Below are 55892 nucleotides of genomic sequence, written 5' to 3'. Positions count from 1 at the left end.
ATCCTGATCCTTCGAGGCCGCGCGGTCGCGACAAATCCGCCGAGCGACTCGTCCATCCCTTGTGGAACGGCTGAAGAACCCGCGAATGCGGGGACGCGGTCGCTTTCAAATTCGAGGGTGAGCCTATACATCAGGGCCCACGCAGGCACAAGGGCCGGCACCGCCCGGAGATTTTCTTGCAAGACGCCCCATCGCCGTCCGAGCGCAGACGCTCCCTGAAGCCGCTCGTGCGGCTCCTTCCCTACCTGTCGCGCCATCGCCGGCTCGTGGTGGGGGCGCTCCTGGCACTCATCGTCGCCTCGGCCACCACGCTCTCGCTGCCGCTCGCGGTGCGGCGCGTGGTGGACATGGGGTTCGATGCCAGCGACACGCGATTCGTGGACAGCTACTTCGCCATGCTGGTGGTGCTCAGCCTCGTCCTCGCCGCCGCCAGCGGGGCGCGGTACTACTTTGTCATCGCGCTGGGCGAGAAGGTTGTGGCGGACCTGCGCAAGGACGTGTTCGGCCATGTGACACAGCTTTCGCCCGCCTTCTACGATCGCACGCTTTCGGGCGAGATCGTCTCGCGCCTCACCGCCGACACGACGCAGATCAAGTCGACGGTCGGCGCCAGCGCCTCCCTCGCCCTGCGCAACCTCATCCTCTTTCTGGGCGCAGTGGGAATGACGGTGTGGACGGCGCCCGGCCTCTCCCTCATCGTGATCGCCGCGATCCCCTTCGTCGTGCTGCCGCTGGTCGCCTTCGGCCGCTCGGTGCGCCGGCGCTCGCGGCTGGCGCAGGACACGCTGGCCGAGGCCAGCGCCTATGCCGGCGAGGCCATCGGCGCCGTGCGCACGGTGCAGGCCTTCACTGGCGAGCGCCAGGCGCGGGAGCGCTACGGCAGTGCGGTGGACAAGGCCTATGCGGCTGCGCGCTCCTCCGTGGTCTCGCGCTCGGTGCTGACGGGCTATGCGATCTTCACCATCTTCACCTCGGTCGTGCTCGTCCTGTGGGTCGGCGCCCAGCAGGTGATCGGCGGGACGATGAGCGCGGGCACGCTCGGCCAGTTCCTGCTTTACGCCGTTTTCGCCGCCTCCTCGCTGGGGCAGCTCTCCGAGGTCTGGGGGGAACTGGCGCAGGCGGCCGGGGCGACGGAGCGCCTGTGCGAGCTTCTGGACGAGCGCTCCCCCGTCGCCGACCCCACGGCTCCCGTGCCCCTGCCCGCCCGCCCCCTCGGCTCGGTGCGGTTCGAGGCCGTGTCCTTCGCCTACCCGAACGGCGCGGAGCGGCCGGTCCTGCGCGACATCTCGTTCGAGGTGCGACCGGGCGAGACAGTGGCGCTGGTGGGCCTGTCGGGCGCGGGCAAATCGACGATCTTCTCCCTGATCGAGCGATTCTACGATCCCGATGCGGGGCGCATCCTCGTCGACGGGGTGGATATCTCGCGCGTGGCGCTCGCCGAGCTTCGCGCACGCATCGCGCTCGTTCCGCAGGACGTGGCGGTGTTCGCCGCCCCGGCGGCGGCCAATATCGGCTTCGGCGTGGCCAGCGCGTCGCGCGCGGCGGTAGAGGCGGCGGCCAGGGCCGCCCATGCGCACGAGTTCATCCTGCGCCTGCCCCAAGGCTACGATACGCCTCTGGGCGAGCGCGGCGTCACCCTTTCGGGCGGCCAGCGGCAACGCATCGCGATCGCCCGCGCCGTCCTGCGCGACGCACCGATCCTTCTCCTGGACGAGGCGACCTCGGCGCTGGACGCGGAGAGCGAGATGCTGGTGCAGAAGGCGCTGGACGAGCTGATGGCCGGGCGCACGACGCTGGTCATCGCCCACCGCCTCGCGACCATCCTCAAGGCGGACCGGATTCTTGTCCTCTCGGAAGGGCGGATCGTGGAAGAGGGGACGCACGCCTCGCTCAGCGCCCGCGGCGGCGTCTATGCGCGCCTGGCCCGCCTCCAGTTCGGCGCGGGCGAGGCGGCGGCGGCCGAATAGGCCGTCAGCGCTCGGTCAGTTTCAGTTCGATACGGCGATTGCGGGCCCGCGCGTCGGGCGTATCGGCGGTGTCCAGCGGCTGGAACTCGCCGAAGCCCGTGGCGGCGAGGCGATTGGCCGGCACGCCCTGACTGACGAGATACTTCACCACCGCGCCCGCGCGGTCCGTGGAGAGCTGCCAGTTGTCCGAAAAGCGCCCGCCCGTGATCGGCACGTTGTCGGTGTGCCCGTCGACACGGATGATCCAGTTGATATCGGAGGGAATCTCGCGGTTCAGCTCGATGATGGCCGTGGCGAGCCCGTCCATCTGCTCGCGCCCTTCCGGCTGGAGCACGTCCGAGCCGGAACCGAAGAGCACCTCGGACTGGAAGACGAAGCGGTCGCCCACGATGCGGATGTTCTCGCGATCCGACAGGATCTCGCGCAGCCGTCCGAAGAAGTCGGAGCGATAGCGCGCCAGCTCCTGCACGCGCTGGGCCAGCGCCACGTTGAGGCGCCGGCCGAGATCGGCGATCTGCACCTGGCTATCGCGGTCGCGGCTTTCCGACATCTCCAGCGCGCCTTCCAGAGCGCCGATCTGCTGGCGCAGCGCGGAAAGCTGGAGGTTCAGGAGGTCGATCTGGTTGCGGGCCTGCTCGGAGACCTGCCGTTCGGACTGCAACTCGCCTTCGAGCTGCCCGAGCCGCACGCCGGTGCCGGCCGAACTCCCCGCCCCCGCATCGAGCGCGGACTGAAGGCGCGAACGCTCGCTTTCCACGCTTTCGAGCGAAGCGCGCAGGGCGGCGATCTCGTCCTGAAAGTCGCTGCCGCTCGCCCGCTCCAGCGCCAGAAGCTCGTTCAGCTCGGCGATCTGCGCGTTGAGGCGCGAGAGCACGGTGTCCTGCCCGGACAGCTCGCGACTGAGCAGGAACTGCGCGATGACGAAGACGGAGAGCAGGAAGATGATGGCGAGGAGGAGCGTGGAGAGCGCGTCCACATAGCTCGGCCAATAGCTGATCTCGCGATTGCGGGAGCGCTTGGACAGGGCCATGTCAGCGGCGCTCGCGCTCGGCCAGCGTGCCGGAAAGCCGGTCCAGCACGCTGCGCATGGCGCGCTGCTCGCTGGCCTGGTTCTCCACGAAATCGCGCAGCATCTGCTGCTCGGCGCGCATGTGCTGCACGAGGCCCTGGATGCTGTCGGCAAGGCTGGCCATGGCCGCGCTGGTGCGCGGCCCGGCGGCCTGGTCCTGCACGAGGCGGTTCAGCTTGTCGGACAGGACGCGCATCTCCTCCACCCCGCTCGCGCCCGGCGCGAGCGCCACCGGCGACGGCAGGGCGAGCGCAGCGCCCACATCGGTGATCGAGGACAGCCAGTCCTCGAACTCGGTGTAGAACCGGTTCTGCGCGCGCCCGACCTGCAGGTCGAGGAAGCCCAGCACCATGGAACCGGCGAGGCCGAAGAGCGAGGAGGAAAAAGCCGTGCCCATGCCCTGAAGCGGCGCCGAGAGACCCGACTGCACGGCGCCGAGCACGCTCGCCGCATCGCTCGAACCGGGATCCAGCGTCTGGATGGTGGTGGAGATGGCGGCAATGGTGGAAAGGAGGCCCCAGAAGGTGCCGAGCAGGCCGAGAAAGACCAGAAGGCCGACGAGATAGCGGGCCACGTCGCGCGTCTCGTCCAGCCGCGTGCCGAGCGAATCAAGGATCGAGCGGGCGGACTGGGTGGAGAGGGCGAGGGGCGCCCGGCTAGCGCCGATCAGCCCCTGTACCGCCGCGAGCAGGACCGGCGGCTTCACCCGCGCCGCTTCCGCCGGGTCGTTGCGATAGGCGTTGATCCAGCGCACCTCGCGCCGCAGCCGGAGAATCTGGCCGAGGCTGAGCAGGGTTCCGACGACCAGAACCCCGATGATCAGGCCGTTAAGGCCGGGATTGGTGCCGAAGGCGGACAGGATCGGTCGGCCGAGGATGAGCGCCACGAAGCCCGCCAGCGCCAGGAAGACGAGCATGGACCAGAGATAGACGAGCGGGCTGGACAGGCCTTCCGGCGCATCCTCCAGCTTGCGCGTCTCCTCCTTCGGCGTGTTCATGACCTGCATCGGCTTCGCTTCCGGGATCGGGCCGCCTGGCGGCCATTCGGTTGTTCCGCCCTCCTTTTAGCGGTCCGCGCCCGCTACGGCCAGTGCGGGCGGGCATCAGGCCTTGGGGACGATTTCCACCGCGCGGGCCTTCTGCGCACGGGCCAGAAGGCCCGACAGCGTCTTGTGGGCAAATTCGTTGCCGCACACGAGATCGCCGGCCATGTGGTCGACCGGCCGCCCCTCGATGGAGGTCACGAAGCCGCCCGCCTCGCGCACCAGCGCGATGCCGGCCGCCAGGTCCCACGGCGCCAGATCCCGCTCCCAGAACCCGTCCAGCCGCCCGGCCGCGACATAGGCCAGATCGAGCGAGGCCGCGCCGATGCGGCGCACGCCCGAGCATTCCGCCATCACATGGCGCATCTCGAAGAGGAAGCGGGCATGGTCGCCGCGCCCCAGGAAGGGGATGCCGGTGCCGAACAGCATTTCGGGCAAATGCTGGCGCGCCGCCACGCGGATGCGGCGGTCGTTGCAGAAGGCGCCGCCGCCCTTCTCGGCCGTATACAGCTCGTCCTGCGCGGGGTTGAAGATGACGCCGGCCACGATCTGCCCGTCGCGCTCCAGCGCGATGGAGACGGCGAAGTTCGGGATGCCGTGCAGGAAGTTGGTGGTGCCGTCCAGCGGATCGACGATCCAGCGGTGCTGGCTGTCCTTGCCCTCCACGGAGCCGCGCTCCTCCATGAGGAAGCCCCAGTCGGGCCGCGCGCGCGACAGCTCCTGGAAGACGATCTCCTCCGCCTTGCGGTCGGCGTTGGAGACGAAATCGGCCGGCCCCTTCATCGAGACCTGGAGGTTCTGCACCTCGCCGAAATCGCGCGTCAGCGAGCGGCCGGCCTTCATAGCCGCCTGCACCATCACGTTCAGAAGCGCCGAACGGGCCATAAAGGATCTTTCTCTCGTTTCATCGCCGGCGCAGCCGAAGGGGCGGCCGGCGCGTCCCGCCGCCTCGGCCCGCCCCTTCGGGCACCCGGAAACGGGGACGTTCAATCGCCACGCGGGCGTCTCCTGCGGCCGGAAGGCCGGTCGATCCGCGAACCGGGCTCAGTCCGCGCGGCGGACGTAGGTGATCTCGTTGGTATCGACGACGATGCGCTCGCCGCTTTCGATGAAGGGCGGCACCATCACGCGGATGCCATTCTCCATCTTGGCCGGCTTGTAGGAGGAGGTGGCCGTCTGGCCCTTCACCACCGGGTCGGCCTCGACGATCTCGAGCGTGACGTAGTCGGGCAGCGAGATGCCGATGGGGCGGTCCTCGTGGCTCTCCACCGTCACCTTCATGCCGTCCTGGAGGAAGGCGGCGCGATCGCCGACGAAATCCTTCTGCAGCTCGAGCTGCTCGTAGGTCTCGTTGTCCATGAACACCAGCATCTCGCCCTCGGCGTAGAGGAACTGGTAGTCCTTCTGCTCCAGGCGGATGCGCTCCACCGTCTCGGAGGCGCGGAAGCGCTCGTTCAGCTTGGTGCCGTCGATCAGGTTCTTCAGCTCGACCTGATTGAACGCGCCGCCCTTGCCGGGCTTGACATGCGCCGTCTTCACGGCCGCCCAGAGCCCGCCATTGTGCTCGATGACGTTGCCGGGACGGATTTCGTTTCCGTTGATCTTCATGGTTTCGATGTGCCCGAGGGTTCCGGCCGGAGGAAGGCGCGGCCGCTTGATCGTGGCGGGTCAAAACCACAAAGAAGGGGTCTTTTCAACCGTCCGTCGATTTCGTCAGCCGATCCGGAGGCGGTTGGCGGCCTCCAGGGCGCTGCGCTGCTCCTCCTGCGGCAGGGAGCGGAAGAAGCTGTCGAGCGCGGGATCGGCGTTACGCATGCGCCGGGCGAGCACGGTCCATTTGGCCGCTTCCGCCGTGTCGCGCGTCGTCCCCACGCCGTCCTTGTAAAGATGGGCGACGCGGTTCACGGCGATCGGGTTGCCCCGTTCGGCCGCGCCCTTCAGCCAGCGAAAGCCGCCCAGCGGGTCGGACGGCCCTCCCCGGCCGTTGATGAGCCAGATGCCGAGGTCGATCTGCGCCGTCTCGTGGCCGCGCACGGCAGCGGCATGAAGCCAGCGCCGTGCCGACACGTCGCTCTGCTCGGGCACGCCCTGCCCATAGGCATAGAGCTGCGACAAGGCGTATTGCGCGTCCGAAACGCCGGCCTCGGCCGCCGTGCGGAAATAGCCGGCCGCCTCGGCAAAACCGCCCGTCGGCGAGGACTGGATCAGCATCTGCCCGTAATTGAAGGCCGCGAGCGGGTTGTCGGCGTCGGCGGCCTGCTTCATCAGGTCGCGCGCGGCCGCCGGGTCCGCCGGCACGCCGATGCCGTCGACCAGCATCATGGCCAGGCGGAACTGCGCCTCGGCCACGCCCGCCTCGGCGGCCACGCGATACCAGCGGGCCGCCTCCGCCTCGTTGCGGGTGACGCCGAGGCCGCGCAGGTAGAGCTCTCCCATCAGCGTCTGCGCCGCCGCGTCGCCGAGATTGGCCAGCGGCTCGGCGATGCGCAGGGCCGACAGATAGTAGCCACGCTGATAGGCGCCGAAGGCCGCGTCGCTCGAGGCGGGAAACTCCATCCCGCTCCCTTGCGGCATGGTCGGCACCGGCAGGAGCTGGCTGCGCGCGGCGGCGGGCGCCTCGCTTTGCGGCGCGCCGAGCGGCAGGGCGTCCTCCTGCGCACGCGCGGGCCCGGCGGCGAACGCAAGCCCCGCCGCCAGCGCGAGGAGCGCCGCGGCGCCCCTCATGCCGCGCGGCTCCGCGCCAGTTCGTCGAACACGGCATTGGCCGCCGACACGCGCTCGCCTTCCGCGCCCGGCGAGCCGAAGACGGCGTCGGACAGGGCGACGAACTCGACGCCGGTCGAGGCGGCCGCCATCAGCGTGCCGAGGTCCGAGCCGCCCATGAGGACGCAAGGAATCTCCACGATCTGCGCCCACCATGCGGCAAGCTCCACGTCGCGATCGCGCGGAGCGGGGTCGGTCTCGCCGCTCAGCCGGCCGAAGAAGAGGTAGTCCGGCAGCGCCTCGCCCGCCTCCAGCGCGTCGTGCCGCGTCTTGAAGCCGGAGCCGCCGACGATGAGCTTGGGCGAGAAGCGCGCGATCGCCTCCCGCAGTTCCTCCTGAGAGCCGCCGGAGACGTGCAGGCCATCGGCCTTCACGCGCCCGGCGCAGCGTGTGTCGTCGGCCACGATGGCAGCGGCGCCGGCCTCCTGGACGAGCGGAACGAGCCCTTGCGCGAAATCCTGGAAGGCGCCCTCCCCGCGCCCGGCCGCGCCGATGAAGACGGTGGCCACGTCGCCCCCGCCGAGCGCCCGCGACAGCGCTTCGCGCCCCGCCGGACCATCGGGAAGGGCGGACGCGACGAGGGCGAGGCGGGGACGGACGAAATCGATGGTCATGATACTTTACGGAATGAGGGGGCGGCGGCGGCCAGACGCCGCGCGCCTCGGGGAAGATGACAGGGTTCGGCCCCTATTTGAAGCCCGCACCGCCGCAAGCCTCTCGTGAAACGGAAAACGGGGCCCGGCGCGCCGCGCCGAACCCCGCCTCGCAAGCTCGCGCCGGCCTTCAGTTCCGGCTGATCCGCAGCCTTTCGATCTCGTCCTTCAGGACGAGTTTCTTGCGCTTCAGTTCCTGGATTTCGGTGTCACCTGCGGCCGGCTTCTGCCGAAGCGCGGCGATTTCGCTGTCCAGCGCCGAATGGCGCTGCTGCAACGTCTCGAGATGGCTCTCCAAGGACATTTACAAGCTCCTCTAGCTGCTTTCGCCGCCCCTGCCTCCCGCAGGAAGGCCCCGGCGGCTTCATGAGAGTGTCACGAAAGGTTGGTCGTGACTATGGCGAGGACAAGCATTCGGTTGGCGATTTTCTCTCGGGCTGGTATCGGTGGCCTCGAGAGCGGGGCGGCAGGGCATTTGGGAACGAGATGTCGGATCAGGAGCAGGCGGCGTTGAGGCTTCAGGCGGCGCGAATGCGGCAGGAACATGCCGATTTCGACGCGGCGATCAACGCCATGGAGACAGTGGGCTGCGACCGGCTGCAGATCCAGCGCATGAAGAAGAAGAAACTGTCCATCAAGGACAAGCTTCAGGACCTCGAAGACCAGATCCTGCCGGACATCATCGCGTGAGCGAGCCCCGGACCCAGGAGGCTCGCCCGCGGGCGGATGTCGCCATCATCATGGGAAGCCAGTCAGACTGGCCGACGATGAAGCACGCGGCCGATACGCTGGAGACGCTGGGCGTCAGCTTCGACGCGCGCATCGTCTCGGCGCACCGCACGCCCGGGCGGCTCTACGATTTCGCCAGCAGCGCCAGGGAGGAGGGCTTCAAGGTGGTCATCGCCGGGGCCGGCGGGGCGGCCCATCTACCGGGCATGACCGCCGCGATGACGCCGCTGCCCGTCTTCGGCGTTCCCATCGAAAGCCGCGCCCTTTCGGGGCAGGACAGCCTCCTCTCCATCGTGCAGATGCCGGCCGGCATCCCCGTCGGCACCCTGGCCATCGGCAAGGCCGGCGCGGTCAACGCCGCGCTTCTGGCGGTGAGCGTACTGGCCCTGTTCGACGAGAAGCTCGCCCGGCGCCTCGACCACTGGCGCGAGCGCCAGAGCGGGGCGGTGGCCGAGCGGCCGAGCACGCCGGAAGGCAGCGCGCCTTGAGCGCGGCGCATCTGGCCGCCCCGCTTTCACCCGGCGCCACCATCGGCATCGTGGGCGGCGGACAATTGGGGCGTATGCTGGCGGGCGCCGCCGCGCGCCTCGGGCTGAAGACGGCCGTGCTCGATCCCGATCCCGCCTGCCCCGCCGCGCAGCTCGCCAACCGCATCATCGCGGCCGCCTATGATGATGCGTCGGCGCTCGAGGCGCTGTGCGGGGCCTGCGAGGTCGTCACCTACGAATTCGAGAACGTGCCGGTGGAGGCGATGCGCGCGGTGGGCGCGCAGCGCCCCGTCTACCCGCCGGTGGAGGCGCTGGAGGTGGCGCAGGACCGCGTGACCGAGAAGGCGTTTCTGAACGGCATCGGCATCGCGACGGCCGCCTGGCGGGCGGTGGACGAGCCGGCCGAGCTGGCGCACGCGCTTCTCGACCTGTCGGGCGACTGTATCCTGAAGACGCGCCGGCTGGGCTATGACGGCAAGGGGCAGGCCGCCCTGAAGGCGGGCGCGCCCATCGAGGGCGTGTTCGAGAGCCTGGGGGCGGTGCCCGCGATCCTGGAGAAGCGCGTGGCGTTCGAACGCGAAGTCTCGGTGATCGCCGCGCGCGCCCTGGACGGAACGGTCGAGGCCTACGACCTTGCGGAGAACGAGCACCGCGTCGGCATCCTGCGCCGGTCCACCGTGCCGGCCAGAGCCGGGGCGGACATCGCCGCGCAGGCCGGGGAGATCGCCGGGCGTATCCTGGCGCGGCTGAACTATGTGGGCGTGATCGGGGTGGAATTCTTCCTCACGCGCGAGGGCGCCCTTCTCGTCAACGAGATCGCGCCGCGCGTGCACAATTCCGGCCACTGGACGGAAGCGGCCTGCGCCGTCTCGCAATTCGAGCAGCATATCAGGGCGGTCGCCGGCTGGCCGCTGGGGCGAACCACGCGCCATAGCGATTGCGTGATGGAAAACCTCATCGGAGAGGAAGTCCTGAAGGCCTTCGCCATCCTTTCGGAGCCCGACGCGGTGCTGACGCTTTACGGCAAGGGCGAGGCGCGCCAGGGCCGCAAGATGGGGCATGTGACGCGCCTGACGGGGCCCGCCCCGCGTTGACTTTTCACGGGGCCCTCTTTATGTCGGCGGCATTGACGGCGCGTCCCTTGCGGGACTCGCCTTTCGAAGCGACGGCATGGAGGCATGGATCGTCGCGTTCACCAACGTAGACGGTCGGGTCCCATGAAGATCAAGAATTCGCTGAAGGCTCTCAAGGGCCGCCACCGCGCCAACCGCATGGTTCGCCGCAAGGGGCGCATCTACATCATCAACAAGGAAGCGCCGCGCTTCAAGGCCCGCCAGGGCTGAGGCACGGCCTGCGCCAGCACCGGCGCGGCTTGTGGAACTTCTTGAAGAGCACGCATGGCACCGATAAGCTTCGGTCCATGCGTGCTCTTTTCGTTTGCGCCTTTCTCGCCGGCCTGTCAGCAGCCCCTGCCCCATCGCACTCGCAGGAAGCGCCCATAGCGCCGCTTCCCGAGAGCGAGGTGCTGCCCCAACCGCTGCCGCCCCTGTCCGAGCCTTCCGCGCCCGCCTCCGGCGACGACGAGGCGGCATCGGCGCTCGATGGCCTGTTCGCCGAGTTGAGGAGAGAGCGCTCGCCGGAGGCGGCCGAGCGCCTGGCGGGCCGAATCGAGGCGCATTGGCTGGACAGTGGCAGCGCCACGGTCGACCTGCTGATGGGATGGGCGGATGCGGCGGCCGCGACACAGAACGAGGGCGCGGCCTTCGATCTCCTGGAACAGGTCATGGTGCTTTCCCCGGACTACGCCGAGGCGTGGAACCGGCGCGCGACGCTGAACTACGGCCTCGACCGCTACGGCCGCTCGCTCGCCGACATCGAGCAGACGCTGATTCGCGAGCCGCGCCATTTCGGCGCGCTGATGGGGCTCGGCGCAATCCTGGAAACGCTCGGGCGCGACAGCGATGCCGCGCAGGCCTATGGCCGCGTGCTGGAGGTCTACCCTTCGCTGCGCGCGGCGCAGGACGCGCTCGCCCGCCTGTCCGACGCCGCCGAGGGGCGAACGCTGTAGGACATCCCGCACCGTGCCGCCCCGGCGACACCGGCAGCTCTTTCGGTCTTGCGGGGGCTTGCCATTCCGGGAACCATTTCGCACTGCAATAGACTTCTTCCCGGACGGGATATTGCAGGACGATAGGATAACGCATGCCAACCATCGGATGCCGGCGATTCGCCGTGTTGGCGAGCTTGCTTCTCCTCAGCGGTTGCGCGGGGACCTATGCGGTTCAACGCGTCGATGCCGCCAAGACCGCCCTCGTCGGATTGTCGGAGCGCGACGTGCGCATGTGCGCGGGCTTTCCCACGCGGCAGTTCGAGGAGGACGAGGTCAAGATCTGGAGCTATGAGCTGCGCAACCAGACGGGCGGCGTCAACTTCTCCGCCCCGCTATGGGTGGCCAACACCAATCTGAACCTCAGCGGCGGCGGTTCGTGCCACGCCCAGTTCAAGTTCGTGGACGGGCGCCTGACGCGCCTCGCCTATGCCGGCGACAATGACGGGGCGCAGGGGCGCGACTCGCTGTGCGCCCCGATCATCGACGGCTGCATGTCCTATCTCGCGGAGAACGGGGCATCGGGCCGCTGAGGCGAGGGCACGCCGCGCGCACGCGCAGCGCCAGTCCTCAGACGGCGGAGCGGCCGTCCGAGGCGATATAGGCGATGCGCAGCATGTTGGTGGCGCCGGGGGTGCGAAGCGGCACGCCGGCGGTGATGATGATCCGCTCGCCGGGCCGCGCATGCCCCTCCTCCACGGCCACGCGGCAGGCCTTGTCCACCATCTCGTCCAGGTTGGAGGCATCCTCCGTGACGACGCAGTGCAGCCCCCAGACGAGGCTGAGCCGCCGCGCCGTGTCCAGCACGGGCGAAAGGGCGATGATGGGGAGCTGAGGGCGCTCGCGCGCGGTGCGCAGGCCCGTGGTGCCCGTCGACGTGTAGGTGACGATGGCCGCCACGCTGAGCGTCTCGGCCATCTGGCGAGCCGCCAGCGAGACGGCGTCGGCCCCCGTCGATTCCGCTTCCGGGCGCTGCGCGGTGATGATCTGCGGGTAAAGCGGGTCCTTCTCCACCTGCACGCCGATGCGGCTCATCGTCTCCACCGCCTCCACGGGGAAGTCGCCGGCCGCCGATTCGGCCGAGAGCATGACCGCGTCCGCGCCCTCGAAGACGGCGATGGAGACGTCGGACACCTCGGCGCGGGTCGGCACCGGGGCCGAGATCATCGATTCGAGCATCTGGGTGGCGACCACCACGGGCTTGCCGCGCTTGCGCGCCAGGCGCACCATGCGCTTCTGGATGCCCGGCACCGCCTCCAGCGGCATCTCGACGCCGAGATCGCCGCGCGCCACCATGATGGCGTCGGACATCTCGATGATCTCCTCCAGCCGCTCCACCGCCTGCGGCTTCTCGATCTTCGACATCAGGCTGGCCCGCCCGCGCGCGATCTTGCGCGCCTCGGCGATGTCTTCCGGCCGCTGGATGAAGGACAGCGCCACCCAGTCGACGCCCTCGGCCAGCACGGCGTCGAGATCGCGCCGGTCCTTCTCGGTCAGCGCGCCGGTGCCCAGCGTCGTGTCGGGCAGGCTGACGCCCTTGCGGTCGGAGATCTTCGAGCCGGCGACGACGCGGGTCTTGATGGAGCGCCCGTCGGACTCCGTGGCCACCAGTTGCAGGCGGCCGTCGTCGATGAGCAGGCGATGGCCGGGCCGCACCGCCTCCAGAATCTCCGGATGCGGCAAGTGGACGCGCGTGGCATTGCCAGGCGCCGGGTCGTCGTCCAGCGTGAATTCCTGTCCCACGGAGAGATCGACCTTCGTCTCCTCGAAGCGCCCGACGCGCAGCTTGGGCCCCTGCAGATCGGCCAGGATTCCGATGGGCCGGCCGACGGCGGCCTCCACCGCGCGGATGCGGCGCACCAGCTCGCGCATCATCTCGTGGTCGGTGTGGCTCATATTGATGCGAAAGGCATCCGCCCCCGCCTCGTGCAGCCTGCGGATCATCGCCTCTTCGGACGAGGCGGGTCCGATGGTCGCAAGGATCTTGACCCGGCGTTCACGCTTCATGGGGTTCCGTTTCCTTCGTTGCTTGTCTCGTCTGGCGCTTGCGCCTCGTCGGAAAGGTCCGGCTCGCCCGCAGGCGGCGCCGCGGCATCGGGCGCGCCGTCGCGCGCGGCGGGCGTAAGCTGCACCATCCAGCTCGCCTGGCTGCCCGTGTCGTATTCGCGGAAGCCCATTTCCTGGAAGCCGCGCGAGAAGCAGTCGCTGACGCCCACCACGCGAAATTCGTTTTCGGCGATGCAGAGGTCGATGTCGCCGGCCCAGCGGCCGACGCCCTCGGCGTCCTCCGCATAGAGATAGTAGTAGCGAGAGTTGAGCTGCCCCTCGACGATGGAGCGGCAGGTGGTGGCGGGAATGCGCCACCAGCCCTCGCTCACCCAGCCCTCCTCGTTGCGATAGCCGATGGCCACGCCCACGAGCGACTGCGTGCCGTTGCAGACGCGGAAGTCGGCTCTCGCCTCCTCCATGGCCTGCGGCGCGAACGAGGCGATGCCGGCCAGCAGCACCGGCGCAAGGCCGCGCAGGATTTGTCGGGCACGGAAGGGGCAGGCAGGCATGGGGCGGGGATCCTCTGCAAGGCGCAAACGGTCCGGATGGTCATGGACTCTTCTAGGCATGAATGCTGTCGTTGCCATGACGAGAATGCCTTTTCGAACGATTAGATCGGAATGGCAAGGCGTCTTCCGCAAGCCTTACGAAGGCTTGAAGCGTTGAAGCGCGTGGCGGGCACCCCGATATCGGGTCAAGCGGATCGAATGAGGCATGGACATGGATGAAGATCGCAGAACGCTGGAGCTGGAGGCGGCCGTCTTCCGCCGGCTGCGCGACCATTTGCGCGCGCGGCCCGACGTGCAGAACATCGACCTGATGAATCTCGCCGGCTTCTGCCGCAACTGCCTGTCGAACTGGTATGCGGACGCCTCCCTGGCCGCCGGGGAGCCGCTGGACAAGGCGCGTGCGCGCGAGATCGTCTACGGCATGCCTTACGAGGAGTGGCGCGAGAAGCACCAGCGCGAGGCCAGCGCGGAGCAGCAGGCCGCCTTTTCGGCCGCCAAGCCGGATCATTGAGCGGCCAGGCGCGCCCGCATTCCCTCCCCGCGCAAGCTTGGCCGTTCAAACGCGGCCGGAACTCTGCTATCGGCGCGGGGACGGACGAATTGAAACGAGGTTCACCAGCATGATGGATGCAAGCACGGTCGCCCAGGACCAGCTTCGTTCCTTCGTGGAGCGCATCGAGCGCCTCGAGGAAGAGAAGAAGACCATCGCGGACGACATCAAGGATGTCTATGCAGAGGCGAAGGGCAACGGCTTCGACACCAAGGTCCTGCGCAAGGTGATTTCACTGCGCAAGCAGGACCAGAACGAGCGGCAGGAGCAGGAGGCGATTCTCGACCTCTATCTGCAGGCGCTCGGGATGCAGCCCGGCCCTTCCGAATAGGCCGAGGCATCGTCACGGGGACGCGAAAAAGGCGCCGCGGGCTCTGCCCGGGCGCCTTTTTCGATTCGCGGCCGGCAGGGCCGGCGAAGGGTGCCGCTCAGCGCGCGCGGCGGCGCTTGTGGCCGAGGCCCATCTGCTTGGCGAGGCGCGAGCGGGCCGCCGCGTAGTTCGGCGCCACCATCGGGTAATCCGCCGGCAGGTCCCACTTCTCGCGGTATTCCTCCGGCGAGAGGTTGTAATGCGTCATGAGATGGCGCTTGAGCGACTTGAACTTCTTCCCGTCCTCGAGACAGATGATGTAATCGTCCGTCACCGACTTCTTGACCGGCACGGCGGGCTTGGGCTTCTCCGCCTGCGGCGCCTGCGGGGCGGCCGTGGTGCGGCCGAGCGCGCCATAGACGTCGGAAATGAGCGCGGGGAGATCGGAAACGGGCAGCGAGTTGTTGCTGACATAGGCGGCCACGACCTCGGCCGTCAGCTCCATCAGCATCTCGTTGTTATCGGTGCTTTCGCTCTGTTCCATCTAGCCCACCTGGAAAACGGACGCGATGCTCCGTCGGCGTCCTGATGATTATGCTTCCGCGCCAAAACGGCGGATGGCCCGCCGGATGATGGCCCGCACCGCAATTGACCTGCGTTACGCGTGCCTTTGTATTTAGAGATTGTTATCGCATGTCAAGCCTCGTCTTCGCAGCCGAAGTTGCGGCAAGGCTCCCGAAATGCCGGACGGGTCGGGTTTACATTCAAAACAAGGGCATATGCTCGAAAATGGCCCATGCACGACTTGAGGGTGTGCAATACGCAACTCATACACCCAGCGCGCAAAAGCATCGCGCCCCATACGAAGCAGCACGCCGAAGCGTGCTGCGAATTTAAGCCGGGAATCGGGCAAGAAGGCGGACGAGACTCAATTGAGCCTTTGCATCGGCAGGAAGTTGACCGCCGATCCGCTGAAGCGATCGCTGGCCGAAACACTTGTGGCCGGCGCGAAGCCGCTGGCCACCCCGGCCACCGGAACATCCACCACGAGCATGTTGCCGCGCGGCCTGGCCGGGCGCGATTCCAGCGCGCGGTCTTCCAGGCCCGTCACGAGCGAGGCGACCTCGATCCGGCGACCGATCATCTCGTCCACATCCATGACCCTGGGCGCGGCCGGCTGGGCACGCGCGGCCTCGGATCTCAGGACGCGGCCGCCCTTGCCGGACAGGGAGGGCGCCGGCTCGTCCATGGGCGCGGCGGCCAGGTCCGTGGGGGCGATATCGGCCGCTTCCTCCAGCGCCGCGACGAGCGCGGAGGGAACGGGTGTCCCGTCGGCGAGCGAAGGCTCTTCCGACGCCGGCTGCGCGGCCGGAACCGGAGGCGCGGCGACCGGCAGGGGCGCGGAAGCCTCCAGCGAGGCCATGGCGACGGGCTGGTCCTCGCTGTCCGCGGCGGCGACGGCCGGCGCGGCCTGGGGCACCGGCAACGCCTGCAGGATGGCCTCGAAGGGCGGGCGCGTGCTGGGCGTCGGCACATAGGCGAGCTGGCCGGCGCTGGCTGCGCTCGGCGCCGGCGTTTCCAGCGCGGCGACGAGCGTCTGCGAAACCGTTCCGGCGACGGGCGCTTCCTCGGCGGCGGCGGCAACGACGGCCGGCGCGGACCGGGCCGGGGCGCTGGCGGGAACGGGCACACGGGCAAGGTCGAGGGCTGCGACTTCCCGCTCGCGCGGAATCTCGGCGCCCGGCACCGGGGCCCGCGCGCCGCTGCGTGCGGAGGTGTCGAAGGCATTGCGCTCGGGCATGGGCACGCCGGCCGGAAGCTGCGCGGGCGCCGTGGGCCGCGAAGGCTGGGCGGCGGCGACCTGGACGGCCGGCGCTGGCGCCGGCGCGCGGCGGGCCGGCGCGGCGGGCCTCGGCACGGGCGCGGTGGCCGCTTCCGCCTCGTCCTCGGCCTCGTCCGCGCCGCCACCGAAGAGGCGCGCGAGAAGCGTGGGCCCGCCGGAGCGCGCATCGGCCATCTGCACGGAGGCGCCGCTGCGGCGCTGGTTGTACGAGGCGAGCGCGGTCTGGTAGCCCGGCAGGGGCTTGCCGTCGGCCGGCAGATAGATCGTGTTCCCCTGCGGGAAGATCTTGGCCAGCTCGTTGCGGTTCATGCGCGGCCAGTAGCGGCCATTGCCCATGTCGATATGGACGAAAGGCGAGCCGGAGCGCGGATAGTAGCCGACGCCGCCGAGCTGCAACTGGAGGGCGATGGAGCGAACGCGAGAGAGGGGCACGTCCGGGATGAAGAAGTCGATGGCCTTGCCGCGCGTGTGCTGGCTGTTGTCCGCCACACCGCTGGAGCGCGAGCGCAGGGTCCGGTTGGTCTTGGGCGAACGGTAGCCGCCGATGATGTTGATGTAGTCGCGCGTGCCGGAGCGGCGCTGGATTTCCCAGAGGAAGTCCAGCAGATGGGGGTCCATGTCGGTGGGCTTGCTCTCGCGCCAGTCGCGCAGGGCCCAGTTGGCCTTCTTCAGCCCGTCGGGCAGGAAGCGGCCGTTGCGCTTGTAGGTGATCTCGGTCTTCTCGCGCAGGTGTACGTGGTAGAGCTTCAATGTCCGGGTTTCGGCCTCGGCCGTGCCGCCGCTGGTGACGACCAGCATCAGGCTGGCGGCGGCGATGGCGGCTGCGTGCGCCCAGCGGCGCACGGCGCGTCCGGTCATAGCGAACATCCGGCGTTTCCCCTCGGATCGGCGACTCGCTCGCGATTGTCCCCAACGCAGGCGGGCCGGACTGAAGTCATCGGGTCATTTGTGTCCTTCGTCCGCCGCAACTGCGGCACGACGATGACAGTTCTCCCAAATTCACCTCTAATACAAAGTAAACCGGTTAACACCCGGTGAATTTCGTTGCAGCCCCTGTGCGATTCGGCGCAACCGCCCTCGCCCGCCGTCGCGAAGGAGCTTCCAACGCCCCGCGCTTCCCCCATATGGTGCGGCACGACAAGCCGCTTCCGCGCCTGGCTCCGGGCCGGGCCCCGAGGGCGGCGACCATCAGATTCGAGGTTTTCATGCCCTTCCGCACCAGCGCTTCCGAAGCCACGGCCCGAGTCCAGTCCCTAGACGGGCCGCTGCCGGAGTGGAATCTCGCCGACCTCTACGAGAGCCCGGACAGTGAGCGCATCGGCGCCGACCTCGCGGAAGCGGGCCGGCGCGCGCTCGCGTTTCAGGAGCGCTTTCGCGGCAAGCTGGCGCAGGAAGCGGCCAGCCCGGGCGGCGGGGCGCTGGCCGAGGCGCTGGCGGAGCTGGAGGCACTGGAGGAGCTTCTCGGGCGACTGGCCTCCTATGCCGGGCTTCTCTACGCCGGCGACACCGCCTCGCCCCGCAATGCCAAGTTCTACGGGGACATGCAGGGGCGGCTGACCGACATATCCGCGCGGCTCCTGTTCTTCTCGCTGGAGCTGAACGGGATCGAGGACGCGGTCGTCGACCGGGCGATGGAGGCCAACGCCGCGCTGGCCCATTACCGCCCGTGGATCGTGGACCTGCGCCAAGACAAGCCCTTCCAGCTCGAGGAGCGGGTGGAGGAGCTGTTCCTGGAGAAGTCCGTGACGGGCCAGGGCGCGTGGAACCGCCTCTTCGACGAGACGATGACGGCCCTGCGCTTCGATGTGGACGGGCGGACGCTGGCGCTGGAGGAGACGCTGAACCTCCTCCAGGACGAGAATCGCGACGTGAGGCGCAAGGCCTCGGAGGCGCTGACCAAGGTCTTCTCGCAGAACCTGCGGCTCTTCACCCTCGTCACCAACACGCTGGCCAAGGACAAGGAGATCTCCGACCGCTGGCGGGGCTTCTCCGACGTGGCCGATTCGCGCCATTTGGCCAACCGGGTCGAACGTGAGGTGGTCGATGCGCTGGCAACGGCCGTGCAGGCCAGTTATCCGGCCATCTCGCATCGCTACTACGCGTTGAAGAGCCGTTGGCTCGGGCTGGAGCGGCTTGAATCCTACGACCGGAACGCGCCCCTCCCCGGCCCGAAGCGCAACGACATTCCCTGGCGGGAGGCGCGCGAGACGGTGCTTTCGGCCTATGCTGGTTTTTCGAGCGACATGGCGGAGATCGCCAGCCGGTTCTTCGATCGCGGGTGGATCGACGCGGGCGTGCGGCCGGGCAAGTCGCCCGGCGCCTTCGCCCATCCCACCGTGCCCTCCGCGCACCCCTATGTGCTCGTCAACTACATGGGCAAGCAGCGCGACGTGATGACGCTGGCGCACGAGCTGGGCCATGGCGTGCATCAGGTGCTGGCCGCCGAACAGGGCGCGCTGATGGCCCCCACGCCCCTCACGCTGGCCGAGACGGCCTCGGTGTTCGGCGAGATGCTGACCTTCCGCTCGCTGCTGGAGCGGACCACCGGCAAGACCGAGCGCCGCGCGCTCCTGGCCTCCAAGGTGGAGGACATGATCAACACCGTGGTGCGCCAGATCGCCTTCTACCTGTTCGAGCGGCGCGTGCACGAGGCGCGGCGCGAGGGCGAGCTGACCTCCGAGGAGATCGGGCGAATCTGGCGCGAGGTGCAGGCCGAGAGCCTGGGCCCCTCCATCCATCTCGGCCCGGGCTACGAGACGTTCTGGACCTATGTGCCGCATTTCGTGCACTCGCCCTTCTACGTCTATGCCTACGCTTTCGGCGACTGTCTGGTGAACTCTCTCTATGCCGTCTACCAGGGCTCGGAAGAGGGCTTCCAGGAGAAGTATTTCGCCATGCTGCGGGCCGGTGGCACCAAGCACCACTCGCAGCTTCTGGCACCGTTCGGGCTCGACGCGAGCGATCCGGGCTTCTGGGCCAGGGGGCTCGGCGTCATCGCCGGCCTGATCGACGAGCTGGAAGCGCTGGAGGACTAGAAGGCCCCGCCCCACATGGCGCGGCGGGCGGCCTTGAATGCCTCCCCGTCCCGCCGGCTGACGACGCGCTCCTCCAGCGCGCCGTCGTCCCGGCAGAGCTTGAGGGAGATGCGCCCGCCGCCGCCGCGCGGCATGGAGAGGATTCGGGCCCGCGGGCCGGGCGCGGGGGTGCGTGCCACGGCGAGATAGGCGAATTTCTCGTCCTCGAAGGGCGCCTCGCCGCCCTTCACCAGCCGATGCAGGCGCGAGCGCGGCAGGCGCCGGGCGAAGTGGCACCAGTCGGGCGCCGCCACGGGACAGGCCTCGTGGTGCGGGCATGGTGCGACGAGATGGGCGCCGCCTGCCAGAAGCTGCGCCCGCGCGGCGAGGATGCGCCGCCATCCGGCCGGCGTTCCGGGCTCCACGATGATGAGGACGCCCTGCGTGCGCCCCCACAGCTCGGCGACGAGGCGCCGCCCCTCTTCGGGCGATACTTCATCCAGCACGTAGGAGAGCGTCACCAGATCGGCCGGCGCGGCGGCCGCCAGCGCCTTTCGGGCATCGCCGGCGACGAAGGCGGGCGCGAAGGCGAAGGCGCCGCCAGCCAGCCGCTCGGCCATGCGCCGGATCGGGTCGCTCGCCTCCAGAAGCGTGGCGGCGCAAAGGCCATCGAACGCGTCGGCTGCCGCCCAGAGCACCGTGCCGGGGCCGGCGCCCACATCCAGAAGGCTTCGCGGCGCGAGATCGGGCCGGGCCCCGGCCGTCTGCGCCATCGCCTCGCGGATCGCGGCATAGGTCGCGGGCATGCGGGCGGCCACATAGGCCCTGGCGCGCAGATCGTCGCCGATATGGAGCCGGCCGTCGCGCGTCTCGGCGCGGTAGCGTTGCGAAAGCGTCTCGCCCGCGCGCCTCAGCGCGTCGAGGGGCGTCTCGGCCAGTGCGTCCTCTATGGCGCGTCTCAAGGGGGCGGGCAGTTCCATGGGCCAGCTTCTTGCCGTTTCGTCGCGCGAAAGTCACGAGCCTTGCCTATGATCGGCATCGCCCTTTCAATTCCCCTCATTCTGGTCTAGCCGACCAGTTCACAGGCCACGGCCGCCCACAAGGAAGCTTCATCGAAAATGGCGAACGAAAACCACCCGATCCACGGCAAGATCACCGGCCCCATCGTGATGATCGGCTTCGGCTCCATCGGACGGGGCACGCTGCCGCTGATCGAGCGCCATTTCGAGTACGACAAGGCGCGCCTGACGGTGATCGACCCCAAGGCGGACAACCGCGCCATCCTCGACGAGCGCGGCGTGCGTTTCGTGCAGGAGGCCGTGACGCGCAACAACTACAAGGAATTGCTGACTCCCCTTCTCACCGAGGGCGAGGGCCAGGGCTTCTGCGTCAACCTCTCGGTGGATACCGGCTCGGTCGACCTCATGCGCCTGTGCCGCGAGCTGGGCGTGCTCTACATCGACACGGTGATCGAGCCCTGGCTCGGCTTCTACTTCGACGACACGATGTCGAACGCGGACCGCACGAACTACGCCCTGCGCGAGACGCTGCGCAAGGAGAAGCGGGCCCGTCCGGGCGGCACCACGGCGGTTTCCACCTGCGGCGCCAATCCGGGCATGGTCTCCTGGTTCGTCAAGCAGGCGCTGGTGGACATCTGCCGCGACACGGGCATGACGTTCGAGGAGCCGGCGGCCGGCGACCGCGAGGGCTGGGCGAAGCTCATGAAGAAGAGCGGCGTGAAGGGCGTGCACATCGCCGAGCGGGACACGCAGCGCGCGGTCAAGCCCAAGCCCATGAACGTGTTCTGGAACACCTGGTCGGTCGAGGGCTTCCTGTCGGAGGGCATGCAGCCGGCCGAGCTGGGCTGGGGCACGCACGAGAAGTGGCGGCCCAAGAACGCCCGCGATCACGAAAAGGGCTGCAAGGCGGCGATCTATCTGGAGCAGCCCGGGGCCAACACGCGCGTGCGCACATGGTGCCCCACGCCGGGCGCGCAGTACGGCTTCCTCGTCACCCACAACGAGTCGATCTCGATCGCGGACTACTTCACCCATCGCAACAAGAGCGACGAGGTGACGTTTCGCCCCACGGTGCACTACGCCTACCACCCGTGCAACGACGCCGTGCTCTCACTGCACGAATTGTTCGGCGCGGCCGGCAGGATCCAGCCGGAACATCATGTTCTGGACGAGGACGAGCTGACGGACGGGATCGACGAGCTGGGCGTCCTGCTCTACGGCCACGCGAAGAACGCCTACTGGTACGGCTCCCAGCTCTCGCTGGAGGAGACGCGCCGGATCGCGCCCTACCAGAACGCCACGGGCCTCCAGGTCACGTCGGCGGTGCTGGCGGGCATGGTCTGGGCGCTGGAGAACCCCGAGGCCGGCATCGTGGAAGCCGACGAGATGGACTATCGCCGCTGCCTCGAGGTGCAGACCCCCTATCTCGGCCCGGTGAAGGGCTACTACACGGACTGGACGCCGCTGGCCGACCGGCCGGGCCTCTTTCCGGAGGATCTGGACGAGAAGGACCCCTGGCAGTTCAGAAACATTCTGGTTCGCTGAAGGAACGGTTTGTTCTATATAGGACTTTGGATCGGGAGCGCTGCGTTCCCGATCCATCCCGAATCGACGAGGACCGGGTCCCCGTGGCGCCTGATCGGGGGCGACGCCGAGGAGACGCGGATGGAGGACTTCTGGACGGACGACCGCAGGGAACATGCGGTGGTTCGCGCCGTGATGGAGGCGGTGATGACCGGCAAGGCGGGCGAGATTGCACGCCATTTCGCGCCGGGCGCCGTCTTTTCCAACCGCTCCAATGCCGGGCTGATCGATGCGCCCTGGTACGACCGGATGGAGGGCGAATACCGCCTTGCCGGCGAGACGGAGGCCAAGGCCTTCGTCGGCGAGCTTCTCAAGCGCTCCCGCTACATCTCCTTCGAGCAGCGCGGCATCATCGTGGACGGCGACGCGGCGGCCAGCCGCTGCGACTGGACGCGCGAGGACGAGCGCGACGGCTCGCTCGTCACGGGCACCACCATGTACTGGTTCTCCTTCACCTCGGACGCGCGCATCCGCGCCATCGAGACCATCGGCTCGGTGCACTCCGTGCTTCCCGCTCGGCGCAGCGAGGTCGCCGCGCTGTGATTGCGCCGCAGTGCCCTTCCAAGCGGCGCGTTTTCCTCCATAATCCGTTCTAACCATCCCCTGCCCGGAGCCTTCCCGCATGAACCGCCACGTCCCCACCCTCGCGATCCTGACCGCCGTGCTCGCCCTGGGGGCCTGCGTCTCGCCATCCGACCGGCTGACGCGCGCGGAGATCGCGCCGCGCCAGACCGGCATTGAGGGGCGCTGGGCCGCGGTGGGCGGCCCGGTGGCCTACACGGCCACCTTCTCCGGCGGCAGCTTCTCCTCCACCGAGGACGCGACGGGCGCGCCGCTGGCCACCGGCAACTACCGCAATGTCGGCCCCAGCCAGATCACCATCAATTCCCGCTCCAACACCAGCGGGCAGGAATCGGCCATCAATTGCAGCCAGATGGCGGCCGACCGCATGGCCTGCGTGACGGCGGGCGGCACGCGCTTCGAACTGACGCGCCGCGCCTGAGGCGCGACACCGCGCCGTCTGGAAACGCTCCGGCGAATGAACCATATTCCGTGGCCTGAACGCCCGCTTGCAGCACAGGCCACGGATTCCCCACGATGAACGCTCCCTTCACGCCCGCAGCCGCAACGGCCATCGGCCCGCTTCCGGCCGGGCACCCGCCGGTCAAGGCGAAGAAGGTCGGGGTCCTTCTGGTCAATCTCGGCACGCCGGATGGAACGGACTTCTGGCCGATGCGCCGCTACCTGCGCGAATTCCTGTCGGATCGCCGCGTCATCGAGTGGCCGCGCGCTCTCTGGTATCCGATTCTGTACGGCATCGTCCTCAACACGCGCCCCAAAAAGTCCGGCCATGCCTATGAGCAGATCTGGAACAGGGAGCGCAACGAATCGCCCCTGCGCACCTTCACCCGCGCGCAGGGCGAGAAGCTGGCGGAGCGCCTGTCGGGCGAGAGGAGCGTCGTGGTGGACTGGGGGATGCGCTACGGCAAGCCCTCCATCGCCGAGCGGGTGGACGCGCTGATCGAGAAGGGGTGCGAGCGCATCCTGTGCTTCCCGCTCTACCCGCAATACTCCGCCGCGACCACGGCGACGGTGAACGACAAATTCTTCGAGCATCTGAGCACCAAGCGCTGGATGCCCGCGGCGCGCACCGTGCCCCCCTATCACGACGAGCCGGTCTATATCGACGCCCTCGCCCGCTCCATCGAGACGCATCTGGCGGGGCTGGACTTCGAGCCGGAACGCGTCGTCGCATCCTATCACGGCATCCCGCAAAGCTACTTCAAGGCCGGCGACCCCTATCACTGCCACTGCCAGAAGACCTCGCGCCTCCTGGAAGAGCGACTCGGCTGGGCGCCGGGGCGGCTGATGACCACCTTCCAGTCCCGCTTCGGCCCGGAGGAGTGGCTCCAGCCCTATACGGACAAGACGATGGAGGCGTTGGCGAGGGACGGCATCCGCTCCGTCGCCGTCTTCAACCCCGGCTTCGTCGCCGACTGCCTGGAAACGCTGGAGGAAATCGCGGGCGAGGCGGGCGACATCTTCCGGGAGCATGGCGGCGCCCATTTCACGCATATCCCGTGCCTCAACGATTCGGCCGAGGGAATGGACGTGATCGAACATATGGTGCGGCGCGAGCTTTCGGGGTGGATCGGCTGAGACGCCCTCGCCTTTCGCGGCCGAAGGCCGTATCTGGGGGAGGCAGATCAGGAGGAACGAGACGATGCTTTTCGACGGCTTTCCGGTGACCGGCTTCGGTCTCGTCGTCATCGTCCTTCTCGTCTTCGCCGTCCTCGCCCTTCTGTCGGCCATCAAGATCGTGCCGCAGGGCTACAATTTCACCATCGAGAATTTCGGCAAATACACCCGCACGCTCACGCCGGGCCTCAACCTCATCGTGCCCTTCGTGGAGCGCGTGGGGCACAAGATGAACATGATGGAGCAGGTGCTCGACGTTCCCACGCAAGAGGTCATCACCCGCGACAACGCCTCGGTCGCGGCCGATGGCGTGGCCTTCTACCAGATCCTCGACGCGGCGGCGGCGGCCTACGAGGTTTCCGGCCTGAAGAACGCCATCCTCAATCTCGTCATGACCAACCTGCGCTCCGTCATGGGCTCCATGGACCTCGACGACCTGCTGTCGAACCGCGACGCCATTTCCGAGCGCATCCTGCGCGTGGTGGACCAAGCGGCCCATTCCTGGGGCATCAAGATCACGCGAATCGAGATCAAGGACATCAACCCGCCGGCCAACCTCGTGGAATCCATGGGCCGGCAGATGATGGCCGAGCGCGAGAAGCGCGCGGAGATCCTCGAGGCGGAGGGCGCGCGGGCCGCCAAGATCCTGCGCGCGGAGGGCGAGAAGCAGTCGCAGATCCTGGAGGCGGAGGGCAAGCGCGAGGCGGCCTATCGCGAGGCCGAGGCGCGCGAACGGCTGGCCGAGGCGGAGGCGACCGCGACTAGGCTGGTCTCCGAGGCCATCGCGGCGGGCGACGTGCAGGCCATCAACTATTTCGTGGCGCAGAAATACACCGAGGCGCTCGCCAAGATCGCCTCGGCCCCGAACCAGCGCGTCGTCCTCATGCCTCTCGAAGCCTCCTCGCTGATCGGGGCCATCGGCGGCATCGCCGAGATCGCCCGGAGCAGCTTCCCGGAGGCGCAGGCACCCGGCACCACGGCCCCGCCGGCGGCCGCCACGCGGCGCCACCCGGCGGGCGTTCCCACGGTGGGCGAACGGGCATAGCGCGCGATGGCCGATATCCTCGCAACCTATGGCTGGTGGATTCTCGGGCTGGTGCTGCTGGCCCTCGAGCTGGCGGCGCCCGGCGTCTATCTTCTCTTCTTCGGCATCGCCGCGCTGGTGGTGGGCACGAACGCCTTTCTCTTTCCCGGCCTTGGCTGGCAGAGCGAAGTGATCGGCTTCGCCGTCGTCTCGCTGGTCGCCGTGCTTCTGGGGCACAAATGGTACGGGCAGCGCGGCACGCGCACGGACGGGACGGACCTCAACCACCGCACGCGCCGGCTGATCGGGCGCACCGCCACGTTGAGCGAAGCCATCGAGGGCGGGCGTGGGCGGGTCTCCATCGAGGATGGCTGGTGGACCGTGGAAGGCCCCGACCTGCCCCGGGGCGCGCGCGTGGTCATCAAGGGCGCGGACGGCTCCGTCCTGACGGTGCGCCCGGCCGAGCCGGGCCCGCCCGACCTGTCCTGATCAGGCGACGCCGATCCGCAGCAAATCGTGCAGGTGGACGATGCCCACCGGCGCGCCGTCGCTCACGACCATCAGCGCGGTGATGTTGGCGGCGTTCAGCATCTCCAGCGCCTTCACCGCCAGCGTTTCGGGCGAGATCGTCTTGGGATCGCGCGTCATCACCTCGTCGACGGTGCGCGAGAGCAGGTCGGCGTGAAGGTTTCGGCGCAGGTCGCCGTCCGTCACGATGCCGAGCAGCCGCCCGCCCTCCACCACCGCGACGCAGCCGAACCCCTTGCGCGAGATGGCGACGATGGCCTCCGACATGGGCGTGCCGCTCGGCACCAGCGGCAGCGTCTCGCCGGTGTGCATGATGTCGCCGACATGGGTCAGGCTCGCGCCGAGCTGGCCGCCGGGATGGAAGACGCGGAAGTCGCCGGCCGAGAAGCCGCGCCGCTCCAGAAGCGCCACGGCCAGCGCATCGCCGAGCGCGAGCTGCATGGTGGTGGAGGTCGTGGGCGCCAGGCCATGGGGGCAGGCCTCGGCCGCGCGCGGCAGCAGCAGCACCTCGTCGCTCTCCTTGGCCAGCGCCGAGGCCGGGCGCGAGGTGATGCAGACCAGCGGGATGGCGAAGCGGCGCGTATAGGCCACGATGCCCTTGAGCTCGGCCGATTCGCCCGACCAGGACATGGCCAGCACCGCATCGCCGCGCCCGATCATGCCGAGGTCGCCGTGGTTGGCCTCCACCGGGTGGACGAAGAAGGCCGGCGTGCCGGTGGAGGCGAAGGTGGCCGCCAGCTTGGTGGCGATGTGCCCGCTTTTGCCGATACCCGTTACGATGACACGGCCCTTGAGGGCGGCGAGCCTGTCCACCACGCGCCCGAAGGCCTCGCGCATCGGCCCTTCCACGGCCCCGGCCAGAGCCCGCAGCCCTTCGGCTTCGGTGGAGATCGTGCGGGCCGCCGAGGCGGCGGGGCTCGTCTTGTCGAAGCTGTCCATATGCATCCATCGCCGCTCGTCGCGTCGGCCCGGCTGTAGCCCAAAGACGAGGCTCGCGCAAAGCGGCGCGCCGTGCGCGCCTCGTCTCAATGTTTCGTTAACCCTGCCTGTTTAGGGTTCGGAAAGGATTTCGCGCGTGCCGGCCGGGCGGCGCCATGAGACGACAGAGCCCTTTGCCATGGCCCAACGCGCCGCGCCGATGACCGTGATTGCGCTGGCGCTCCTCGCCGGAGGCGCGACGGCGGCGGCCCAGGAGCTTCGCCCCGGCACGCTCGACCTTCGCACGCTCGACTCGCAGGATTACGGACGGATCGAGGACGATCCCTCGCTTCTGCGCACGCCCCCGGCCTCCGAGGAGGACGCTACGACGCGGGAAGAGGTCGCGCCGGACGAGGAGGAGGAGGCTCTGCCCTTCGACCTGTTCGAGGGCCCGCAAACGCCCGTGAGCCGGCGCGAGAACCTGCCGGGCGGGGCCGCCGGCCCGGCCGGGCGGACCGCCGCGCCGAGCGGCACGCCGGGCGAGGGCCGGCCGACGGAGCCGGCCGCCGCCCCTGCCGCCGCGCCCTTTGCCACGCTCGGGCCCGTGCGTTCCCCCACCTTCGCCGCCGTGCCGGTGGAGGGCCGCGTCGATCCGGCCTCGGCGGCCTTGCGCGCGAGCCTGCCGGTGCGTGGGGATGACCCCTTTGCCGCGCAGGGCGTGCGGCTCGGCCGCTTGCTCCTCCTGCCCTCCATCGAGCAGGAGGTCGGCTACTCGGACAATCTCGGCGCCGACAGGACCGAGGTCTCGGGCGCCTTCACCGAGACACGGGCCTCGGCCCGGCTCCTGTCGGACTGGTCGCGCCACGCGCTGGAGATCAACGCCATGGCCGGCTACCGGCGCAATTTCAGCGGCGAGGCACGCGAGGAGCCGCGCATCGGGCTGGACGGCCAGCTTCGGCTGGACATCGCGCAGGACTGGAGCGGCACGCTGCGCGGCGCGCTGTCCTACGCGCGCGAGGACGCCATCCTCGCCGAGCCCGGCCTGCCCGCGAGCGAGCGGCCGGATATCCTGGCCTATTCGGGGGGCGCGGAGCTGCGCCGCGACATCGGCCCCCTCACCTTGTCCGTCGCCGGAGACCTTGTGCGCGAGGAGCGCGATTCGGCTCCCTCGGGCGAAAGCCGCGACTTCACCACGGCCACGCTCGGGCTGCGGGCGGGATACGAGATCGCCCCCTCGCTCCGGCCCTTCCTGGCGGCTTCGCTCGGCCAGCGTGTATTCGATTCGGACAATGGCGGCGATTCGCTGATCCACGCCCTGCGCGCCGGCGTGGCCTTCGACTTCACGGAGAAGCTTACCGGCGAGGCGGCGCTCGGCTACGCGTGGAACGCGCCGGAGGACGGGGCCCTGGAGACGCTCTCCAGCCCCACGGTGGACATGAGCCTTGCCTGGTCCCCACGGCGGGGCACGGATGTCGTCCTGTCCGCCTCCACCTATTTCGATCCGGACGAATCGAACCTGACGACATCGACCGTCTACGAGACCGCGCTCGCGCTGCGCCACCGCGCCACCGCGCGCACCGAGTTCAACGGGCGGATCGGCGCGGCGTTTCGCCAGGGAGACGGGCCCGGCGCGCGGGACGATGTGACCTATGCGGCCGAGGCGGGCGTGACCCACTGGCTCAATCGCGCCCTCGCGCTCACCGCCCTCGCCCGCCATGAGCGGTTCGAGGGCGATGGGCGAGACGCGGACTACACCGCCAACTCGCTGCGCATGGGCATGCGCTGGCAGCGCTAGGCAGGCGGGCCTACTCGGCGGCGCTACGCTTCTGGGCCGGCTCCACCGTGTCGATCAGCTCCTGCAGATGGTCGTAGACCTTCTCGCGAATGTCCGGGCGCCAGAGCGCGAAGGCCACATTGGCCTCGATGAAGCCCTCCTTCGAGCCGCAGTCGAAGGTGCGGCCGGTGAAGTGGTAGCCGTAGAACTCCTGCCGGGCGGCCAGCTTCAACATGCCGTCGGTCAACTGGATCTCGTTGCCCGCGCCCTTCTCCTGCGTGGCCAGGATGTCGAAGATCTCGGGCTGGAGGATGTAGCGGCCGGAGATGAAGAAGTTCGAGGGCGCCTGCGCCGGGGCGGGCTTCTCGACCATGCCGTCGATGCGAAAGCCGGTGGAAACGTCGTTGCCGCGCCCCACGATGCCGTATTTGGCCGTCTCGGCGGGATCACACTGTTCCACGGAAAGGACGTTGCCGCCGGTCTCCTCGTAAAGCTCCACCATGCGCTTCATGCAGCCCTGTTCGGCCTGCATGATCATGTCCGGGAGCAGCAGCGCGAAGGGCTCGGGCCCCACGAGGTCGCGCGCGCACCAGACCGCGTGGCCGAGGCCCAGCGGCGACTGCTGGCGAGTGAAGCTGGCCGTCCCCGGCGTCGGCTGGAGCTGTTCCAGAAGATCGAGCTCGGCCTGCTTGCCTCGGTCGGACAGGGTGTGGACCAGCTCGACCTGGATGTCGAAATAGTCCTCGATGACGCCCTTGTTGCGCCCGGTCACGAAGATCAGGTGCTCGATCCCGGCCTGCCTCGCCTCGTCCACCACATACTGGATGACGGGACGGTCCACGACCGTGAGCATCTCCTTGGGGATCGCCTTCGTGGCGGGCAGGAATCTGGTTCCCAGACCCGCCACCGGAAAGACGGCCTTGCGTACCTTGCGCATTGAAACCCCTTTTGCAAAAATAGAAACATGCGGCCGCATGGCGGCATTTCCCCTCCGGCGGCACGCTAACCCGGACCTAGGGGAAAGAAAATGGCGAGCGTCCGGCGAGAGCGAAGGATTCGCGCAAGCCGCCTATCCTTTCGGCCAAGCAGGATGGCCGCCGATGCCCGGCCTAACGCGCTGCAAGTCCCTGAAATGCCGCTCTTAACCGTCTTGCGAAAAGGCCCCTTCCGGCGTCGATTCGGCGGCCCCGGTTTGACGCGGCCCGTTTTTAGGCCACAATTGATGGACGCGGCATGGCGAACGGGCCGCGATAGTCTTCCAGCCTGGAACGGAGATTTTTCCCTTTGACCGATCGGATGCACCATCTTGCTCGCATTGCTGCTCGCGGCGGCATGAGCCGGCGGGACTTCCTGGGCGCGGCGGCCGCGGCCGGCCTGAGCCTCTCGACCGCGACCGGGCTGCTGACGACGGGCGCGAAGGCGCAGGAGGAGACACCCCGGCGCGGCGGGCACCTGCGCCTCGGCATCCAGGGCGGCGGCTCCACCGACGTTCTCGACCCCGGCCTGTACCTGGCCAACGTCATGCTCATCACCGGGCGCAATTTCGGCGACACGCTGGTGGAGACGCACCCCGAGACCGGCCTGCCGCTGCCGGGCCTGGCCGAATCCTGGGAAGCCTCCGAGGATGCGCGCGTCTGGCGCCTGCGCATCCGCCGGGGCGTGCAGTTCCACGACGGCAAGGAGCTGACGGTGGAGGATTGCGTGGCCACGCTCCAGCGCCACTCCGACGCGGAATCGAACTCCGCCGCGCTCGGCATCATGGAGGGCGTGGAAAGCGTGGAGGCGGATGGCGACGAGCTCGTCGTCACGCTGACGACGGGCGACGCCGACCTGCCGCTGCTCCTGTCCGACTATCACCTGATCATCCAGCCGAACGGCGGGCGCGACGACCCCAATGCCGGCATCGGCACCGGGCCCTACAGGATCGAGAGTTTCGAGCCGGGCGTGCGCATCATGTTCACGCGCAACGAGAACGACTGGCGCGACGATCGCGGCTTCGTGGACTCGGTGGAACTGCTCGTCATCAACGACGCCACGGCCCGGACGGCGGCGCTCTCCTCCGGCCAGGTCCATTTCGTCAACCGCGTCGAGCCTCGTACGGTCGACCTCCTGGCGCGCGCTCCCAATATCGAGATTCTCCAGACCTCGGGGCGCGGCCATTACCTCTTCCCGGCCCACACCAACACGGCCCCGTTCGACAACAACGACCTGCGGCTGGCGCTGAAATACGCGATCGACCGCGAGGCGATGCTGGAAACCGTGCTGCGCGGCTTCGGCTCGGTGGGCAACGACTTTCCCATCAACCAGAACTACGCGCTGGCCCCGGACGATATCGAGCAGCGCCCGTTCGACCCGGACCGGGCCGCCTTCCACCTGCGTGAATCCGGCCATGAAGGCCCGATCCTCCTGCGCACTTCCGACGTGGCCTTTCCCGGCGCGGTGGACGCCGCGCAGCTCTACCAGCAGACCTGCGCGCAGGCCGGCATCCAGATTGAGATCCGGCGCGAGCCGGGCGACGGCTACTGGTCCAATGTGTGGAACGTGCAGCCCTTCTGCGCCTCCTACTGGGGCGGGCGCGCCACGCAGGACCAGTTCTATTCCACCGGCTATTACTCGCGGGCGGACTGGAACGACACGCGCTTCAGCAACGAGCGCTTCGACAGCCTGCTCCTCGAGGCGCGGCCCGAGCTGGACGAGGGCCGCCGCCGCGAGCTCTACCGCGAGATGGCGCTCATCGTGCGCGACGAGGGCGGCGCCATCATCCCCATGTTCAACGACTTCGTGAACGCGGCCCGCGCCGAGGTGAAGGGCTTCGTGCACGACATCGGCAACGACACCTCGAACGGCTACGTGGCCACGCGCGTGTGGCTGGACGCTTGAGCGTGATTCCCTCGCAGGCCGACACCGCCGGCCCGCAGAACGACAGCGCGGCGGGCTCCGGCCCGTCGTCCTCTGCGGGCCAGCCCCTCCCTACCAATCCGCCCCCCGGCTCGACATCATCCTGGTTCGCGCGCCATCCGCTCCTTTCGCTGATCGGGCAGCGGATATTGCTCGGCATCGGCCTCCTCCTCGCCGTGTCCATGCTGCTCTTCCTGGGCGTGGAGGCGCTGCCGGGAGACTTCGCGCAGACCTATCTCGGCCAAAGCGCGACGCCCCAGGCCGTGGCCAATATCCGCGCCGAGCTCGGCCTCGACCAGCCGGCGCTCACCCGCTACTTCCAGTGGCTCGGCGGCATCGTGCAGGGCGATTTCGGCTCCTCCTGGGCCAGCGGGCGGCCGGTGGCCGACCAGATCGGCCTGCGGCTGGGCAACACGCTGTTCCTCGCCGCCGCCGCCGCCATCGTCTCGGTGCCGCTCGCCATCGGCCTCGGCATGCTGGCCGTGCTCTATCGCGACCGCCTCGCGGACCGGGCGATCAACGTCGTCTCGCTGGCGGCCATCTCGCTGCCGGAATTCTTCGTCGGCTACCTGCTCATCCTGTTCTTCGCCGTGAACACGGGGTGGTTCGCCTTTCCGGCGACGGTCCATTCCGGCATGGGCCTCGGCGAGCGGCTCGCCACCATCGCGCTGCCCTGCGCCACGCTCGTGCTCGTGGTGCTGGCCCATATGATGCGCATGACGCGCGCCGCGATCCTCAACGTCATGTCCTCGGCCTATATCGAGACGGCGGAGCTGAAGGGGCTGTCGCGCCTCACCGTCATCGCCCGCCATGCCGCGCCGAACGCCCTGGCGCCCGTCATCAACGTGGTGGCGCTGAACCTTGCCTACCTCGTGGTGGGCGTGGTCGTGGTGGAGGTCGTCTTCGTCTATCCGGGCATGGGGCAGTATCTGGTGGACGCGGTCTCGGTGCGTGACATGCCGGTGGTGCAGGCCTGCGGCCTCATCTTCGCCGCCGTCTACATCGTCCTCAACACGCTGGCCGACATTCTGGGCATCGTGAGCAATCCACGACTGAGGCATCCGCGATGAGGCGCGTTCCCTTTTCCGCCTGGATCGGCATGGCCGGCGTCGCGCTCGCCCTCACCTGCGCCCTCTTCGCGCCGTGGATCGCGCCCTATGGGGAGCGGCAGGTGGTGGGCGACGTCTGGCTGCCGGTCGGCGGCGAGTTCTGGCTGGGCACCGACAATCTGGGCCGCGACCTTCTCTCCCGCCTCATCTGGGGCGCGCGCACCACGATCGGCGTCGCGCTGGCGGCCACGGTTCTGGCCTTCCTGGCCGGCACGATCCTGTCCTTCGTGGCCGCGGCGATGCGCGGCTGGACGGACCAGGTGCTGTCGCGCTTCAACGACCTGCTCATGTCGATCCCCACGCTGATCTTCGCCCTCGTCGTGCTGGCGGCCCTGCCCCAGCAGCTCGGCATCCTGGTCGCGGTGATGGCGGTGCTCGATTCCACCCGCGTCTTCCGCCTCGGCCGCGCCGTGGCGGTGGACATCGCGGTGATGGACTTCGTGGAAGCGGCACGGCTGCGGGGCGAAGGCACGCTGTGGATCGTGTTCCGCGAGATCCTGCCCAACGCGCTTTCCCCGCTGCTGGCCGAGTTCGGCCTGCGCTTCGCCTTCGCGGTGCTCTTTTTGTCCACCCTGTCCTTCCTCGGCCTCGGCATCCAGCCGCCGGCCGCCGACTGGGGCGGCATGGTGCGCGACAACAGGGACGGCATCCTGTTCGGCGTCTCCGCCGCGCTGATTCCCGGCGCGGCCATCGCCCTTCTGTCCATCTCGGTCAATCTGGTGGTGGACTGGCTGCTGAACCGCACGTCGAGCCTGAAGGGAGGGCGGGGCTGATGGAAACCGTTCTGTCCGTCGAGAACCTCAGGATCGAGGCCACCGCCCACACGCCCGGCGAGGCGCCGCGCCGGCTGACCATCGTGGACGACGTGTCCTTCTCCATCGCGCCCGGCAAGGTGCTGGGGCTGATCGGCGAGTCGGGCGCCGGCAAGTCCACCATCGGCCTTTCCGCCCTCGCCTACGGGCGCGGCGGGGTCGAGATCACCGGCGGCAAGGTGCGGCTTCTGGGCAAGGACCTCCTGGCCATGAAGCCGGGGCAGGTGCGCGAGCTTCGCGGCGCGCGCGTCGCCTATGTCGCGCAGTCCGCGGCCGCCGCGTTCAACCCCGCCCACCGGCTGGGGGACCAGATCGTGGAAACGGCGCTGGCCCATGGCACGATGAGCCGCGCGCAGGCCCAGACCCGGGCGCGCCGCCTGTTCACGGTCCTCGGCCTGCCGGACCCGGACCATTTCGGCCGGCGCTATCCCCATCAGGTCTCGGGCGGCCAGCTCCAGCGGGCGATGACGGCGATGGCGCTCGTGACCTGCCCCGACCTCATCGTCTTCGACGAGCCCACCACCGCGCTCGACGTGACGACGCAGATCGGCGTTCTCGTCGCCATCAAGGCGGCGCTGGCGGAGACGCGCTCCTCGGCGATCTACGTCACGCACGACCTTGCCGTCGTCGCGCAGATCGCCGACGACATCATGGTGCTGCGGCACGGGCGGACGGTGGAATACGGGCCGACGGCGCAGATCATCGAGGCCCCGCGCGAGGAGTATACGCGCAAGCTCATCGGCGTGCGCCGTCACGAGAAGCCGGAGGCGCCCGACCAGGGCGGGCGGGCGCTCTCCATCGAGGGGGTGTCCGCGGCCTACGGCCAGACGCCCGTCCTGTTCGACGTGTCCATGCACCTGCCGAAGGGGCAGACGCTCGCGGTGGTGGGCGAATCGGGCTCGGGCAAGTCCACCCTCGCGCGCGTCGTCACGGGGCTTCTGGCCCCCTCCTCCGGCTCCGTCCTGTTCGAGGGCAAGCCGCTGACCGCGCGGCTGAAGGATCGCACGCGCGAGGATCTGCGCAAGGTGCAGATGATCTACCAGATGGCCGACACGGCCATGAATCCGCGCCATACGGTGCGCCAGATCCTCGGGCGCCCGCTCACCTTCTATTTCGGCCTGCGCGGGGCCGGAAAGACGGCGCGGGTAAAGGAGCTTCTCGACCAGATCGAGATGGGCGAAGGCTTCATCGACCGCTACCCGGCCGAGCTTTCGGGCGGGCAGAAGCAGCGCGTGGCGATCGCCCGCGCGCTGGCGGCCGATCCCGAGATCATCCTGTGCGACGAGCCCACCTCCGCGCTCGATCCTCTGGTGGCCGACGGCATTCTCGATCTTCTCGCGCGGTTGCAGGCGGAAAAGGGCCTGTCCTACCTCTTCATCACCCACGACATCGCCACCGTGCGCGCCATCGCCGATTCGGTGGCCGTCATGCATCGCGGCCGCGTGGTGCGCTTCGGCGCCAAGTCGCAAGTGCTCTCCCCGCCCTTCGACGACTACACCGAAAAGCTGCTGGCCTCGGTGCCGGAGATGCGGCTCGGGTGGCTGGAAGAGGTTCTGGCGGAAAGGCGCGACCTGGAGGGGGCGGGCGCATGAGGCGGGACCGGCCGGCGCTGAAGGGCATCCTCTTCGACAAGGACGGGACGCTGCTCGACTTCGAGGCGACCTGGGGGCCCGCGACAGCCGCCGTGGTGGCCGCGCTGGCGCAGGGCGACCCCGCCAAGGCCGCGCGGCTGGCCGAGGCCGCCGGGTTCGATCCGCAGAAGAGAAGCTTCGAGGTGGCCTCGCCCATCATCGCGGGCGCGCCGGACGAGTTCGGGCCCGTCTGGGCGCGGCTTCTGGGCGTGCCGTTCGACGCGCGGTTCGCCGCCCGCATGAACGCGCTCTTCCACGAGCACAGCCTCGTCTCGCTGACCGGCTACGAGGACGTGGCGCCAGGCCTCGATGCGATCCTCGCCATGGGACTGGCGGTGGGCCTGGCCACCAACGACACGCAGAGCGCGGCCCATGCGCATCTGGAGCGCCTTGGCGTGCGCGAGCGCTTCGCCTTCGTGGCGGGCTACGACAGCGGCCATGGCTCCAAGCCCGGGCCGGGCATGGTCCACGCCTTCGCCCGCGCCATCGGCGCGGCGCCCGAGGAGGTGGCGATGATCGGCGACACGGGCCACGACATGGCCGCCGCCAAGGCGGCCGGCGCGCTGGCCGTGGGGCTGGCCCGCACGCCGGCCGCGCGCGCCGCCCTCGACGGCCTGGCCGATCTGGTGATCGACGACCTTGCGGCCCTTTGCACCCATCTGGAGGACCAGCGCCGGCAGGACACGGACCGCTGCGCGGGGTAGGCCAGGAGCCCTGCACCCACAGGATGCTTGCCGCGGCCGGCGCTTCACGCGACATAGAGGTCCGGAATCCGCCGGGAGGCAAGACGAGATGGCGAGGACGAGACAGGACGAGGCCGCACGCCTCGACGATGCGGCGCGCGCGGGCTGGCTCTACTACGTGGCCGGCAAGACGCAGGACGAGATCGCCCAGACCTTGCAGATCTCGCGCCAGAGCGCCCAGCGCCTCGTTTCCCTGTCGGTCAGCGCGGGCCTTGTGAAGGTGCGGATCGACCACCCCATCGCGGCCTGCCTCGATCTCGCGCGGCGGCTGCGCGAGCGGTTCGGCCTGTCCTTCGCCGAAGTCGTGCCCTCGGACGCGTCCTCCCCCTCCACCACGCTCGGCATCGCGCTGGCCGGCGCGGCGGAGATGGAGCGGCGCCTGCGCCAGAGCGAGCCGCTGATCATCGCCATGGGAACCGGGCGCACGCTCAAGGCCGCCGTCGAGCACCTACCGCCGATGGACTGCCCGCAACATCGCATCGTATCGCTGACGGGCAACATCACGCTCGACGGCTCGGCCTCGGTCTACAACGTCATCTTCTCCATGGCGGACGCGATCCGCGCGCCGCATCATCCCATGCCCCTGCCCGTCGTCGTCTCCAGCCCTCAGGAGCGGGCGCTCCTGCACGAGCAGAAGGTGGTCAGGCGCACCCTCTCGCTCGCGGCCGGGGCCGGCGTCGTCTTCGTGGGCGTGGGCGAGATCGGCCCGGACGCGCCCCTGGTGAAGGACGGCTACATCACGGCCGAGGAATGCGCGGACCTCGTGGGCCTCGGCGCGGTGGGCGAGATCGTCGGCTGGGCCTTCGACGCGCAGGGGCGGATCATCGACTGCGCCTATAACGAGCGGGTGGCCAGCGTCCCGCTTCCGGCCGGGCCGGGGGCCGAATCCATCGCGCTGGCGATGGGAGAGCGGAAACTGCCGGCGATTCGCGCGGCGCTCAGCGGCGGGCTCGTCAGCGGGCTCATCACCGACGAGGCGACGAGCGAGCGGCTGCTGGCCGCCTGACGGCAAAGAACTACAACGCAGGAGAGTGATCGCCGGTCGCCACGATGGTGCGACGCGGAACGCATTTCCGTTGACAGCGTGCAGTTGTAGTGAGAATTTGCCCCGGCATTGAGTATTTGCTCAAACGAGCTGGGAGGCTTTCCGACATGTTTCACCGCGCACTCGCTGCGGGCGCCGTTTCGTTGCTGGCCCTTGCCGGCACCGCCGGAGCCCAGACGACGCTCACCATCGGCACCGTCAACAACGGCGACATGATCCGCATGCAGGGTCTGACGCAGGATTTCACCGAGAAGCATCCCGACATCGCGCTCAACTGGGTCACGCTGGAGGAGAACGTCCTGCGCCAGCGCGTGACGACCGACATCGCCACCAGCGGCGGGCAGTTCGACGTGATGACCATCGGCACCTACGAAGTGCCGATCTGGGCCGCGAACGAGTGGCTGCTGCCGCTGAACAATCTGGGTGAGGACTACGATGTCGACGACATCCTGCCCCCGATCCGCGAGGCTCTCTCGGCCGACGGCACGCTCTATGCCGCGCCCTTCTACGCCGAGAGCGCGATGACGCTCTACCGCACGGACCTCTTCGAGGCGGCCGGGCTGGAGATGCCGGAAGCGCCGACATGGGAGTTCGTCGCCGAGGCCGCCCGGACCATCACCGAGCAGAATTCGGACGTCTACGGCATCTGCCTGCGCGGCAAGCCGGGCTGGGGCGAGAACATGGCCTTCCTCGGCGCCATGGCCCGCTCCTTCGGCGCCAATTATTTCGACGCGAGCTGGCAACCGCAGTTCGAAGGCGAGGGCTGGCGCACGGCGGTGACGCAATATGTGCAGATGATGACCGAGTACGGCCCTCCGGGTGCGGCCTCCAACGGCTTCAACGAGAACCTCTCGCTCTTCAACCAGGGCCGCTGCGCCATGTGGATGGACGCGACCGTGGCGGCCTCCTTCGTGACGAATCCCGAGGAGAGCCAGGTCGCGGAGAATGTCGGCTTCGCGCCCTTCCCGTGCGGCATCGACAATTGCCCGAACAACGGCGCGAACTGGCTGTGGGCGTGGTCGCTGGCCATCCCCGCCGGCTCGCAGAAGGCGGAAGCGGCGGAAACCTTCATCGCCTGGGCGACCTCCAGGGCCTATCTGGAGCTCGTGGCCGAGAACGAGGGCTGGGCCAACGTGCCTCCCGGCACCCGCACCTCGCTCTATGAGAACGCGCAGTATACGGCCGAGGCGCCGTTCGCGCAGGCGACGCTGAACGCGATCGACAACGCGGACCCCTCGATCACCGACGACAAGCCCTATGTGGGCCTCCAGTTCGCGGCGATCCCGGAGTTCCAGGGTCTCGGCACCGCCGTCGGCCAGCAGATGGCGGCCGCCGTCTCCGGCAGCATGAGCGTCGATCAGGCCCTCGCCTCGGCCCAGGCCGCCGCGACCCGCGAGATGACGCGCGCCGGCTACATCCAGTAACCGCCTCCCAGGCGAGACGAAGGGGCGTCCCTCCCGTGGGGGCGTCCCGCCCGATCCGCCGATGACGCAACGCCGCCCTTCCCCCTTCGTCGTCCCGGCCCCGAGCCGGCACCCATGCCGGGCCATGCGCCGCCGGATGGGCGACGAGGCGGCACGGCGGGCGTCCCGGCTTTCGGCGAGGAACGGCATGAATTCCGGCCAGGGGCCGGAATGACGCGAAAAGCCTGGAGGAAGGCACCGGACCCATGGCGACGACACAGACCAAATCGGCCGCGCGCCTGATGATGGCGCCTTCGGTGATCGCGCTCCTGATCTGGATGATCGTGCCGCTGTCGCTGACGCTCTATTTCTCCACGCTCAACTACAATCTGTTCAATCCGGGCGACACGCCCTTCATCGGGCTGACGAACTACCGCTTCTTCCTGTCCGATCCGGCTTTCTTCACCGCGCTGCGCAACACGCTGGCCCTCGTGCTCGGCGTCCTCGTCATCACGGTCGGCGGCGGCATCCTGCTCGCGCTCCTGCTCGACCAGGCCTTCTACGGCGTCAACATCGTGCGCCTTCTGGTGATCGCGCCCTTCTTCGTCATGCCCACGGTCGCGGCGCTGGTGTGGAAGAACATGATGATGAACCCCGTCTACGGGGTGATCGGGCAGTTCCTGAACTTCATCGGCCTGGGTGCGATCGACTGGTTCTCCACCGCGCCGCTCACCGCCGTCATCATCATCGTCGCCTGGCAATGGCTGCCCTTCTCCACGCTGATCCTGCTCACGGCCCTCCAGTCCCTCTCGGAGGACCAGAAGGAGGCGGCGGAGATGGACGGGGCCGGCGTGCTCTCGATCTTCTGGTACATCACGCTGCCGCACATGGCGCGCGCCATCACCGTCGTGATCCTCATCCAGACGATCTTCCTGCTCTCCATCTTCGCCGAGATCTACGTGACGACGAGCGGCGGGCCGGGCCTGCAGACGACGAACATCCCCTATCTCGTCTACTCCCAGGCGCTCCTCCAGTTCGATGTGGGCGGCGCTTCGGCGGGCGGCATCGTGGCGGTCATCCTCGCCAATATCGTCGCCTTCTTCCTCATCCGCCTCATCGGCAAGAATCTCGACGCGTAGGGAGACGAATCCATGGCCCGCGCAGTCTCCACCCGCCGCAAGATCGGCTTCACCATCCTCGGCTGGACGGTCGGATTCCTGATCTTCTTCCCCGTTCTCTGGACGGTGCTCACCTCGTTCAAGACCGAGCTTCAGGCGATCTCCATTCCGCCGCGCTTCGTCTTCTTCGACTGGACGCTGGAGAACTATTTCGCCATCCACGAGCGCTCGAACTATTTCCGCTTCGCGCTCAACTCGGTCTACCTCGCCTTCGGCTCCACGCTGGTCGGCCTGCTCTTCGCCGTACCCGCGGCCTGGGCCATGGCCTTCTCGCCCACGCCCCGCACCAAGGACGTGCTCCTGTGGATGCTGTCCACCAAGATGCTGCCGGCCGTCGGCGTGCTGGTGCCGATCACCCTGATCTTCCGCGACTTCAACCTCCTGGACACGCGCGTGGGGCTGATCGGGGTGCTGTTCCTCATCAACCTGCCGATCATGGTCTGGATGCTCTACACTTACTTCAAGGAGATCCCGGGTGAGATCCTGGAGGCGGCGCGCATGGACGGCGCAACGCTCGCCAAGGAGATCACGCAGGTCCTGGCGCCCATGGCCGTTCCGGGCATTGCCTCCACCGTGCTGCTGTCGGTGATCCTGGCCTGGAACGAGGCGTTCTGGACGCTGAACCTCACCACCACCAACGCCGCGCCCCTCTCGGCCTTCATCGCATCCTTCTCCAGCCCGCAGGGCAATTTCTACGCCAAGCTTTCGGCGGCCTCGACCATGGCCATCGCGCCGATCCTGATCATCGGCTGGTTCTCGCAGAAGCAGCTCGTGCGCGGCCTGACCTTCGGCGCCGTCAAGTAAGGACAAGCCTCATGAGCGCCATCACCCTTTCCAACGTCCAGAAACGCTTCGGCGATGTCGTCATCATCCCCGGCCTCGACCTCGATATCCGCGACGGCGAGTTCGTGGTCTTCGTCGGCCCCTCGGGCTGCGGCAAGTCCACGCTGCTGCGCCTCATCGCGGGGCTGGAGGATGTGTCGGGCGGGCAGATCAGCATCGACGGGCGGGACGTGACCAACGTCTCGCCCGCCCGGCGCGAGCTGGCCATGGTCTTCCAGTCCTATGCGCTCTATCCGCATATGAGCGTGCGGGCCAATATCGGCTTCCCGCTCAAGATGGCCGGCCAGCCCAAGGCGGAGATCGCGCGCAAGGTGGAGGCGGCCGCCGCCACGCTGAACCTGACGGACTATCTCGACCGCCGCCCGCGCGAGCTTTCCGGCGGCCAGCGCCAGCGCGTGGCCATCGGCCGCGCCATCGTGCGCGAGCCCAAGGGCTTCCTCTTCGACGAGCCGCTGTCGAACCTCGACGCGGCGCTGCGCGTCAACATGCGCCTGGAGCTTTCCGAGCTGCACCAGCAGCTCCAGACGACGATGATCTACGTCACGCACGACCAGGTGGAGGCGATGACGATGGCAGACAAGATCGTCGTCCTCAACAGGGGCAGGGTCGAGCAGGTCGGCTCGCCGCTGGAGCTTTACGAGAACCCGGCCAACCTCTTCGTCGCCGGCTTCATCGGCTCGCCCAGGATGAACATCCTGAAGGGCGAATACGCCTCGCGCTTCGGTGCGCCGGCCATCGGCATCCGGCCAGAGCACCTGGCGATCTCTTCCACCGAGGGCGCGCTGAAGGGCACGGCCGGCGTCTGCGAGCATCTCGGCTCGGACACGTTCGTGCACGTGAAGCTCGACAATGGCGAGCAGATCACCGCCCGCTCGGCCGGGGACTACCGCGTCAGCCATGGCGACACGGTGTGGCTGACGCCCGAGGACGGCCGCCTGCACCGCTTCGACGACAAGGGGCTCGCCCTCTCATGAGCCGTCTGGCGGGAAAGCGGGCGCTGATCACGGGCGGGGCGCGGGGCATCGGGCTGGCCTTCGCGCAGGCCTATGTGCGCGAGGGCGCGAGCGTGGTTCTCCTCGACCTCGACGGCGAGGCCGCCACCCGCGCGGCCGCCGCGATCGGCCCCGCCGCCTCGGCGCGCCGGCTCGACGTGTCGAAGCCGGACGAGATCGACGCGGCGGTGGCGGAGCTGGCGGCGGTGGCGCCCATCGACATCCTCGTCAACAACGCCGCCCTGTTCGACATGGCGCCGGTGAACGAGGTGAGCGAGGCCTCCTACGACAGGCTCTTTTCGGTCAATGTGAAGGGGTCGCTCTTCATGATGCGCGCCGTCTCGCGCGCCATGATCGAAGCGGGCCGGGGCGGCAAGATCATCAACATGGCCAGCCAGGCGGGGCGCCGGGGCGAGGCCCTGGTCACGGTCTACTGCGCCACCAAGGCGGCGGTCATCTCCCTCACCCAGTCGGCGGGCCTGGCGCTCATCCGGCACGGCATCAACGTCAACGCCATCGCGCCCGGCGTGGTGGACGGCGAGCACTGGAGCCATGTCGATTCGCTGTTCGCCCGATACGAGAACCGGCCGCTTGGCGAGAAGAAGCGCCTGGTGGGCGAGGCCGTGCCCTTCGGGCGCATGGGAACGCCCGAGGATCTGACCGGCATGGCGATCTTCCTCGCCTCTGCCGAGAGCAACTACGTCGTCGCCCAGACATACAATGTCGACGGCGGAAACTGGATGAGCTGACGGGAAACGCCACGATGTATCTGGAAAAACTGAAACTCGACGGCCGGATCGCGGTCGTCACCGGCGCCGGACAGGGCATCGGCGAGGCCTGCGCCACGGCGCTGGGCGAAGCCGGCGCGACCGTGATCATCGCGGACATGGACGCCTCGCGCGTCGAGACCTGCCTGTCGCGCCTGACGGCCCTGGGCATCAAGGCCCATGGTGCGACGCTGGACGTGACGCGATCGGCCGATGTCGCCGCGCTGGCCGATAGGATCGTCGCCGAGCATGGCCGCGTCGACATCCTCGTCAACAATGCCGGCGTCGCCAAGTCCGACGTGCGCGCCGAGGACACGAGCGACGAGCACTGGCGCTTTCACATGGACGTCAACCTCGACGGGCTGTTCTGGTGCTGCCGCGAGTTCGGCCGCAAGATGCTGGAAGGCGGCTCGGGCTCGATCGTCAATATCGGCTCCATGTCCGGCTTCATCGTCAACAAGCCGCAGCCGCAGAGCTTCTACAACGCCTCCAAGGCCGCCGTTCACCATCTCACCAAGTCGCTGGCGGCCGAATGGGGCCAAAGGGGCGTGCGGGTGAACGCCGTGGCGCCCACCTATATCGAAACGCCGCTGACGAAGTTCGGCATGGACGAGAACCCGGACATGTACAAGGTCTGGCTCGAGATGACGCCGATGGGCCGCGTCGGCCAACCGGACGAGATCGCCTCCGTCGTCCACTTCCTCGCCTCCGATGCCGCAAGCCTGCTCACCGGCTCCATCGTGGTCGCCGATGGCGGCTACACCTGCTGGTGATGGGCCCCCTCCGGGCCTTCGCGACACGCGAAGGATCGTGCTAGTCAAGGCCCGCTCGCGCCATGCGCGAGCGGTCTTGCGGCAGCTCTCGGGAGGAACGGGATGAGTGACGCCTTCATCGGCGTGGACGTGGGCACGGGAAGCGCGCGCGCGGGCGTCTTCGACCGGCGCGGACAGCTTCTGGGCACCGCCAAGCGCGAGATCCGCCTGTGGCGGGAGGACCATGGCATCGTCGAGCAGTCCTCGGCCGACATCTGGGCGGCCGTGGTCGCCTCCGTGCGCGAGGCGGTGGCGAAGGCCGGCGTCTCGCCGGCCGACATCGGCGGGCTCGGCTTCGACGCCACCTGCTCGCTCGTCGTGGTGGGCGAGGACGGCAAGGGCCTGCCGGTCGGCCCCTCGGAGGATGCGGCGCGCGACATCGTGGTGTGGATGGACCATCGCGCGCTCGACCAGACGCGGCGCATCAACGAAACGGGCCACGAGGTGCTGCGCTATGTGGGCGGCGCCGTCTCGCCCGAGATGGAGACGCCCAAGCTCCTGTGGCTGAAGGAGAAGCGGCCCGAGATCTTCGCGCGCGCGGCGCATTTCTTCGATCTGGCCGATTATCTCTCCTGGCGCGCCACGGGCAGCCTCCAGCGCTCGGTCTGCACCCTCACCTGCAAATGGACCTATCTGGCCCACGAGCGCCGCTGGGACCCCGGCTATTTCCGCACGGTGGGCCTCGGCGAGCTGGCGGACGAGGGCTTCTCGCGCATCGGCAGAGAGGTGGTCGATATCGGCGCGCCGCTCGGAGCCGGGCTCACGGCCGGGGTGGCTGCGGAACTCGGCCTTGCTCCCGGCACGCCGGTGGGCGCGCCGGCCATCGACGCCCATGCCGGCGGCATCGGCACGCTGGGGGCGGACCGCGGCGGGGCGCCCGCCGATCCGGCCGCGGAGCTTGCCCTCATCATGGGCACCTCCTCCTGCGCCATGGCGGTCACGCGCGACGCGGCCTTCGTGGACGGCGTCTGGGGCCCGTATCGCGATTCGCTCCTGCCGGGATACTGGCTGCTGGAAGGCGGGCAGTCCGCCTATGGCGCCGCGCTCGATTACCTCGTGGCGCTGCACCCGGCCTTTCCCGCCGCCCGTGAAACGGCCGCTGCCAAGGGCGTCTCGGTGCTCGACCATCTGGAAGCGCGCGCGGTGGAGATGGCCGGTTCGGTGGAAGAGGCGGCGCGTCTTGCCGGCAAGCTGCACATCGTGCCCGAGTTCCTCGGCAACCGCTCGCCGGAGGCCGACCCGGCCGCGACCGCCGTCATCGCCGGCCTGGGGCTGGAGACGAGCGAGGCCAGCCTCGTGCGCCTCTTCGTCGCCGGGCTTTGCGGCCTGTCCTACGGGACCGGGCAGATCGTCGAGGCGATGCGCGAGCGGGGCGTGGATCTGGGCACCATCGTGGTCTCGGGCGGCGCCGCGCGCTCGCCGCTCCTGCGGCGCATCCTGGCGGACGCCACCGGTATGCGCGTCGCCCTGCCCCGCACGGCCGAGCCCGTGCTCCTTGGCAGCGCCATCATCGGCGCGGTGGCGGGCAAGGCCTTCGCCGACCTCTCGGCGGCGGCCGCCGCCATGTGCGGCATCGGCGAGGAGATCGCGCCCAATCCCGCGCTGAGGGACCTGCACGACGCCCGGCGCCGAGCCTATCACATCCTGCGCCGCGCCGAGCGCGAGGTGCGCGCGCTCTAGAAACCATGGGAGGACGCCCGCGATGATCCTGGTCTGCGGCGAGGCGCTGATCGACTTCTTCTCCACCGGCAAGGGGGAGCGCGCGCTGGCCATGGAGGGCCATGTCGGCGGCTCTCCCTTCAACGTGGCCGTGGGCGCGGCGCGCCTCGGGCGCGAGGTGGCCTTCTTCGGCGCGCTCTCGGACGATTTCTTCGGCAAGCGCCTGCGCCGCGCGCTGGAGGAGGAAGGCGTTTCCCTCTCATTCGCCAAGCGCACGGGCCGCCCCTCCCCCCTGAGCTTCGTCTCCGTCGGCGAGGATGGCCTCGTGGCCTATTCCTTCCGCAACGAGGGTGCGGCCGACCACGACCTCCTCGAAACCGACCTGCCCGATCCGGGCGATGCGGTGAGTTGCGTGAGCGTCGGCTCCTACACGCTCGGGCTCGACTCGGCGGGCGAGACGGTGACGCGGCTGGCCGAGCGGATGGGGCGGGAGCGCGTGGTCTCCTTCGACCCGAATGTGCGCCCCGGCCTCATCGGGGACGACGCGGCATGGCGCGCCCGCTTCGAGCGGGTGATCCGCGCCGCGTCCATCGTCAAGATCAGCACGGAGGATATCGGCCACGCCTTCGGCCCCGGCGCGGATGTGGAGGCCATCGCGCGAGGCTGGCTGCGCCAGGGCCCCGCGCTCGTGCTGGTCACGGACGGGCCGCAGCCGGTGCGCGCCTTCGGCGCCTTCGGCAGCGTCCGCTTCCAGGGCCCGGCCGTCACGGTGGTCGATACGGTGGGCGCAGGGGACAGCTTCCACGCCGCGCTCCTCTCCTTCATCGAGGCGGAGGGGCGCATGACGCGCGGGGCGCTGGAGACGCTCGACCTCGCCTTCATTGAGCGCGCTTTGGCCTTCGCCTGCCGGGCGGCGGCGATCACCTGCTCGCGCCGGGGCGCGGACCTGCCGCGCTCCGGCGACATGGCGCGGCCCGCCTGAGCCGACTATTCCAGGAAGCCGTTTTCAACCTCCCTCGCATCCCCCGCTTCGCTTCGCGCGCAAAGGCGATTATCACGGCGGCAGACGGAAGGGCGGGCCCCATGCAGGAATACGAGGTCTTCATCATCGGCGGCGGCATCAACGGCTGCGGCGTGGCGCGCGATGCGGCGGGGCGCGGCTATCGCGTGGGGCTGTGCGAGATGAACGATCTCGCCTCCGGCACCTCGTCCTGGTCCACCAAGCTGATCCACGGCGGCCTGCGCTATCTGGAGCATTACGAGTTCGGGCTCGTGCGCCACGCGCTTCTGGAGCGCGAGGTGCTCTGGTCGATCGCCCCGCACATCGTGCGCCCGCTTCGCTTCGTCCTGCCCCATCACAAGGGCCTGCGGCCCGCCTGGCTGCTGCGCCTCGGGCTCTTCCTCTACGATCATATCGGCGGGCGCAAACGCCTGAAGAGCACCACCGGCGTCGATCTTCGCGGCCCCCTCGGCGCGCCGCTGAAGCCCGAATTCACCAAGGGCTTCGAATATTCGGACGCGCGGGTGGACGATGCGCGCCTCGTGGTCCTCAACGCTCGGGACGCGCAGGCGCGCGGCGCGGACATCATGGTGCGCACCCGGCTCGTCTCGGCGCGGCGGGAAAAGGGCCGCTGGCGCCTGACGCTGGACGACCACCGGACGGGCGAGACCTTCGAGGCGAGCGCGGCCTTCCTCGTCAACACGGCCGGCCCCTGGGTGGACGCGGTGATCCGAGAGGCCCTCGGCCAGAACGAGGCGCACAACATCCGCCTCGTGCAGGGTTCCCATCTCGTCACGCGCAAGCTCTACGAGCACGACCGGGCCTTCATCTTCCAGAATGCCGACGGCCGTATCATCTTCACCATTCCCTACGAGGAGGATTTCACCCTCCTCGGCACCACGGACCGGGATTTCTCCGGCGCGCCGGAGGATGCCGCCATCACGCCGGAGGAAACGGACTATCTCCTCTCGGCCGCCGCTGAGTACCTGAAGGTCCCGGTCACGCGCGAGGACGTGGTCTGGACCTATTCCGGCGTGCGCCCCCTGTTCGACGACGGCGCTTCCAGCGCGCAGGAGGCAACGCGGGACTATGTGCTGAAGATGGAGACGAAGCCGGGCGAGGCCCCGCTCCTCAACGCGTTCGGCGGAAAGATCACGACCTACCGGGTTCTGGCCGAGGAGGTGCTGGCCCGGATCGGCCGGGCGCTGGGGCCGAAGGGCGAAAGCTGGACCGGCCGGCAGCCCCTGCCCGGCGGCGACTTCCCCGTCGACGGCGTGGCGGCGCTGGAGCGCGAATTCACACAGATCGCGCCGGAGCTCGACGCCCGCACCGTACGTCGCCTCGTGCGCGCCTACGGCACGGACGCGCGGTCCTTCCTGCGCCCCGGCGCCCTTGGCCGCCAGTTCGGCCACGGGCTGAGCGAGGCGGAGGTGAACTGGCTGGTGGACCGGGAATGGGCCCGCACCGCCCAGGACATCCTGTGGCGCCGCACCAAGCTCGGCCTGCGCTTCGACGAGCGCCAGACACAGAACCTCGAAACCCACATCGCCGAGCGGATGGGGGAGCATCTGGTGGGCCCGGCAGGATTCGAACCTGCAACCAAGCGGTTATGAGCCGCCGGCTCTAACCATTGAGCTACAGGCCCGACGCTCCTCCCCTAGCCGAAACTTCGCGCGGCCTCAAGCAAGCCGTTGGCCTGCCCCGTCTTCCGCCGCATTCGGATGAACAGTAGCGGCATCGTTCACTCGCGAATCGAAAGGATCGCCATGCGCGCGCCTCACTGCCGGACCGCCCTTGCCCTTGCCCTCTTCCTCCTGCCCGCCGCGGCCCATGCCCAGGCACCCGCCGAGGAGGACCGCGAGGCAGCGACCGTTACCGTTCTGGGCGAGGGAGAAGCCAGCGGGGCCCCGGACCTCGCCATGGCCAACCTCACCGTCCTGCGCGTGGCCGAGACGGCGGAAGCGGCCCTGTCGCAGGCCAACGAGGCCGCGCGCGCGGTGGCCGAGGCCATGGGCGAGCTGGGGATCGAGGCACGAGACCTCCAGACCGGCGGCTTCTCCATCACCCCGCAATATCGCTACGAGAACCGCCAGGACGGCACCAGCGCCCCGCCCGAGCTCGTCGGCTACGAGGTGAGGAACACCCTGGCCGTGCGCATCCGCGATCTCTCGCGGATCGGCGAGGTGCTCGACCGCGCGGTCTCGCTCGGCGTCAACCAGGGCGGCGACATCGCCTTCCAGATCGAAGATCCCTCCTCGCTGCGCGACGAGGCCCGGCGCGAGGCCGTCTCGCGGGCGCGCGAAAGCGCCACCATCATCGCGGAAGCGGCCGGCGTGACGCTGGGCCGCGTCGTCTCGATCTCGGACGAGGCCGGTCCCTCCATTCCCCGGCCGATGGCCGAGGCGCGCATGATGGCCGCGTCCGCCGATGCCGGCGTTCCCATCCAGACCGGTGAGAACACGGTGCGCACGCAACTTCGGGTCGTCTTCGAGCTGGAGGACGCGCAGTAACACCCTTGCAATGCAAGGCGCGTGGCGGGCTGAGACTCGCCTGCCACGCGTATAGACGTTGCAAAAGTTCCTCTTCCTTAAGGTCATCTTAGCTCTTGCGGCTTATCTTGGGCCGCCACAGCCGGGATGAATGCGGGCGGGTGAGGGATCATTGCAATTGAAGCAGCTTCTCACCGCGATCTTCCACTCCCGTGCCAGCGTGTCGATCGCCTGCATCACGGCGGCCGCATCGCTCGGCGTTTCCGATCTTCTCCATGGCTACGGACCGGACGCCCGCATCGGGCTGATTGCGGTGGGCCTCCTCCTGAGTGCCGTCGCGCTCGGCACCATCATCGCCAACCAGATCCAGACGGCCTGGCAGGACGAGCAGATCGCCGAGCTGGAACGCCAGCGCGTACACGAGGCGTCCTACGACCATGCCACCGGCGCCCTCACGCGCCGCTGCTTCCTGGAAGCGTGCGAACAGGCGGTTCGAACCGCCTCCCCCGAGCGGCCGCTCGGCTATTTCGCCGTCGACATGGATTATCTGAAGATCCTGAACGACAGCCTCGGCCACGAGGTGGGGGACGGGGCGCTGCGCCGCCTCGTGCAGGCCATGGGCCGGGCCGGCGACGACATCATCATCGGCCGGCTGGGCGGCGACGAGTTCGCCTTCCTGTTGCCCTGCGCCGACGAGCGGGAGGCATACGCCGTGGCCGCCTCCTTCCTGAAGGACATCCGCAAGGCCTCCGTCCTGCGGGGGAGCGAGATCACCCTTTCGGCGACGATCGGCATCGCCCTCATCCCGTCCCATACGAGCTTTCTTTCCGAAGCCCTGCAATTCTCCGACCTTGCCCTCTATGAGGGCAAACGCGCCGGCCGGGGGCAGGCCACGCTCTTCACCCCGCGAATGCTGGGCGAGTTCCGCCGCGAACGGCAGATCGAGCGGGAGCTGAAGCTCGGGCTGGAGAAGGACGAGCTGCGCCAGTTCTACCAGCCGATCCACGATGCGAGCGGGCGCATCATCGCCGCGCGCGCCCTTTTGCAGTGGGACAGCTCCTGGCTCGGGCCCGTGCCGGCCGAAACCTTCATCCCGGTCGCCTCGATGACGACCCTGATCGACCGGGTGGGGGAATGGTCGTTCCGCCGGGCCTGCGAGGATGCCCGCTCGTTCGAGAACCTGACGGTGAGCATTCCCGTCTCCCTCGGCCAGCTCAAACGCGAGCGCATCGTGCACATGGTCCGCAAGGTCCGCGAGGAGGCGAGCATCGCGATGAACCGCGTGGTCCTGGTGCTGGAGCAGACCGCCACCCGCGTCGGCCATCAGGATGTGGAGCGCCGCCTTCACCGGCTTCGCGAGTTGGGCGTGCGCATCTCGCTCGACGATCTGAGCACCATCGTGTGCGACTTCGAGCGCCTGCGCGACTTTCCCACCGACATCGTGCGCATCAAGCAGCAGCAGATCGCGCGGCTGGGCAAAAGCGAGACGGACAATGTCGTGGTCTCGGCGCTCGCCAGCGTGGCGGCGGCCCTCGGCCTGCCGATCGTGGCCGATGGCGTGGCGAGCGAGGAGCAGTTCGTCCTGGCGCGCACGGCCGGCTGCTCCATGTTCACCGGGCCTTATTTCTCGGACGCCATGACGGCGCAGGAGCTTCGCGCCCGGCTTCCGCAGGCCTGCGCGGACAAGCGGGCGACGGCGAAGGAAGAGGCATGAAAAAGGCCGGGATGGCGATCCCGGCCTCTTAAGCTCCTCACGCCTCGTGCGATATCAGCTATCGAGGAAGGAGCGCAGCTTGCGCGAGCGCGAAGGATGCTTGAGCTTGCGCAGGGCCTTGGCCTCGATCTGGCGGATGCGCTCGCGCGTCACCGAGAACTGCTGGCCGACCTCCTCCAGCGTGTGGTCGGTGTTCATGCCGATGCCGAAGCGCATGCGCAGCACGCGCTCCTCGCGCGGGGTGAGCGAGGCCAGGACGCGCGTGGTGGTTTCGCGCAGATTGGCCTGGATCGCCGCGTCGATCGGCAGGATGGCGTTCTTGTCCTCGATGAAGTCGCCGAGATGGCTGTCCTCCTCGTCGCCCACGGGCGTTTCGAGGGAGATCGGCTCCTTGGCGATCTTCAGGACCTTGCGCACCTTCTCCAGCGGCATGGCCAGCTTCTCGGCCAGCTCTTCCGGCGTCGGCTCGCGCCCGATCTCGTGCAGCATCTGGCGCGAGGTCCGCACGATCTTGTTGATCGTCTCGATCATGTGCACCGGGATGCGGATGGTCCGCGCCTGATCCGCGATCGAGCGGGTGATCGCCTGCCGGATCCACCACGTGGCGTAGGTCGAGAACTTGTAGCCGCGGCGGTACTCGAACTTGTCCACCGCCTTCATCAGGCCGATATTGCCCTCCTGGATGAGGTCCAGGAACTGAAGGCCGCGGTTCGTGTACTTCTTGGCGATGGAGATGACGAGGCGAAGATTGGCCTCCACCATCTCCTTCTTGGCCTGCCGGGCCTCCCGCTCGCCCTTCTGCACCATGTGGACGATGCGGCGGAACTCGGTGATCTCCAGGCCCGTCTCCGTGGCGAGATTCTGGATTTCCTGGCGAAGCCCCCGGATGCCGTCCTTCTCGGAGGCCGCGAACTTGGCCCAGCCCTTGCCCGAAAGATTGGCGATGGAGCGCGTCCAGTTGGGGTCGAGCTCCGAGCCGTAATAGCTCTTCAGGAACTCGTCGCGCTTCACCCCGTGCCCTTCGGCCAGCCGCAGGAGCTTGCCCTCGTTGCCCACGAGGCGCTTGTTGATGTCGTAGAGCTGGGCGACCAGGCTGTCGATACGGTTCTGGTTGAGGGACAGGCCCTTCACCGCCGCGACGAGGTCTTCCTTGAGCTTGCGGTAGGAGCGCTCCTGCGAGGAGGACAGGGCCCCCGTCGCCGCGAGGCGCGCTTCCACCTGCTGGTCCTGGAGCTTGCGCAGGCGCTTGTAGGCGTCGGCGATCTGGTCGAAGGTCTCCATGACCTGCGGCCGGATCTCGGCCTCCATGGCGGCGAGCGACAGGGAGTTCTCGAGGTCGTCGTCGTCCTCGTCGTCCTCGGGATTGCCCTCCCCCGGCGCGGCGGGCGCGGCCTCCGGGGCCTCGCCGTTCACGGGCGAGGCGCTCGGCAGCTTCGCCTCGGGCCCGGCATAGGTCGCCTCGAGATCGACGATCTCGCGCAGCATCACGTTGCCGTCGTTCAGATCGTCGCGCCAGATGATGATGGCCTGGAAGGTGAGCGGGCTCTCGCAGAGCCCGGCGATCATCGTCTCGCGCCCGGCCTCGATGCGCTTGGCGATGGCGATCTCGCCCTCGCGCGAGAGAAGCTCGACCGAGCCCATCTCGCGAAGATACATGCGCACGGGGTCGTCGGTGCGGTCGCCCGCCTCGCGCTTCTGCGTGGTGGCGACGGCCGTGGGGCCGGATTCGGCAAGCTCGGTGGAGCCTTCCTTCTCGTCCTCGGCCTTCTCCTCGCCTTCCTCGCTCTCGTCGTCCTCCACGACGTTGATGCCCATGTCGTTGAGCATCGCCATCGTGTCCTCGATCTGCTCCGAGGTCACTTCCTCGGTGTTCAGGACCGAGTTGAGCTTGTCCATCGTGACGAAGCCGCGCTTCTTGGCGGCCTTGATCATCTTCTTGACGGCGTCGTCCGACAGGTCCAGCAAAGGACTGTCCGGCGTCTCCGGACGCTCCTCGACCGCCGCCTCGCTTTCCTTGACCCTAGTCGCCATGCGAATTCTTCTCCGTTTCGCGCCATTCGCGCGCTATCCGAGGTCCATGGGTCCCCGAACCGGCCCCGAACGACGCTGATACGCGGGCAGCCGTTAAAGTCCAATTAACCATACCCGGCCAGGCCGGGGAAAAAACGCGTTCCCTGCGCGCCGCCGGCCGCGCACGGGCGAAGATCGAACGTTGGACCCTCTCCACGATTTCATCTCGCCGAGTCAAGACGTTCAACGACATACGCCTCCGCACCACGCCGAAAAGGCCCATATCGAACGAAAACGGCGCACTTCAAGAGAGGCACCGCTCCTATCCGCCTCGCGCGGGGCGGCCCGAAAGAAGGCCGAAGCCGTCGATCAGCGCCTCCGTCCCCGCGAAATTGTCGATCTCGCGCTTGATCTCGATCATCTGGATATAGGCGATCTCGGAAAACTCGGCCGCGAGCGTCGCTTCCGCCTGACGCAGCTCCCTATGTAAGGAGTGGAACCGATGCTGCAAGTGAAGCGCCTGGCGCATCGTCTCGCGCGCATCCTCCAGCGCCGCCCCTTCCAGCAGCGACCAGACGCCCAGCATCCGCAGCCGCTCCTCGAAAGAGGCGAAGGTCGCGCCCATGCCCCGCCGCGCGAGCTCCGCCACGATCTCCTCGCGCGAATGGGGCAGATGGTCGGCGTAGACGTCCAGCACCGCCGAGCGAAGTCGCGCCAGCTCCCCCTCCGGCAGCTCCAGGTCGGCGAAATGGTCGAAGGCCTCGCCCAGCAGCGCGGGGTGGTTCACGAAGCCGACCACGATGGCGATCTCCCTCGGGCTCGCGGAGGCGGCGCCGGCGCCGCGCATCAGCCCCGAGCGCATCAGCCGTTCCGACACCACGGAGCGCTTGGGGCTGGAGCCGCCGCGCCGGCCCCGCCCGGCGTCGCGCTCCGGCCGCGCGCCCCGGCGCCCCTCCCCGCGCCGCGCGCCGGCGGGCGGGCCGAAGAAGCCGGCCAGCCGCTCCTCCATGTCCTGCGCGTAGTGGCGCCGCACGCTCTCGTCGCCGATCCGGCGGGCCAGCCCCTTGAGGCGCTGCTCCAGGTCGGCGCGGCGCTCGGGCGTGTCGAAGACGCCGCCGGCCGTCTCGCGCATCCACAGGAGGTCGGCCAGCGGGCGAGCGCCCTCGATCACCGCGCGGAAGGCCTCGGGGCCGCCGGACTGGACGAGATCGTCCGGGTCCTTGCCCTCGGGCAGGAGCGCGAAGCGCAGGGAGCGGCCGGGCTTGAGCTGCGGCAAGGCCAGCTCCGCCGCCCGGTGCGCGGCCTTCAGACCCGCCGCGTCGCCGTCGAAGCACAGGACGGGCTCGGCGGCGTTGCGCCACAGAAGGTCGAGCTGGCGCTCCGTCAGCGCCGTGCCGAGCGGGGCGACGGCATTCTCGAAGCCGGCCTGATGGATGGCGATGACATCCATGTAGCCTTCCACCACCAGAAGCGTTCCCGCGTCCCTCGCGCCGCGCCGCGCCCGGGCGAGGTTGAAGAGGTTGTCGCCCTTGTGGAAGACCTCGGTCTCGGGCGAGTTCAAATATTTCGCCGGCACGCCGGGGCCGAGCGCCCGGCCGCCGAAGGCGATGATCCTTTCGCGCGCGTCCTCGATGGGGAACATCACCCGGTCGCGGAAGCGGTCGTAGGACACGGCGATTCCCTCGCCGTGCACCACGAGCCCCGCCCCCTCGATCTCGGCCTTGCCGACGTTCCTGGCGGCGAGGAACTCCTTCAGCGCCGAGCGGCTGTCGGGCGCGTAGCCGAGGCCGAAGAGCTTTTGCGTGGCTGGGTTCAGGCCCCGGTCGCGCAGATAGGCCCGCGCCTTCGCCCCCGGCGCCTCGCTGAGGCTCTGCCGGAAGAAGCCGGCGGCCAGCGCCAGCGCGTCCAGAACGCTCGCGCGCTCCTTCTCGTGCCGCTCCGCATCGGGGTCGCGCGCCGGCATGGGGAGCCCGGCCTCGCCGGCCAGCCGCTCGACCGCCTCGGGAAAGCTCATCCCCTCCAGCTCGGTGAGGAAGCGGAAATGGTCACCGGACACGCCGCAGCCGAAGCAGTGATAGCGGCCCTTGGCGTCCTCGCAGTGGAAGGAGGGCGATTTCTCGCCATGGAACGGGCAGCAGGCCCAGTAGTCGCCGCGCGAGCTCTGCGTCTTGCGCCGGTCCCACGTCACCCGCCGCCCGATCACGTCCGAGATGGGAACGCGCGCACGGATGTCGTCGAGGAACTGGGGTGAGAAGCGCATGGCCTCCATATCGCCCCGCGCGGAGCAAGATGCCAGCCGGGGATGGTTCTCAACAGCTTTCCACAGGCGTAAGAAACGCGCAGGGAGGCAATTTCTCGACCAGCCCGTCTCGAAAGGCCCGCACGTTCCATGCTGCTTCGCGCGTTCACGGCGATCTTCCTGTTCCAGTTCATCGGCGAGTTCATCGCCGTGCTCTCGGGCCTTCCCCTGCCGGGGCCGGTCCTGGGCATGGTCCTTCTCTTCGTCTTCCTCGTCCTGCGCGGCTCGGTGCCGGCGGGCATCGCCGCGGTCGGCGAGGGCCTCCTGTCCCATCTCTCGCTGCTCTTCGTGCCCGCCGGCGCGGGCGTCATCCTCCATGCGGGGCGCATCGGCGAGGCGGCGCCCGCCATCGCCGCCGCGCTTCTCGTCTCGACGCTGGCCACCATCGCCGTCACCGGTCTCCTGATGCGGCGGCTGTCCGGGAAGGCCGCCCGATGATTCGCGATACGGTTCCCGACATCTGGGTCTATCTGGCGACGACGCCGCTCTTTGCGCTGCTGCTGACGCTCGTCGCCTACCAGATCGGCATGGCGCTGCACGTGCGCAGCGGGTTCATGGCCATCGTCAACCCGGTGCTTCTGGCCATCCTCATCGTGGTGGGCGTCCTCCTCCTCACCGATACGGGCTACCAGACCTATTTCGACGGCGCGCAGTTCGTGCATTTCCTGCTCGGCCCGGCCACCGTCGCGCTCGCCGTGCCGCTCTACCGGCAGTTCGAGCGCATCAGGAAGAGCTGGAAGGCCATCCTGGCCAGCCTCGTGGCGGGGTCGCTCACCTCCATCCTCACCGCCGTGGGCATCGCGCGCCTCTTCTCGGCTCCCGGCGACATCGTCACCGCGCTCGCGCCAAAGGCCGCGACCACGCCCGTCGCCATGGCCATCACCGAGGCGCTGGGCGGCCCGCCTTCGCTGTCGGCGGTCTTCGTCCTGATGACGGGCATGCTGGGGGCGATGCTGGGGCCCGCGCTGCTGAGCCTCCTGCGCATCGACGATCCCGCCTCGCGCGGGCTGGCGCTCGGCACCGCCTCGCACGGCATCGGCACGGCGCGCGCCTTTCAGGAGAGCGAGGTGACCGGCGCCTTCTCCGGCCTCGCCATGGGGCTGAACGCCATCGCCACGGCGCTTCTCCTTCCCCTGCTCTGGTATTGGCTCGCCTGATTGCCCAAATGGCCGGGAGGCGCTAAGAGGTCCCGATCAACGGACAAAGACCGCCTAATGGAGACCCTTGCGATGAGCGAAGGCTGGAGCACACGCACGCCGACCGCCCTTCTGGTGCTGGCCGACGGAACGGTCATCGAGGGCGACGGGCTGGGCGCGACGGGCAAGGCGCTCGGCGAGGTGTGCTTCAACACCTCGCTCACCGGCTACCAGGAGATCCTGACCGATCCGTCCTACGCCCGGCAGATCGTCACCTTCACCTTCCCCCATATCGGCAATGTCGGGGCGAACGAGGAGGATCTGGAAGACCTCGTTCCCGAGAATGGCGTCGGCGCGGTGGGCGCGATCTTCCGCGCGGAGGTCTCTGCCCCCTCCAACTACCGGTCCACCGGTCCTCTCGATGCCTGGCTGAAGGCGCGCGGCATCGTCGCGCTGTCGGGCATCGACACGCGCGCGCTCACCGCCCTCATCCGCGAGAAGGGCATGCCCAACGCCGTCATCGCCCATTCGCCGGACGGCCGCTTCGACGTGGAGGCCCTGCGCCGGCGCGCGGCCGGCTGGAGCGGGCTGGAGGGGCTGGACCTGGCGAAGGACGCCGCCTCCGCGCGCACCGAGATCTGGGAAGAAGGCACCTGGGCCTGGGACGCCGGCTACGGGCGCCCGTCCGATCATCGCTACACCGTCGTCGCCATCGACTACGGCGCCAAGCGCAACATCCTCCGGCTGATGTCCGGCCACGGGGCGCGCGTCGTCATCGTGCCGCCGACGGCCAGCGCCGAGGAGGTGCTCAGCCACGCCCCGGACGGCATCTTCCTCTCCAACGGCCCCGGCGACCCGGCGGCAACGGGGCAATATGCCGTGCCCGTCATCCGGGAGCTGGCCACGACCGGCATTCCCATGTTCGGCATCTGCCTCGGCCACCAGCTCCTGGCGCTGGCGCTGGGCGGCACCACGCAGAAGATGCACCAGGGCCACCACGGCGCGAACCATCCGGTCAAGGACTTCACCACCGGCAAGGTCGAGATCGTCTCTATGAACCACGGCTTCGCCGTCGCCGCCGATTCGCTGCCCGCGAGCGTGGAGGAGACCCATGTCTCCCTGTTCGACGGCACCAATTGCGGCCTGCGGGTGAAGGACGCCCCGGTCTTCTCCGTGCAGCACCATCCCGAAGCCTCACCCGGCCCGCAGGATT

At 68.9% G+C, this 55892-nt stretch carries 52 protein-coding genes, 1 tRNA gene and 1 pseudogene (1 of these 54 only partly in view); 37 read left to right on the top strand and 17 right to left on the bottom strand.

Features of this window, described 5'->3' with window-relative positions:
* Window positions 1-176 precede the first annotated feature (176 nt).
* Complete coding sequence (locus J7654_RS10465) at window positions 177-1967, top strand: ABC transporter transmembrane domain-containing protein (protein ID WP_245195460.1); 1791 nt, start codon at window positions 177-179, stop codon at window positions 1965-1967.
* A gap of 4 nt (window positions 1968-1971) precedes the next feature.
* Here J7654_RS10465 and J7654_RS10460 read toward each other — a convergent pair whose 3' ends face one another.
* The 7 genes from J7654_RS10460 to J7654_RS10430 all read right to left on the bottom strand — a co-directional run bounded on the left by J7654_RS10460 (window position 1972) and on the right by J7654_RS10430 (window position 7798).
* Complete coding sequence (locus tag J7654_RS10460) at window positions 1972-2997, bottom strand: peptidoglycan -binding protein (protein WP_209735843.1); 1026 nt, start codon at window positions 2995-2997, stop codon at window positions 1972-1974.
* Window position 2998: 1 nt separating this feature from the next.
* Window positions 2999-4042 carry a flagellar motor protein MotA gene (locus J7654_RS10455; protein ID WP_209735842.1) on the bottom strand — a complete coding sequence of 348 codons (1044 nt, stop codon included), beginning with the start codon at window positions 4040-4042 and terminating at the stop codon, window positions 2999-3001.
* A 96-nt stretch (window positions 4043-4138) separates the two neighbouring features.
* Window positions 4139-4963 (bottom strand): inositol monophosphatase family protein, encoded by an 825-nt coding sequence (locus J7654_RS10450; protein WP_209735841.1) that lies wholly within the window; start codon window positions 4961-4963, stop codon window positions 4139-4141.
* A 159-nt stretch (window positions 4964-5122) separates the two neighbouring features.
* Window positions 5123-5686, bottom strand: a complete 564-nt coding sequence (gene efp / locus J7654_RS10445; protein WP_209735840.1) for an elongation factor P — start codon at window positions 5684-5686, stop codon at window positions 5123-5125.
* Between the two features lie 105 nt (window positions 5687-5791).
* Window positions 5792-6802 (bottom strand): tetratricopeptide repeat protein, encoded by a 1011-nt coding sequence (locus tag J7654_RS10440; protein ID WP_209735839.1) that lies wholly within the window; start codon window positions 6800-6802, stop codon window positions 5792-5794.
* Complete coding sequence (locus J7654_RS10435) at window positions 6799-7455, bottom strand: thiamine phosphate synthase (protein ID WP_209735838.1); 657 nt, start codon at window positions 7453-7455, stop codon at window positions 6799-6801. The genes J7654_RS10440 and J7654_RS10435 overlap by 4 nt, the downstream gene beginning before the upstream one ends.
* Before the next feature lie 169 nt (window positions 7456-7624).
* Window positions 7625-7798, bottom strand: a complete 174-nt coding sequence (locus J7654_RS10430; RefSeq protein ID WP_209735837.1) for a YdcH family protein — start codon at window positions 7796-7798, stop codon at window positions 7625-7627.
* A 182-nt stretch (window positions 7799-7980) separates the two neighbouring features.
* Here J7654_RS10430 and J7654_RS10425 point away from each other — a divergent pair, with 182 nt between their 5' ends.
* The 6 genes from J7654_RS10425 (at window position 7981) to J7654_RS10400 (ending at window position 11351) form a co-directional block, all read left to right on the top strand.
* On the top strand, window positions 7981-8184 hold the full coding sequence (locus J7654_RS10425) for a YdcH family protein (protein ID WP_209735836.1): 204 nt from the start codon (window positions 7981-7983) through the stop codon (window positions 8182-8184).
* Between the two features lie 50 nt (window positions 8185-8234).
* Window positions 8235-8711: a 5-(carboxyamino)imidazole ribonucleotide mutase gene (gene purE, locus J7654_RS10420; RefSeq protein WP_209740437.1), complete on the top strand. Its 477-nt coding sequence runs from the start codon at window positions 8235-8237 to the stop codon at window positions 8709-8711.
* A 74-nt stretch (window positions 8712-8785) separates the two neighbouring features.
* Window positions 8786-9805, top strand: a complete 1020-nt coding sequence (locus J7654_RS10415; protein ID WP_245195764.1) for a 5-(carboxyamino)imidazole ribonucleotide synthase — start codon at window positions 8786-8788, stop codon at window positions 9803-9805.
* 123 nt (window positions 9806-9928) lie between these two features.
* The gene (gene ykgO, locus J7654_RS10410) at window positions 9929-10054 is read left to right on the top strand and encodes a type B 50S ribosomal protein L36 (protein WP_209735835.1); all 126 of its coding nucleotides are present in this window, start codon (window positions 9929-9931) and stop codon (window positions 10052-10054) included.
* Between the two features lie 77 nt (window positions 10055-10131).
* Window positions 10132-10779, top strand: a complete 648-nt coding sequence (locus tag J7654_RS10405; protein WP_209735834.1) for a tetratricopeptide repeat protein — start codon at window positions 10132-10134, stop codon at window positions 10777-10779.
* Between the two features lie 134 nt (window positions 10780-10913).
* A complete protein-coding gene (locus J7654_RS10400) occupies window positions 10914-11351 on the top strand; it encodes a hypothetical protein (RefSeq protein WP_209735833.1) in 438 nt (145 codons plus the stop codon).
* 37 nt (window positions 11352-11388) lie between these two features.
* On the opposite strand, the gene pyk is transcribed toward J7654_RS10400, so the two are convergent.
* Both pyk and J7654_RS10390 read right to left on the bottom strand, forming a co-directional pair.
* A complete protein-coding gene (gene pyk / locus J7654_RS10395) occupies window positions 11389-12825 on the bottom strand; it encodes a pyruvate kinase (protein ID WP_209735832.1) in 1437 nt (478 codons plus the stop codon).
* A gap of 98 nt (window positions 12826-12923) precedes the next feature.
* Window positions 12924-13286, bottom strand: a pseudogene (locus J7654_RS10390) (DUF1036 domain-containing protein); the annotation flags it as partial.
* 301 nt (window positions 13287-13587) lie between these two features.
* Here J7654_RS10390 and J7654_RS10385 point away from each other — a divergent pair.
* Together J7654_RS10385 and J7654_RS10380 are read left to right on the top strand one after the other, a co-directional pair.
* A complete protein-coding gene (locus J7654_RS10385; RefSeq protein WP_209740432.1) occupies window positions 13588-13887 on the top strand; it encodes a DUF1244 domain-containing protein in 300 nt (99 codons plus the stop codon).
* A gap of 109 nt (window positions 13888-13996) precedes the next feature.
* Window positions 13997-14257 carry a DUF2312 domain-containing protein gene (locus J7654_RS10380; protein WP_209735830.1) on the top strand — a complete coding sequence of 87 codons (261 nt, stop codon included), beginning with the start codon at window positions 13997-13999 and terminating at the stop codon, window positions 14255-14257.
* 97 nt (window positions 14258-14354) lie between these two features.
* Here the strand turns inward: J7654_RS10380 and J7654_RS10375 are convergent, their stop codons facing one another.
* Entirely contained in the window at window positions 14355-14780 is a 426-nt protein-coding gene (locus J7654_RS10375; protein WP_209735829.1) for a Ros/MucR family transcriptional regulator, read from the bottom strand.
* 384 nt (window positions 14781-15164) lie between these two features.
* A complete protein-coding gene (locus tag J7654_RS10370) occupies window positions 15165-16937 on the bottom strand; it encodes a peptidoglycan L,D-endopeptidase MepK (protein ID WP_209735828.1) in 1773 nt (590 codons plus the stop codon).
* A 347-nt stretch (window positions 16938-17284) separates the two neighbouring features.
* Between J7654_RS10370 and J7654_RS10365 the strand changes: the two genes are divergently transcribed.
* Window positions 17285-19114, top strand: coding sequence for a M3 family oligoendopeptidase (locus J7654_RS10365; protein WP_209735827.1), 1830 nt, complete (start codon window positions 17285-17287; stop codon window positions 19112-19114).
* On the opposite strand, the gene J7654_RS10360 is transcribed toward J7654_RS10365, so the two are convergent.
* Window positions 19111-20073 (bottom strand): small ribosomal subunit Rsm22 family protein, encoded by a 963-nt coding sequence (locus J7654_RS10360; protein WP_209735826.1) that lies wholly within the window; start codon window positions 20071-20073, stop codon window positions 19111-19113. The genes J7654_RS10365 and J7654_RS10360 overlap by 4 nt on opposite strands.
* 138 nt (window positions 20074-20211) lie before the next feature.
* On the opposite strand from J7654_RS10360, the gene J7654_RS10355 reads away from it, so the two are divergent.
* The 6 genes from J7654_RS10355 to J7654_RS10330 all read left to right on the top strand — a co-directional run bounded on the left by J7654_RS10355 (window position 20212) and on the right by J7654_RS10330 (window position 25408).
* Complete coding sequence (locus J7654_RS10355) at window positions 20212-21657, top strand: homospermidine synthase (protein WP_209735825.1); 1446 nt, start codon at window positions 20212-20214, stop codon at window positions 21655-21657.
* A gap of 120 nt (window positions 21658-21777) precedes the next feature.
* Complete coding sequence (locus J7654_RS10350) at window positions 21778-22239, top strand: nuclear transport factor 2 family protein (protein ID WP_209735824.1); 462 nt, start codon at window positions 21778-21780, stop codon at window positions 22237-22239.
* A 79-nt stretch (window positions 22240-22318) separates the two neighbouring features.
* Complete coding sequence (locus tag J7654_RS10345) at window positions 22319-22699, top strand: Omp10 family outer membrane lipoprotein (protein ID WP_209735823.1); 381 nt, start codon at window positions 22319-22321, stop codon at window positions 22697-22699.
* 95 nt (window positions 22700-22794) lie between these two features.
* Window positions 22795-23856 carry a ferrochelatase gene (gene hemH / locus J7654_RS10340; protein ID WP_209735822.1) on the top strand — a complete coding sequence of 354 codons (1062 nt, stop codon included), beginning with the start codon at window positions 22795-22797 and terminating at the stop codon, window positions 23854-23856.
* Between the two features lie 64 nt (window positions 23857-23920).
* Window positions 23921-24940 carry an SPFH domain-containing protein gene (locus J7654_RS10335; protein WP_209735821.1) on the top strand — a complete coding sequence of 340 codons (1020 nt, stop codon included), beginning with the start codon at window positions 23921-23923 and terminating at the stop codon, window positions 24938-24940.
* 6 nt (window positions 24941-24946) lie between these two features.
* Entirely contained in the window at window positions 24947-25408 is a 462-nt protein-coding gene (locus tag J7654_RS10330; RefSeq protein WP_209735820.1) for an NfeD family protein, read from the top strand.
* Here J7654_RS10330 and J7654_RS10325 read toward each other — a convergent pair whose 3' ends face one another.
* Window positions 25409-26386 carry a KpsF/GutQ family sugar-phosphate isomerase gene (locus tag J7654_RS10325; RefSeq protein ID WP_209735819.1) on the bottom strand — a complete coding sequence of 326 codons (978 nt, stop codon included), beginning with the start codon at window positions 26384-26386 and terminating at the stop codon, window positions 25409-25411.
* 178 nt (window positions 26387-26564) lie between these two features.
* Here J7654_RS10325 and J7654_RS10320 point away from each other — a divergent pair, with 178 nt between their 5' ends.
* Window positions 26565-28160 carry an outer membrane beta-barrel protein gene (locus tag J7654_RS10320; RefSeq protein ID WP_209735818.1) on the top strand — a complete coding sequence of 532 codons (1596 nt, stop codon included), beginning with the start codon at window positions 26565-26567 and terminating at the stop codon, window positions 28158-28160.
* Between the two features lie 10 nt (window positions 28161-28170).
* Here the strand turns inward: J7654_RS10320 and galU are convergent, their stop codons facing one another.
* On the bottom strand, window positions 28171-29076 hold the full coding sequence (galU, locus tag J7654_RS10315; protein ID WP_209735817.1) for a UTP--glucose-1-phosphate uridylyltransferase GalU: 906 nt from the start codon (window positions 29074-29076) through the stop codon (window positions 28171-28173).
* A 347-nt stretch (window positions 29077-29423) separates the two neighbouring features.
* Here galU and J7654_RS10310 point away from each other — a divergent pair, with 347 nt between their 5' ends.
* The 15 genes from J7654_RS10310 (at window position 29424) to glpD (ending at window position 46644) form a co-directional block, all read left to right on the top strand.
* Entirely contained in the window at window positions 29424-31019 is a 1596-nt protein-coding gene (locus J7654_RS10310) for an ABC transporter substrate-binding protein (protein ID WP_377946326.1), read from the top strand.
* Between the two features lie 5 nt (window positions 31020-31024).
* Window positions 31025-32107 (top strand): ABC transporter permease, encoded by a 1083-nt coding sequence (locus J7654_RS10305; RefSeq protein ID WP_377946333.1) that lies wholly within the window; start codon window positions 31025-31027, stop codon window positions 32105-32107.
* Complete coding sequence (locus J7654_RS10300) at window positions 32104-32919, top strand: ABC transporter permease (protein ID WP_209735816.1); 816 nt, start codon at window positions 32104-32106, stop codon at window positions 32917-32919. Before J7654_RS10305 ends, J7654_RS10300 begins: the two co-directional genes overlap by 4 nt.
* Complete coding sequence (locus J7654_RS10295) at window positions 32919-34550, top strand: ABC transporter ATP-binding protein (protein ID WP_209735815.1); 1632 nt, start codon at window positions 32919-32921, stop codon at window positions 34548-34550. The genes J7654_RS10300 and J7654_RS10295 overlap by 1 nt, the downstream gene beginning before the upstream one ends.
* Window positions 34547-35293, top strand: coding sequence for an HAD family hydrolase (locus tag J7654_RS10290; protein WP_209735814.1), 747 nt, complete (start codon window positions 34547-34549; stop codon window positions 35291-35293). The genes J7654_RS10295 and J7654_RS10290 overlap by 4 nt, the downstream gene beginning before the upstream one ends.
* An 88-nt stretch (window positions 35294-35381) precedes the next feature.
* Complete coding sequence (locus J7654_RS10285; protein ID WP_209735813.1) at window positions 35382-36338, top strand: sugar-binding transcriptional regulator; 957 nt, start codon at window positions 35382-35384, stop codon at window positions 36336-36338.
* A gap of 146 nt (window positions 36339-36484) precedes the next feature.
* Entirely contained in the window at window positions 36485-37801 is a 1317-nt protein-coding gene (locus tag J7654_RS10280; protein WP_209735812.1) for an ABC transporter substrate-binding protein, read from the top strand.
* Between the two features lie 245 nt (window positions 37802-38046).
* Window positions 38047-38919 carry a carbohydrate ABC transporter permease gene (locus J7654_RS10275; RefSeq protein ID WP_209735811.1) on the top strand — a complete coding sequence of 291 codons (873 nt, stop codon included), beginning with the start codon at window positions 38047-38049 and terminating at the stop codon, window positions 38917-38919.
* Window positions 38920-38931: 12 nt separating this feature from the next.
* Window positions 38932-39762, top strand: coding sequence for a carbohydrate ABC transporter permease (locus tag J7654_RS10270; RefSeq protein WP_209735810.1), 831 nt, complete (start codon window positions 38932-38934; stop codon window positions 39760-39762).
* An 11-nt stretch (window positions 39763-39773) separates the two neighbouring features.
* Window positions 39774-40775 carry an ABC transporter ATP-binding protein gene (locus J7654_RS10265; RefSeq protein WP_209735809.1) on the top strand — a complete coding sequence of 334 codons (1002 nt, stop codon included), beginning with the start codon at window positions 39774-39776 and terminating at the stop codon, window positions 40773-40775.
* Complete coding sequence (locus J7654_RS10260; RefSeq protein WP_209735808.1) at window positions 40772-41542, top strand: L-iditol 2-dehydrogenase; 771 nt, start codon at window positions 40772-40774, stop codon at window positions 41540-41542. The genes J7654_RS10265 and J7654_RS10260 overlap by 4 nt, the downstream gene beginning before the upstream one ends.
* A gap of 14 nt (window positions 41543-41556) precedes the next feature.
* A complete protein-coding gene (locus tag J7654_RS10255) occupies window positions 41557-42333 on the top strand; it encodes an SDR family NAD(P)-dependent oxidoreductase (protein WP_209735807.1) in 777 nt (258 codons plus the stop codon).
* 102 nt (window positions 42334-42435) lie between these two features.
* Entirely contained in the window at window positions 42436-44052 is a 1617-nt protein-coding gene (locus J7654_RS10250; protein ID WP_209735806.1) for an FGGY-family carbohydrate kinase, read from the top strand.
* A gap of 22 nt (window positions 44053-44074) precedes the next feature.
* Window positions 44075-45013, top strand: a complete 939-nt coding sequence (locus J7654_RS10245; protein ID WP_209735805.1) for a carbohydrate kinase family protein — start codon at window positions 44075-44077, stop codon at window positions 45011-45013.
* A 101-nt stretch (window positions 45014-45114) separates the two neighbouring features.
* Window positions 45115-46644: a glycerol-3-phosphate dehydrogenase gene (glpD, locus tag J7654_RS10240; RefSeq protein ID WP_209740426.1), complete on the top strand. Its 1530-nt coding sequence runs from the start codon at window positions 45115-45117 to the stop codon at window positions 46642-46644.
* Here the strand turns inward: glpD and J7654_RS10235 are convergent.
* Window positions 46601-46676, bottom strand: a tRNA-Ile gene (locus J7654_RS10235). The two genes, glpD and J7654_RS10235, sit on opposite strands and share 44 nt — an antisense overlap.
* Window positions 46677-46797: 121 nt before the next feature.
* Between J7654_RS10235 and J7654_RS10230 the strand changes: the two genes are divergently transcribed.
* Together J7654_RS10230 and J7654_RS10225 are read left to right on the top strand one after the other, a co-directional pair.
* Entirely contained in the window at window positions 46798-47541 is a 744-nt protein-coding gene (locus J7654_RS10230) for an SIMPL domain-containing protein (protein ID WP_209735804.1), read from the top strand.
* 157 nt (window positions 47542-47698) lie between these two features.
* Window positions 47699-49234 (top strand): EAL domain-containing protein, encoded by a 1536-nt coding sequence (locus J7654_RS10225; RefSeq protein WP_209735803.1) that lies wholly within the window; start codon window positions 47699-47701, stop codon window positions 49232-49234.
* 54 nt (window positions 49235-49288) lie between these two features.
* On the opposite strand, the gene rpoD is transcribed toward J7654_RS10225, so the two are convergent.
* Both rpoD and dnaG read right to left on the bottom strand, forming a co-directional pair.
* Window positions 49289-51265: an RNA polymerase sigma factor RpoD gene (gene rpoD / locus J7654_RS10220; protein WP_209735802.1), complete on the bottom strand. Its 1977-nt coding sequence runs from the start codon at window positions 51263-51265 to the stop codon at window positions 49289-49291.
* A gap of 301 nt (window positions 51266-51566) precedes the next feature.
* Window positions 51567-53504, bottom strand: a complete 1938-nt coding sequence (gene dnaG, locus J7654_RS10215) for a DNA primase (RefSeq protein ID WP_209735801.1) — start codon at window positions 53502-53504, stop codon at window positions 51567-51569.
* 129 nt (window positions 53505-53633) lie between these two features.
* Between dnaG and J7654_RS10210 the strand changes: the two genes are divergently transcribed.
* The 3 genes from J7654_RS10210 to carA all read left to right on the top strand — a co-directional run.
* The gene (locus tag J7654_RS10210) at window positions 53634-53981 is read left to right on the top strand and encodes a CidA/LrgA family protein (RefSeq protein ID WP_245195458.1); all 348 of its coding nucleotides are present in this window, start codon (window positions 53634-53636) and stop codon (window positions 53979-53981) included.
* Window positions 53978-54700 carry an LrgB family protein gene (locus J7654_RS10205; protein WP_209735800.1) on the top strand — a complete coding sequence of 241 codons (723 nt, stop codon included), beginning with the start codon at window positions 53978-53980 and terminating at the stop codon, window positions 54698-54700. Before J7654_RS10210 ends, J7654_RS10205 begins: the two co-directional genes overlap by 4 nt.
* A gap of 72 nt (window positions 54701-54772) precedes the next feature.
* Window positions 54773-55892 carry the 5' portion of a glutamine-hydrolyzing carbamoyl-phosphate synthase small subunit gene (gene carA / locus J7654_RS10200; protein WP_209735799.1) on the top strand. It continues 65 nt past the right edge of the window, so only the first 1120 of its 1185 coding nucleotides appear in the window; it begins with the start codon at window positions 54773-54775; its stop codon lies beyond the right edge, outside the window.

The organism is Aureimonas populi, from assembly GCF_017815515.1.
In the GTDB taxonomy this organism is placed as follows: domain Bacteria; phylum Pseudomonadota; class Alphaproteobacteria; order Rhizobiales; family Rhizobiaceae; genus Aureimonas; species Aureimonas populi.
Note: the sequence above shows the minus strand (reverse complement) of the source record. Positions and strands in the feature narration are given on the sequence as shown.

Coding starts and splice junctions, on each gene's coding strand:
- J7654_RS10460 (WP_209735843.1), bottom strand. CDS start 2,997: ATGGCCCTGTCCAAGCGCTCCCGCAATCGCGAGATCAGCTATTGGCCG.
- J7654_RS10455 (WP_209735842.1), bottom strand. CDS start 4,042: ATGCAGGTCATGAACACGCCGAAGGAGGAGACGCGCAAGCTGGAGGAT.
- J7654_RS10450 (WP_209735841.1), bottom strand. CDS start 4,963: ATGGCCCGTTCGGCGCTTCTGAACGTGATGGTGCAGGCGGCTATGAAG.
- efp (WP_209735840.1), bottom strand. CDS start 5,686: ATGAAGATCAACGGAAACGAAATCCGTCCCGGCAACGTCATCGAGCAC.
- J7654_RS10440 (WP_209735839.1), bottom strand. CDS start 6,802: ATGAGGGGCGCCGCGGCGCTCCTCGCGCTGGCGGCGGGGCTTGCGTTC.
- J7654_RS10435 (WP_209735838.1), bottom strand. CDS start 7,455: ATGACCATCGATTTCGTCCGTCCCCGCCTCGCCCTCGTCGCGTCCGCC.
- J7654_RS10430 (WP_209735837.1), bottom strand. CDS start 7,798: ATGTCCTTGGAGAGCCATCTCGAGACGTTGCAGCAGCGCCATTCGGCG.
- J7654_RS10425 (WP_209735836.1), top strand. CDS start 7,981: ATGTCGGATCAGGAGCAGGCGGCGTTGAGGCTTCAGGCGGCGCGAATG.
- purE (WP_209740437.1), top strand. CDS start 8,235: ATGGGAAGCCAGTCAGACTGGCCGACGATGAAGCACGCGGCCGATACG.
- J7654_RS10415 (WP_245195764.1), top strand. CDS start 8,786: ATGCTGGCGGGCGCCGCCGCGCGCCTCGGGCTGAAGACGGCCGTGCTC.
- ykgO (WP_209735835.1), top strand. CDS start 9,929: ATGAAGATCAAGAATTCGCTGAAGGCTCTCAAGGGCCGCCACCGCGCC.
- J7654_RS10405 (WP_209735834.1), top strand. CDS start 10,132: ATGCGTGCTCTTTTCGTTTGCGCCTTTCTCGCCGGCCTGTCAGCAGCC.
- J7654_RS10400 (WP_209735833.1), top strand. CDS start 10,914: ATGCCAACCATCGGATGCCGGCGATTCGCCGTGTTGGCGAGCTTGCTT.
- pyk (WP_209735832.1), bottom strand. CDS start 12,825: ATGAAGCGTGAACGCCGGGTCAAGATCCTTGCGACCATCGGACCCGCC.
- J7654_RS10385 (WP_209740432.1), top strand. CDS start 13,588: ATGGATGAAGATCGCAGAACGCTGGAGCTGGAGGCGGCCGTCTTCCGC.
- J7654_RS10380 (WP_209735830.1), top strand. CDS start 13,997: ATGATGGATGCAAGCACGGTCGCCCAGGACCAGCTTCGTTCCTTCGTG.
- J7654_RS10375 (WP_209735829.1), bottom strand. CDS start 14,780: ATGGAACAGAGCGAAAGCACCGATAACAACGAGATGCTGATGGAGCTG.
- J7654_RS10370 (WP_209735828.1), bottom strand. CDS start 16,937: ATGACCGGACGCGCCGTGCGCCGCTGGGCGCACGCAGCCGCCATCGCC.
- J7654_RS10365 (WP_209735827.1), top strand. CDS start 17,285: ATGCCCTTCCGCACCAGCGCTTCCGAAGCCACGGCCCGAGTCCAGTCC.
- J7654_RS10360 (WP_209735826.1), bottom strand. CDS start 20,073: ATGGAACTGCCCGCCCCCTTGAGACGCGCCATAGAGGACGCACTGGCC.
- J7654_RS10355 (WP_209735825.1), top strand. CDS start 20,212: ATGGCGAACGAAAACCACCCGATCCACGGCAAGATCACCGGCCCCATC.
- J7654_RS10350 (WP_209735824.1), top strand. CDS start 21,778: ATGGAGGACTTCTGGACGGACGACCGCAGGGAACATGCGGTGGTTCGC.
- J7654_RS10345 (WP_209735823.1), top strand. CDS start 22,319: ATGAACCGCCACGTCCCCACCCTCGCGATCCTGACCGCCGTGCTCGCC.
- hemH (WP_209735822.1), top strand. CDS start 22,795: ATGAACGCTCCCTTCACGCCCGCAGCCGCAACGGCCATCGGCCCGCTT.
- J7654_RS10335 (WP_209735821.1), top strand. CDS start 23,921: ATGCTTTTCGACGGCTTTCCGGTGACCGGCTTCGGTCTCGTCGTCATC.
- J7654_RS10330 (WP_209735820.1), top strand. CDS start 24,947: ATGGCCGATATCCTCGCAACCTATGGCTGGTGGATTCTCGGGCTGGTG.
- J7654_RS10325 (WP_209735819.1), bottom strand. CDS start 26,386: ATGGACAGCTTCGACAAGACGAGCCCCGCCGCCTCGGCGGCCCGCACG.
- J7654_RS10320 (WP_209735818.1), top strand. CDS start 26,565: ATGGCCCAACGCGCCGCGCCGATGACCGTGATTGCGCTGGCGCTCCTC.
- galU (WP_209735817.1), bottom strand. CDS start 29,076: ATGCGCAAGGTACGCAAGGCCGTCTTTCCGGTGGCGGGTCTGGGAACC.
- J7654_RS10300 (WP_209735816.1), top strand. CDS start 32,104: ATGAGGCGCGTTCCCTTTTCCGCCTGGATCGGCATGGCCGGCGTCGCG.
- J7654_RS10295 (WP_209735815.1), top strand. CDS start 32,919: ATGGAAACCGTTCTGTCCGTCGAGAACCTCAGGATCGAGGCCACCGCC.
- J7654_RS10290 (WP_209735814.1), top strand. CDS start 34,547: ATGAGGCGGGACCGGCCGGCGCTGAAGGGCATCCTCTTCGACAAGGAC.
- J7654_RS10285 (WP_209735813.1), top strand. CDS start 35,382: ATGGCGAGGACGAGACAGGACGAGGCCGCACGCCTCGACGATGCGGCG.
- J7654_RS10280 (WP_209735812.1), top strand. CDS start 36,485: ATGTTTCACCGCGCACTCGCTGCGGGCGCCGTTTCGTTGCTGGCCCTT.
- J7654_RS10275 (WP_209735811.1), top strand. CDS start 38,047: ATGGCGACGACACAGACCAAATCGGCCGCGCGCCTGATGATGGCGCCT.
- J7654_RS10270 (WP_209735810.1), top strand. CDS start 38,932: ATGGCCCGCGCAGTCTCCACCCGCCGCAAGATCGGCTTCACCATCCTC.
- J7654_RS10265 (WP_209735809.1), top strand. CDS start 39,774: ATGAGCGCCATCACCCTTTCCAACGTCCAGAAACGCTTCGGCGATGTC.
- J7654_RS10260 (WP_209735808.1), top strand. CDS start 40,772: ATGAGCCGTCTGGCGGGAAAGCGGGCGCTGATCACGGGCGGGGCGCGG.
- J7654_RS10255 (WP_209735807.1), top strand. CDS start 41,557: ATGTATCTGGAAAAACTGAAACTCGACGGCCGGATCGCGGTCGTCACC.
- J7654_RS10250 (WP_209735806.1), top strand. CDS start 42,436: ATGAGTGACGCCTTCATCGGCGTGGACGTGGGCACGGGAAGCGCGCGC.
- J7654_RS10245 (WP_209735805.1), top strand. CDS start 44,075: ATGATCCTGGTCTGCGGCGAGGCGCTGATCGACTTCTTCTCCACCGGC.
- glpD (WP_209740426.1), top strand. CDS start 45,115: ATGCAGGAATACGAGGTCTTCATCATCGGCGGCGGCATCAACGGCTGC.
- J7654_RS10230 (WP_209735804.1), top strand. CDS start 46,798: ATGCGCGCGCCTCACTGCCGGACCGCCCTTGCCCTTGCCCTCTTCCTC.
- rpoD (WP_209735802.1), bottom strand. CDS start 51,265: ATGGCGACTAGGGTCAAGGAAAGCGAGGCGGCGGTCGAGGAGCGTCCG.
- dnaG (WP_209735801.1), bottom strand. CDS start 53,504: ATGCGCTTCTCACCCCAGTTCCTCGACGACATCCGTGCGCGCGTTCCC.
- J7654_RS10210 (WP_245195458.1), top strand. CDS start 53,634: ATGCTGCTTCGCGCGTTCACGGCGATCTTCCTGTTCCAGTTCATCGGC.
- J7654_RS10205 (WP_209735800.1), top strand. CDS start 53,978: ATGATTCGCGATACGGTTCCCGACATCTGGGTCTATCTGGCGACGACG.